Source organism: Streptomyces sp. SID8374, assembly GCF_009865135.1.
Taxonomy (GTDB): Bacteria; Actinomycetota; Actinomycetes; order Streptomycetales; family Streptomycetaceae; genus Streptomyces.
Map to the genome: position 1 here is coordinate 1 of NZ_WWGH01000004.1, position 54,551 is coordinate 54,551.

The following is a 54,551-nucleotide window of genomic DNA, read 5'->3' on the forward strand; positions in this document are numbered from 1 at the left end:
GGCCCCGCCGGTGCAGGTGCACGCCAACGGCGATCGGGTCGACCGGCTGCCCGCCGCGTGCACCGCGAGGCGAGGTGTAGACGATGGCGAGCGGGCCGGGTAGGTCCTCCGGCACAGGGCGGCCGCCGCCTCGGGAATCGAACCGGGTTCGGCGAGCATCCGGCCCACCAGAGCGCGCTGAGTGGCATCGCTGCCTCTGGAGCGGCGGAAACGACGGCGGGTGTGGTCATGGTCCTGCTCTCTGCGGACATGTGGTGGTCACGGCGGGCTGACGCCCGCCGTGACCACCGAGCGTAGCGGCGGCCGGTAACTACTGGGGCCCTTTGTGCCCGTCGGCGGTACGTCAGAGCTTGGCTTGCTGATCACAGCTTGACGTGCGTGGCATCCAGGCTGTCGTCGATCCGGGTACGTGACGCCGGTCGTCTGGCCGGCTCGGCGTCCGGGTCGATCAGGTTCACGAACTCGACCAGCTTGTTGTAGAGCCGGCTGCACCGGGCGGAGGCCGCGACGTCCTCCTCCTTCGCTCCCTCATGCAGCGAGCTCAGAAGCTGAGTCAGGTTGTGGCCGGAGAGAAGTACCTGCTGCATCCCGGTCCTGGCCGTGCCGCTGGGGAGCTTCTTGATCCGTCCCTTCCGGCAGGTTCGGGTCAACGGTGAAGTTCGTCTGTTCGGCCCATGTCGGCGCCCAGGAGGCGGTGAGGGGAGGTTTGACGCTTTGGGTCCACTCGGGCTTCCCACTGGCCGAAGGCGCGGGTGGCCATGAAGGTCCAGGTGTCCTCATGGCAGACCAGGGTCAGATAGGAGACGCTGGCGGCCGCCTTCACGTTCGCGTTGTGCACGGCCAGGTCGACGGCGTTCTCCGCGACCGCTTTCTGCCGGGCGGCCCGGTCCTCCTCACGCCACCGCTTCTCCTGCTCCCACTGCTCCAGCTCGATCCGCCGCCGGGCGGCCTGGTTGGCCCGGTACTCCTCGCGCCACGTCTTGAGCATGCTCCCGCTCCCTGGGTTGTTGCTGAAAGTGATCCAAGTGTGTCGCTCCGTATCGGGTGCCGGAAGTCCGCTTTCGGTTCCTCGTGGCTCAACATGCACATCTGGTGGGCAAGGCCGTCAGGGCTCACGGGCCGCAATGCCCCCGACAGGTCCCGCGAAGCGCGGAGGCCGCTTCGGCAGGACCGGCCCCTTTGGTCAAAAAATCGAACATGCGATCTAATCGCATGCATGGACGCCACTTCCTTCCCGCGCGACCTCATGGAGGACCAGACCGCCTGGTACGTCACGTACAGCCAGCTCGCCACCGCGTCGGCGAATCAGAGCCCGACTGCGGGACGGTCTCGCCTGCAGGAGTTGTCGCGCCGTATCGCTGCCCACCTGTACTGGGGGACCCCGGCGGGAACGCCCCGGGCTCGGATGGAACTCAAGGAAGCGGCCCGAGCGGCCGCGCAGCGACACGCGGCGCCCGCGATCCGGCGCACCGTTGCGTAGTCGCGGTGGAGGCCGGAGCGCGGCCCCCGTTGCGGGCCAGGCTCGACGCCCTCCATGCCGACGGCTGGTCAGCCCTGGTTGGGGCTGTTAGACCCAACGGGCCCAATCAGAGGTCCGTGCGTTTCAGCACAGGATGTGCCGCCGGGCCCTCGCCAGCAGCGGGTCCAGCGGACGGCGGCACACCTCGCATCGCAGACCCCCCGCTGGCACCGGCGGCAGAGGCGCAGGAGCCGGCGCCCTGGCCGCTCGTTCCTGAGACTCGCGGACCGCCCGCAGGTACCGGGCCTCACTGTCCTTCCACCGCTTCGCCTCCTCCCGTGTCTCCCGCTGGGAGTCGAGCAACCGCCTCCGCAGGTCCTCCGGCAGCACCGCACCGCCCGGCCCCAGCCCCAGCGTGCCGAGCGGCATCGTCACCCGCTCCAGCTCATCCAGGGCGCACGGCGGGTGGTGCAGCCCGAACACCGCCAGGTCCGGCGCCTGCCACCACTGGTGCACACGCGCGTGCGGCCGCCCCAGCGACGTCGCCGCCTCCCGCTTCGAGACGGAGTAGAACCACACCGGCAGGCCCTCGTCGAGCACGATGTGCGGGAAGTGCACCCGCGGCCGCCAGAACCAGACGTCGACGATGCCCTGGCGCGCGTAGTCCCGGTGACGGGCCCGCCACCCCTCGTCCGTCATGAGCTTGCGCTGCGCCTCCAGCGCGATCTTCGTGCCGTCCCGCAGCAGCACCTCGACGTCGGCTCGCCGGTCGCGGTCCTCCGTCCACTGCTCCAGCCTCACCCGGTCCACCCCGGGCCGGGACCAGGCCCAGGCCGCCAGGAGGTGCTTGGTCGTGATGTGCCAGACCGTCTCCGGTCCGTGGCCACCGGTCGGCGCCTGCCCGGGCGGGTGCGCGAAGTGCCGGCGGACCTTCCCGCCCAACCGCCCCCGCGTCACCAGCGGCACCCGGGTACCCGCCGGGGCCTCGAACCCGTGGAAGCAGTAGAAGCACACCAGCTGACCCGTCCCGCCGTACCCGAGCCGCTTCCAGTGCTCCGGCGCCCGCTCCGAGACATGTACCTCCCGACGCGTCTCCAGGTCGAACCCCACCACCAGTAAGTCGTCCTGCACGCTGCGCCCCTCCCCCTCGCTCTCCCCCGGTTGCTGCCGTTTACGGAGGCCGGGGAAACCCGCCGCCCCGCAAGACATGCCAGCCCGGCAGGTGTTCGCCGCCTTGCTGCACCAGCGGGTCCTTCACCAGGTCCTCCATCGGGTGGTGGACGACTGCCGTGGCCGCCGGTGTCCTCTTCGCAGGTCAGGCTCCCTTTCACGTCACCACGAACCGGGTGGCCGTGCGCCAAGTAGAGGGAGAGGGAAGGGCAGTGGAGGCGAAGGTGAAGCCGGGGACGGAGACGTACCGGGAGCGGGCGGAACGTCGGCGACGGGTGCGCGGCACGGGCGAGGCCTGGGGCGACGGGTGGCAGCGCACCGAGGCCAACGAGCAGCTGCTTCGACTGGCCACCCGATACAGCACGCTGACACTTCACCAGGCCGCAGCCGCGTGCTGGGGCGGACGGATCGAGGCCGCCCGGCTGCGGGTCCGGCTCATGGCGGAGGCCGGGCTGCTGCACCGCACCGCGGAAGCCCGGTGGGCGGGCACCGTGGTGTGGACCACCGAGCGCGGCGCGCAGATCGCCGGCACCGGCCTGTCGGCGCCGAACCGTCCGGGAGAGCGGCTGCTGCACCGCCTGGCCCTCGCCGACGTCGGGATCGGCATGGAGGCGACCGGGCGCACGGTCCTCACGGAACGGGAGGTGCGCACGGCCGAAGCTCCTGGCGGAGTTCGGCGTGCTCCATCTGCCTACGGGGGCCTGGCGAGGGAATCTGCTCGCCGTCCCGGCCGGGGCCCGGGCGGTGCGCTGGCCGGACCTGGTGGTGGTGCTGCCCGACGGCCGCCTGGTCGCCGTCGAGGTGGAGCTCACGCCGAAGCCGGCGGCCGCGCTGCGTACGATCCTGCGCGCGTACCGCCAGGCCGGACGCCGGGTCCTCTACCTGGGGACGGAGCCGGTCGTACGCCAGCTCCGGGGGCGGCCCGGCCCGGAAGGCTGGATCAGCGGCGTCGCCGAGGAGATGCTCCTGCTGCCGCGCGGCGGAGCCGCCCCGGCGCCCGGCAGTCCCCTGCAGGTGCGGCCGCTGCCCGTGAAGGATCCGCTGGTCGCCACGCGTCCCGCCACCGCCGCCCGGCGTGACGAGACCGGCGGGCACCGGCCAACCCACGTACCCACGTACGTGGGTACGTACATAAATAAGTACGTACGAGACCGGCTGCCGGGGTGGATATCCGCTGCTCACAGCCGTATCCACCCCGTATCCAGCACCATTGCCGTACGGCGGGAGCGGGTCAACCCTCGCGGTGCGCGGCCTCGCCCAGGGCCTGCAGAATCAGCCGCAGTTCGCTCTCGTCCACGGCCCGGATTACCTCACCGAGCTGCACCGGGCAGCGGGAGACCAAGGATGCGGCGGTCTCCAGTACGGCCATCTCGCTGGGGGTGTGGGGGTGGGGAGAGACGTTCGGCAGGGCAGGGGCGCGGATCTCCATGGGAGACGGCTGTCCGGACCGAAGTCCGGGCGGGCTCTGTCCGCGAATTGCGTACGGCTCCAATGACCGTTCCCCCGGACGATTCATGGCCTGACGCGCATGGCGGTCAGCTCCGGCTTCGGACTCAAAGCCGGTCCGCGAGACGCTCCAGCGGACAGTTCGCCAGGTCGCGGCCGCAGCGCTCGCAGCCCCGGCGTGGCCCGCTCTGCGCAAGCACCTGGTGACGGTGGAACGGGCGGGGCAGGATCCGGTCGATGTTCTGGCTACGGTGGCCGCGCGCCGGGAGTTGGGCTCAGCGGACTCGGTGGCCGAGGTGCTTACATGGCGCCTTGAGGGATGGCAGCGCCACCAGTTGTCGGCGCCGTACTTGCCCGTCGCCGACGACTACGGGAGGCGCCGACCGTACCGGTGCGGTCCGTAAGGCGGCGGCGCCTGGGCCGCGTCGACCGCCGGGCGACGAGCAGCGCATGGGACCGAGGCGGTCCCGATAGCGAGGGGAGCGGGACATGGCAACACCATCACCCGAGGAGCAGGCGGGAGAGGCCTTCACGGCGGCCGCCGCCGAGGCGGTGCAGACATCCGTGATGGCGTTCCGGCTGATGATGGCCATCGCTGATGCGGTGCGTCGCCAGCAGCAGAAGGCGGCGGGCAAGGAGGAGGAGCTGCCGCCGGCGGAGAAGGCGTCGTCCGAGGCCGCCGAGAAGGTGAAGAAGTTCCTGTCGCCGGACATCGGTACGGCGCTGCTGAACGGTGCGGACTGGCCGCAGCTCGCCCAGCAGCTGATGGCGCTGAGCACCGCCGGGGTGGACCTGGAGGCGTTGCTGCCGCGCGTCGCGGAGATCACGGTGACCGTACGGGACGCGGTTGCCGCGAACGCCGCCCAGGTAGCACGCGAGGGCACCGAGAAGTGGGAGAACCTGCTGCGCGAGACGCTGCCTACGGGCCCGGTGCGGGAGGCGATCTTGTCGTCTCCGGCCTGGCCCGGCATGGCGGCGACCATGGCGAAGCTGGATGAGAAGGGTGTCGACGTACGCGGAGTGCTCAGCGCCGCCCACGAGGAAGGGCTCGGCGTCGACCGGGCGGTGGCAAAGGTCCTTGGTACGCCGGAGGCGCCGACGACGAGCCGGGATGCGCTGCTCTCGTACGGTCCGCTGACGGCCGGGCTGGACGTCCCGAAGAACCTCAACCTGGAGAACCGGGGGAAGGCCCTGGTGCAGCTCGGCATCCGGGACGCGAACGTACGCAACGTGCGGCTGGTGCGTGAGGCGATGCCGGGGCGGGAGCGGGAGGCCGACCTCCTGGTGAGCGCCAGGCAGTGGCCGCTGGTGTCCCTGCGGATGGCGGAGATGGAGAAGAGAGGCGAGCCGGTGAAGGACCACCTCGCCCGCCTGATGAAGGACACCTCGTGGGAGACGGGCGCGGGAGCTGTGGGAACCCGTTTGGTGAAGGCCACCGCCGACGCCCTGACCCGTCCGTTGGGAGAGGGCCCGGAGGCGTCACGGGTGAAGATCAGCACATCGGCGGCCAGATCGTCGTCGCCGAGCGTGGGACCTACTAAGGCGCCCACGGCCAAGGGCGCCGCACCGGCGTCGTCGGGGGGCGCCGCGCACCGTGAGACCGGTCCGGCGCCGGCACGAGGCAAGACCCGGTAGCACCGGTTGTGGGCGCCCGTCACAGCGGTCAACTGCTGTGACGGGCTCGCGCGATACTGCGGGCATGACGACGAAGAAGACGCCGATCCTGAGTACCGTCCTGTTAGCGCTGCTGTCTCTGGCGCTCCTTGGCATATTCGTGTTGCTGCTCTGGAGGGGCCCGTGGTGGTTCGACGGAGCCCACCTGCGGACGAAGGATCTGGAGCCTGCCGACGGGGTGGTCATCACGGGCTTCCGGACCGTCCTCGTAGCCGTGGGCGTCGCGGTCACCGCCGCCGTCGGCTTGGTCTACACGCACCGCAGCCACAGGACCGCGCTGGAGCTGCTGGAGCACACCCGTACAAAGGACCGCGAGCAGGCGGACCTGACCCGCGAGGGCCAGATCACCGACCGGTACGTCGAAGCGATCAAGCTTCTGGCGGCGAGCGGACCGGACGGGCTGACAGAGCGCCTCGGTGGCATTTACGCCCTTGAGCGCATCATGAACGACTCGGCGAAGGACCATCCGACGGTGGTCCAGGTCCTCGCCTCCTTCGTACGGCAGCACGTGTCCATCCCGGATAGATGGGAGGCGCGGGATCCCGAAGGAGTGCTGCCGGACGTTACGGACGATGTCCAGGCGGCGGTCACCGCCCTGGGGCGTCGGCCTCCCCGTGAAGAGAAAGACCCGATCAACCTCAACTACACGTCTCTGCGCGCATGCGATCTGTCGAATGGACGGTTTGAACGGGCCCTCTTTCAGAGGGTCGATTTCACCGCTGCAAGCCTGATGGGGGCGGACCTGCGTAGGGCTGATCTTGCTGGCGCGAAGCTCGCCCATGCGTACTTCATGGACACTGATCTTCGAGGTGCACGGCTGGTGGGTTACGAGGACGCCGAGGTAAGGGTGACTGAATTGATGTGGACCATCGTGGACATGAGCACCAAAATGCCCGAAGGGCTCGCGACGGACCCGGCCGTGCAGCGAATGATGCACCCAAGTGGGGCGTCGGAGGAGGGCTAGGGGCGGGTGGCGCCAAGGTAGTCGCGTTCCGGCATGGCAGAGGCCAGGGGGACGAGCTCGACCGTCTTGCCGGTGCGGGGTGCGTGGAGGACTCGGCCTTCTCCTGCGTACAGGCCGACGTGATAGATGAAGCCGCTGCTGTTGGACCAGAAGAGCAGGTCGCCCGGTTTGAGGTCGCTGCGGGAGACGGGGCGGTCGGAGGTGGCGCCGTACTGGGCGGCGGCGGTACGGGGGAGCTTGACGGAGGGCCAGTAGGCGTACTGGGTGAGCGAGGAGCAGTCGAAGCCGGTGGTGGTGGAGGCGGCGCAGCGTCCGTTCTGGTAGCCGTTGAGACCGTCGCAGAATCCGGTGGAGGGTCCGGAGGGGCTGCCGCCGCCGTAGGCGTACGGGGTGCCGAGGCGGGTGGAGGCCTTGCGCAGGGCGTCGGGGCCGGTCCCGGTGCCGGTGAAGGCGACGGGGACCAGGGCCGGGCCCTGGAAGCGGGTCATGGTGGAGAGGATCAGACGTACGTAGTTGTACGTCTCGCCGTTCGCGAAGCTCTCCGGGGGGACGCCGCGGTACTGCTGGACGCGGCCCCATCCGGCGTTGTAGCCGGCGAGCGCGAGCGCGCGGGGACCGCCGGGGTAGCCGGAGGTGGCGGCCTGGCGGAGCAGGGAACACATCATGCGGCCCTGCGCCATGACGGCGTCGCCGATGTCCCACGGGGAGTTGCGGCCGTTGCCGTCGGCGTCGCGGCCCCAGGTCGCCCAGGTGCCGGGCATGAACTGTGCGGGTCCTTGCGCGCCGACGCTGCTGGTGGCCTCGGCGATCGAGGTCTTGAACTTGGACTCCTGGTAGAGCTGCGCGGCGAGCAGGGCCGGAGTCATCGCGGGTTCTTTGCAGTCGGCATCCGCCTTCAGAATCCACTCGCGGAACTCTGCGGGGACACCCTGCAATCCGCTGCCGCCGTTGGTCGCGTCCATGGTCGAGGATTCGTCGTCGATGACGAGGACCGCGATGCCGATGACGATCAGCAGGATGAGGCCTATGGCGCCTGCGACGGCTCCGATGATCACCTTCACGTGCTATCCCCCCGTGTTTTTCTGTTCTGCCCCGCGCCGGTTGTGTGACTTTCTGGCGTACTAGATCACGGTCTGGTCAGGGTGTGCGCCCCTATTGCGTACCGGCCCGGGCCGTAGCTCGGGACGGGGTTGACGTAGAGTCGGCTTTCGGTCTCGCGGGGAGCGGCTTCGCTCGGCGAAACGCCGAACCGGCGGCTCTGTGCAGTGGTTCGCGGGGACCGTTGGCGACTCGGGGGTGTGGCTGATGAGGACAGATGCTGACGCGGTGGAGAGCGCCGCCCGCACTGGTGGAGATCCGGCCAATGTCTTGAAATGCCTCCTGCTTCGCTGGTGCGCCCCGCCGATTTCCGTATTGCTGTAGGGCTGCATCTGCGGCCTGACCTCCCGTCACCTCGGAAACGCCTCGGGCGGTGTCGGAGGTTCACGCTAACCTCAGTCGTCCCACGATCCCAATATCGTGGCTAAGGGGAATATCTCAGGGGGAGTTGCGGCATGACCACCCAGCCGGTGGCATCAACGCCGGTCAGTGCGGAGCACGTTGTACTCCGGTATGCGCTGATGCCGGTAGACGGTAATGGCATTGCAGTAGCGACGGTCGCTCGGATGCTCGATGACGGTGCCGACGGTGCCCGTGCCCGGATTCTCGCGCCGGGCGAACAGGTCCCGTACGGGGTCGCCCCGGTGCTGGTCGCGGACACGACCCTGTACGCGGCGGTCCGGGTGCAGGAGACCCTGTTGCGGTGGGGTCCGCTGCCCCGGCCGTGGCTCGTCCTGGTGGCTGATGCCCCGCCGCGCGCCGTGCAGGACGCCCGCTACGTCCTCCGCGCGCTGGAAAGCCGCCTGGCCGGAGTGGCGAGGGTGCCGTATCTGCCGGTCCTGCGGGCGGTTAAGGGGGCTGAAGAGGCCCTGGAATACAAGGACGTCCAGGTCGCAGCGCAGAAGCTGCGGCGCACGATGGAGGGGAAGTGACCATGGCGCTGGAGCGACTTGGTGCGGAGATGTACCTGGCTGCTGACCTGATCCCGGGAGCCAAGCCCACGCCGATCCCCGGAATGGGCGGCACGGTCTCCGAGGTCTTCGGATACGGCCTGTGGCTGCTGATCCTGGCCGGAGTGGGCGGGGTCGGCTTCGGGGTCTACAAGCTGGCGGTGGCGGACAAGTCGCGCAACGGAGGCGGCTCCGAGCCCTTCAAATGGATGGGCGGAGGGGTCGCCGCGATCCTGCTGTCCACCTCTCTGATCGCCATCCTCAACAGCATCGCCGCCTGAGGGGGCAGCCATGGGACGCACCAGGAGCACGTGGAACAGCAAGGGGATCTGGTTCGCCGGCGCCGCCCTGGCGGCTGTACTCGCACTGTCGGGGTACGCCCTGTTCAGCGGGGACGGTGACGGCGGGGACACGGCGGGCAAGGCCGGGGCCAGCTCGTCGGCGAGCGCGGATCCGGGGCCCTCGGAGTCGTACGCGGCTCCGGAGGACTGGACCGAGCCGGAGCGGTGGGTGGCGCTTCCGCGGGGGAAGCGCACCGACGAGCGCGGCAGTGAGGTCGCCTTCCCGCACACCACCGAGGGTGCGGTCGCGATGGCGGCGGCCGCCAACACCACCACGGTGGAGGGCGAGAGGACCAACGTGGATGAGCAGCTGCGGCTGTACCACGGCTACATCGGGCAGGCGGAACAGTCCGCGGACGCGGCCGAGCGGGTCGAGCTGGCGGCGATCGACAGCGACAAGGCGATCGCCCGGAGCATGGGTGTGACGCCGGGGCAGCCGCTGCCGGCGGGGGCGTACGTACGGAGTACCGTGGTCGGCTTCAAGGTCGTCAAGGAGTCGGCGGACGAGGTCGGGGTGTTCCTGTTGTCCCGGGTGGTCCAGAAGGGCGGGGAGACGGCCGAGGAGAAGGCATCCTTCTCCCGCACCCTGATCGGTGCGCAGTGGCAGGGAACGGACTGGAAGCTGTCGGTGCCCGCCACCCGGCGTGCGCAGGAAGCTGCCCAGGGCCAGCCGGAGCCGACGATGGCGGCGCCGGGCGACGCCGGGTTCAACGGCGCCGGGTGGACGGCGATCCGGGAAGCGTCGTGAGGCTGAGGCGCCGTCTGGCTTCGCTGCTGCTCGTCTTGGTGGCCGTGCTGGGGCTGTCGGTGTCCGCCGCGCAGCCCGCGGCAGCCGACGGGATCGTGGACGGCGGGATCGAGGCGACCTGCCGGATCGGCGCCGGGCCGCTGCTGGGAGCGATAGACGCCGGCGCCGAGCTGATCGGCGGTACGTCGCTGTGCGACAAGATCGGTGACGCGGGCGCGACGAAGGTCAACGAGGCGTGGAAGGCCGTCAAGGACTCCGTCCTCGGAGACGTCATCAAGAGCGCCGAGGACGTCACGAAATGGGTCCTGAAGAAGACCCTCACCGTCTCTCTGCTGGGCCCTTCCGTCGACCTGAAGGGCACCGGGCTGTGGGGCGGTGATGCCACTTTGGCGGGGATGATGACCTGGCTCGGGCTGGTGGTCGCCGCGTTCGGGGTGATGTGGCAGCTGGGGAAAATGGCCGTGACCGGGCAGGCCAAGCACGCCGGCAGGGCGATGACCGGCTGGATCGAGAACATCTTCCTGTCCACCGTCGGCGTGAGTATGTTCGCCCTGCTCCTGGTCCTCGGTGACAAGCTGAGCACCGGGGTCGTCAACGCGACGTTCGACAACGACGCCAAGGCCTTCGACCGCATCATCGGTGTCCTGCTGCCCACCGGGGTCGCCAACCCCATCACGCTGGGGACCGTGGTTCTGGTGCTGCTGATCATCGGCGGCATTCAGCTCATCATGATTTTTCTGCGGCAGAGCGCGATCCCGATCATCTGCCTGCTGCTGCCCGTGGCCGGCGGCGGCCGCGCGGGCGGGGACACCACGCGCAAGTGGGCTCCGTCCCTGATCACCACCGGTCTCGTCATCATCGCCTACAAGCCGACGGTGGCGATCATCATCTGTATCGGGTTCGCGGAGTTCGGGGAGTCGCAGACGCTGGCGGAGTGGCTGCGCGGATGCGCCACCCTTCTCCTCGCCGTGCTGGCCCCCGGCCCGCTCACCAAGATCTTCGCTCCGTTCGGAGCGGCGGCCGGAGCCGGGATGAGCGCAGGCGGAGCGACCGGTGCCCTGGCGGGCGCCGCGGGTTACTTCGCCAGCAAGACCGGTGGTGACGACGCCGGCAGCAGCAGCGGTGGCGGTGGTGGGGGCGGTGAAGGGCCGACCGACGCGGTGTCGCACGCCCAGATGGTCAGCCAGACCATGGGCAGCCAGAGCGGTGGCGGCGACAGCGGCGACGACGGCGGCCAAGGGAGCGACGCGCAGGCCCAGGCATCCCGCAACGAGGCAGGGGCGAACGTCCCGGCCCAGGCTGGACCTGGTGGGCCCGGCGTACCCGGTGCCGAAGGCGCCGTGGGCGGCCTCACCGAAGGGACGGCCGGAACGACCGGTACGAGCGGTGCGGCGGCCGGAGCCGGGGGTGCGGCAGCTGTGGCTCTGCCGGTCGCGGCGACCATCCAGGTCCTGGACGGCGTCAACGACGCGGTGCAGGGCGCGAGCGGTGCAGTAGGAGGAGGAGAGCCGAGTTGAGTTCACATGAGGTTCCCCAGGCCTTGATGGTCGACGGGTTCCGGGCCCGGCGCTCCTTCGGTTTCGGCGGCCTCTCGAAGGCCGGGACGATGGTTGCCGCCGGGGTGCTCACCGCCGACGGCCTGCTGGCCACGCAGCAGCCGCTGTCTCTGCTGGTCACCTTGCCGGTGACCCTCGCGGTGTTTACCCTGGCGGCCGCCACCCGGCATGGCATGTCCGCGGCGTCGTATCTGTGGGCGAAGGTGGCCTGGAGTCGGGCCGCTCGGTTCGACGCCACGTCCTACCGGCGGCTGTTCCTGCCCCACCCCTACGCCCTGGACCTGCCCGGTGTCGGTGCCAGCTCGACCTTGATCAAGGCGACCGATCCGACGACCGGGCGGCCTGTGGGGATCGTCCACGATCGGGCGACGGGGCGCATGACGCTCACGACGCTGCTGGCTCCCGGCGGCAGTCTGATGGCGCCGACCGGAGCGGTGCAGAGCAGTCTGCGCAGCTGGTCCTCGGTCCTGGCCGCGATGAGCACGGACGAGCAGATCAAGGGCGCGAGCGTCACCATCCAGATCACCCCCGGAGCCGGAGAGGCGCTCGGTGATGATGTGAAGGCTCGTCAGGATCCGAATGCTCCGCAGCTGGCCAAGCGGTTGATCAACGACCTGGTCCGTACGACGCCGCACGCGACCGCGAGCGTGGCTCCCTGGATGAGCGTCACGGTCGACCCGAACGCGACCGCGACTCCGCCGGCGGATCTGGCGGAGCAGGTCGCGGAGGCGCTGCGGGTGATCGACGGGCTCGACCTGTCCGGCACCGGAACCGACATCCTGCGCCGGGCCACCGATGTCGACCTGCGGCGCATCGTCCGCAGCGCGTACGACCCCGAGGTATTCAACGCCCGCGACGCCGACTTCGCGGACCTGTCGTGGGCCGAGTGCGGGCCGCAAGCCGCCGACGACGGGTGGGAGGAGTACAGCCACGACGGCGGGATCTCGGTCAGCTGGGTGCTGCGGGAGATGCCCCGGCGGCCCATCCCCTACAGCGTGCTGCTGCCGCTGCTGGCGCCCGGCCGCTACCAGCGGCGCATCACCATCCTCTACCGCGTGCTCGATCCGATGGAGGGTGAGGCGGTGCTGGAGCGGGAGATCAGCCACGCCCACCAGCGGGCCCAGGCGACCGCCGAGGTCAAGGGTCGGGCGAAGTACAGCCAGCGGGCGGACGCCCAGCGCGCGGAGAAGGCGGCCGCGCAGGTCGCCGGCGGGGCGCAGGTCGTGGACTGGACGCTGATGGTGACCACGACCGCCCGCAGCACGGCCGAGCTGCCCACAGCACGGCAGGAACTGGCCCGCGCGGTCAAGGCCACGCGCGGGATCCGGATGCGTAAGGCGTACGGGGCAGGTGCTGCGGTCTTCGCCGCCCAGCTGCCGATCGGCTACAACCCGCTGGTGAAGGACTGAGCCATGGCACGCAAGACCAAGCAGGCCCCGGTGACCAGTCCCAAACGGATGGTCCAGGCCGCCGAGCAGCAGGCTGGCCGCGAGGAGCGGCGGGCCGAGCAGAAGGCGAAGAACCGGTTCGCGCCACGGCTGGGGTGGGGCGGCCGTTTCAGCGGCAGGGCTCCGGTCGAGGACACCGGCACCATCTACACCGGCCCCACCTCGCAGGCCGGCGGCATCTACCCCTTCCTCCTCGGCAGCGGGCTGCCGCCGCGCGGCGTGCCGGTGGGCCGGGACGTGCTGACCGGCGAGCTGGTGTGCGTGGATCCCGCCGGGTGGACGGGAAAGCTCACCACGAACCCCGGTGTGTGGGTGATGTCGCAGCCCGGCGCGGGCAAGAGCGCGCTGGTGAAGCGGATCTGCCTGGTCTACTCCGCGTACGGGCACCTGATGTGCGTCCCCGGCGACGTGAAGGGCGAGTACAGCGCGATCGTGCAGGAGCTGGGCGGGTCCGTCGTACGGATCGGCGACGGCATCGGCCGTCTCAACCCGCTGGACTCCGGCCCGCTCAAGGGCCGCCTGCACACACTGGCGGTCGAGAAGCGGGAAGCCCTGCTCGACGTCCTCAACGGGCGGCGCCTGGAAACGCTGCTGGCGCTGCTGTCCACGAAGCACGGGCTCGGCCGGGCGCCGGACGAGATCGAGCGCAGCGCGCTGGATACCGCCGTGCAGATCGCGTCCGCCGGACAGACGCCGGGCAGCGATCCGGTCGTCTCCGACGTGGTGAAGGTGCTGCGCCTGGCCCCGCAGGACTTGCGGACCAAGCTGGCGGCCGAGGGCGACCGTTACCAGGATCTCACCCGCAGCGTGATCGCCGGGCTCGACAACCTCGTCGGCGGACCTCTTAGGGGTTTGTTCGACGGGCCGACCACGACTCCGCTCGACATCAACGCGCCCGCTGTCTCCGTCGATATCTCCGCTCTGCGGGCCCGCGGGAACGACGTGGTCAGCGCAGGCATGATCGCTACCTGGGCCTACACCTACTCCGCGATCGACTCGGCCCGCAGTATCGGCCTGATGGACCGCTCCCTCGTACTGCCGATGGATGAGATGTGGCGGGCTCTGCGCTCGGGCCCCGGCCTGGTCGACGCGATGGACGCGATCTCCCGCCTGAACCGGACCACGAACGACGTGACGATCTACGTCACCCATTCCCTGCTCGACGTCGAGGCGCTGCCGACCGAGCAGGACCGGGCCAAGGCGCGCGGGCTGATGGACCGATGCGACACCTGGGTCATCGGGGCGTCCTCGGAGGAGGAGCTGCGCCGGGTCACCGGCAAGCGCAGCCTCACCGAGCAGGAGCGCATGATGATCGGTTCGTGGAGCTCGGCGACGTCCACCGGGCTCGACCTGGATCCCACGACGTTCGCGGAGGACGACAGCCCTGCGGCCGTGGACGACGAGGGGACCCGGCACCCGGGCCGCGGCAAATACCTGATCAAGATCGGTACGCGGCCGGGCATCGCGGCGTCCCTGGAACTCACCGCAACCGAGCAGCGGCTGTATCGGACGGACACCAACCAGCGCCGCCGCACCACCACCACGGGAGTCAGCGCATGATGACGGACAACGACCGCGCGTGGGCCGCCGGAGGGATCGTTCTCGGCGGAGCCGTGACCCTGTCGCTGTCGACGTGGTCCGGCGCCGCCGCCGGCGCGCTGGTGACCGGCGACGACATCGCGCCCTTCCCGCTGTCCGTGGTGGACGCGTACCGCATGGCGACCGGCTGGTCGCAGGCGTGGCCGCACTCGCAGACCGCGTCCACGATCGGTGCCACCGTGGCCGACCTGGCCGTCCTCGTGTTCATCGTGTGGGGTCTGCGGTGGTCGATCCGCTGGTTCCGCAACCCGACGAGCCTGGCCACGCTGCACCAGGTGCGCGAGCTGACGCCGAAACACGCTGCCCGTACCGCCACCCGCCTGCGGGCCTCGCTCAAGGACACGAAGCCCAAAGAGCTTCCGGCCCGCGACCGAGGCGTGCTCCTGGGCGACCACATGCCCTCCGGCGTCGAGCTGCGGGGGTCGGACGAGGACACGTACGTCGCCATCATGGCGCCCCGCGCGGGCAAGTCGACCGCGATCGCGATCCCCGTGGCCGCGGAGGCGCCCGGCGCCCTGCTCATGACCAGCAACAAGGCCGACGTCTACGCAGCCACGCTCGAACTGCGCTCCGAGGTGGGGCGGACCTGGGTGCTCGATACCCAGGGCGTTGCCCGGGTCGAGCGCCAGATGTGGTGGGACATGGTCGCCCAGGCCGAGACGCTGGAGGGCGCCGTACGCCTGAGCAGCCACTTCGTCGCGCAGATCACCAGCGAGCAGGCCGACCCCTTCTGGTCCCAGGCCGCCCAAGACCTTCTGGTCGGCTTCTTCCGGGCCGCGTACCACGACGGTGGCACCGTCCGCGACGTCATGAGGTGGCTCGCCGACACCAAGGAGAAAGCACCGCTGCGCATCCTCTACCAGCACGAGCCGGTGCTCGCCGAGCAGGTCGAAGCCTCGATCAACATCGCCGAGGAGACGCAGAGCGGGATCTACCAGAATGCGCGTACGGCGACGAGCGCCCTGCGCGACGAGCGGGTCCTGCAATGGGTCCTCCCGGACAAGCGCCTGCCGCGCTTCGACCCGGAACACTTCGCCCTGTCGAAGGACACCATCTACCTGCTGTCGAAGAAGGGCGGCGTCGAGTCGGCCGTCGTGGCCGCTCTCGCCGACGCGGTGTTCACCGCAGCCGCCGAAGCCGGCGAGCGCCACGGCGGCCGCCTGCCCGAGCCGATGCGCGCCGTGCTGGACGAGGCCGCCAACATCTGCAAAATCGCCGACCTGCCCGACCTCTACAGCCACCTCGGCAGCCGGGGCATCACCCCGATCGTCATCCTCCAGTCCTACCGGCAGGGCGTGAAGGCGTGGGGCGAGGTCGGCATGGACAGCATGTGGGGCGCCGCCACGAAGAAGATCATCGGCCCCGGCGGCGACGACGCGAAGTTCGCCCAGGACGTGAGCGCGCTGGTCGGCGCGCACCATGTCGAGCGCGGCTCGTACTCCAAGTCCAAGGACGGCCACAGCCGCAGCTGGTCCGAGCAGCGCGAGCAGGTACTCGACCCCGCCGAGATCCGCGCTATGCGCAAGGGGACCGCGCTGCTGCTGTCCACCGGCATGCCTGTGGCGCAGATCACGCTGCGCCCCTGGTACGGAGAGAAGGCCCTGGCGCGCATCGGCCCGCAGATGAGGGACGAGGAGTACCAGATCACCAAGCGGGCCGTGGCCGCGTACGAGGAGAGGCAGGCGGCGCGCAATGAGCGATGAGCCCGAGGAGACGCCGAACTTGGACGTCCCGGTCGGGATGTTCGAGGACATCGAGGACCTCAAGAGTCAGCTCGCCCGCCTGACCGCTCTGGTCGAGGCCCGTACCGGCGGCGACAGCGCGGACTCGGTTGAGGCCTCCGCCGACGAGGAGGCGGCCAGCGGGGGCGCCGAGGGCGAAGAGGCGGAGTGGCAGTATCCGCCGTTCATCCTGCTGCTGGACCCGCCGGAGTACGACGACGAGCTGCGAGGCCTGATCGAGTGGGTCGAGGGCGTACTCGTCCCCGGCTACCTCGGTGAGCCGTCGGCCGACGCGAAGTGGTGCCATGTGTGGTTCGAGCACAGCGTGGCCATCGCCCGCCTGCACGCGGTGTGGCTGGCCTGGCAAGAACTGACCGACCCGACCACCTGCGGATACACCGGACCGTCGGTGTGGCACCGTGATCACCTTGATCCCGCCCTGCGTGAACTGCGCGGTTCGTCCGGACCGTTCGCGGGCTGCACCAAGGGCGACCACAGGGTCGAACATCGCCTGCCCAGCCTGGTTCCCAGCGCCTGGAGTCACGGAGGCGAAGAGACCGCACGATGAAAGGGCCCGGCCATTGAGGCCGGGCCCTTCTGTCTGCCGGGAGCAGTGTCTAGACGGGCTGGTCGTACCCGCCTCGGACCCAGCCCCAGGTGTTCTTGTGCGCACCGGAGGTGACCTTGATGTAGTCCCAGCCCCACTGGTGGGCCACGGTGGGCGTGCTGCATCGCCAGATCGTCTTGGTGTTCTTGGCGAGCAGGCCCTTGGACGAGTACGAGGTACCCGGCCCGCTACGCAGGTTCACGTTCGCGGTGTTGATCTTCCCGGGCAGGTCGTAGTGGAGCGCCGAGACTACTGGCGGGCGCTGCCACGCCCCGGAAGAGGGGCGGCCTACCTGCTGCGTCCGCGCCCGGCTTCCGGACCCTCCGGACGCCGGGGCGGCTGCTGCTTTGCCCCGGCGTCCGGAGCAGGGCCGCGCTTCGGCGGCGACTGGCGGACGGTAGTGCTACGGGAGCGTGCGGCCGCGGACGACGGCCGCGCCGGCGCCGCAAGGCGCTGAGCGTCAGCGGGCAGCAGAACCGGCGCCGCGCTCCGCTCGATCCGGGCCATCCGCTCCGGCCACTCCGGCCCCTGCCGGAGGCTGACGTCACGCAGCCGCAGCTGGGTGTCCACGAAGGCTCTGCTCTCGGCCTCCCCCAGAGGGCGGCTCCGCTCGGCGTCGACCCCGTCGCGCAGCCCCGGAGGGGCGACCCACTGCCCGGCGTCGTCCAGGCTGTTGCTGTAGCGCGGCTTGCTCTCGCCACGGCGATAGACGCTGGCCAGGTCGACTAGGGCCCCGCGATCAACGCGGTCGGCCAGGTCGAGGACGCCCGCGTACGACTCGTCGGCATTGGCCTGGACGGTGAGGCGGCCCTGCCCCCGGTCGGCGAGCTGCTCGAAGTACCGGTTGACGATGCCCTGGTCGCTCAGCGCCTTCGGAACACCCATGAACAGACCCTCGATACGGGCCCCGGACTCCCGGTACGCACGCATCTTGTCCTCGACGGCCTGCGCGTTCTGCGAGGTCTCCTGGATGATCGCGTGCAGGCCGTGCGTACGGACGTAGTCCTCGGCCTGCGCCATCCACGCCCGGCCGTCCGCACGGGTGTAGGCAGCCATGAGGGTGTCGTCCTGCGCCATGAGAGCGTCATAGGCCGGGTGGTAGGGCTTGTAGAGGTCGCTGTCGACGTCCACGAAGCCGCCGTTCTGGTTGAGCACGCCAGCGACCATCTCGGTCACCTTGCTCTTGCCCGCGCCGGGCTGCCCCACGAGGAAGACGATCGTGGGCGTCTTCTGGGACTCGGCGCCAGCCAGGAGGTCGGGGACGATCCGCTCGCGGAAGATGCGCTGGTTCTCGGCCTCCGGCAGCCGGTAGCGCTCCACCTCCTGAGGGTCGATCATGCCCGTCCTTCCCGGACATCGCGCGCCAGCTGGGCGTAGTCCCGGCGGGCGGCGGCGATCTGCTCGCGGTCGCTGGACCGCAGGGCCTCGCGCTCACGGGCGAGCTGGGCCTGGGCCGTACGCGCCTCCTTGATGACGCCCCGGTCCGGCCGCGGCTTGGCCTCCTCGGCGGCGATACGGCCGCTGTAGGCGCCGACGACCCCGTTGACCGCCTCGATCGCAGCCTCGTAAGCGGCCGTCTCCTCGTTCGACCAGTCGTGCGGCTCCAGTGCGTGGGTGATCGAAATTCCGTTGCTCCCAGGTCGGTTCGGCATGAGGACCCCTTCTCGAAGGTGTGATCATTCTGTTGGATGGAGCTCGAACGGACATAGCGGTTTTCGGCGGGGCCAACCCCCGTCCGTACGCCGGCGCGGGCCGGAGAGTCGGCCGGACGCACGTCTCACCTCTTGGTGGGTGCGGCGTTCCTGCCGGGAAGGACGGCGAGGAACGGCCGGGTCGTACTGGGTCCAGCCGTTGGGGCCGGTGCTGCGGCCGCGGCGGCGGACCACGAGGTCGAACGGCTCCCCGGTGCCGCTGCTGTCGCCGACCTGTTCCGACAAAGAATCTTCACCAGTACCGAGTAACCTGCATCACATAGTCCTGGTGATCCTCGGAGCTTCCTTCCCGTCCCAAGATAGTGGGGGCCGCCGACAGCGGGCGGTGTGTGCGTCTGGCAAACCGCCGGGTCTGAGGCCACTGTCATCGGCCCCAGGCCTGCGGAGGATTGAGAGGGTTCAGTCGGCGGTCTCATGCGGTTCGAGTAGTGCGAAGTAGGTCTCGCGCTGCTGCTCGGTCAGCTCGCCGTCGAGCGAGAGCGCCGACCGCAGCGCGCTCAAGGTGTCCGCCGCCGGAGCTTTCCACGTCTTGTGCGCTTGCCGCTGGATCTCCCCGATGGTGACGTACGCCTCGGCGGGGAAGCACCGGATGTACCAGTCCAGCGTCTTGGCCACCGACGGCGTCAGGTTGAGGTGCCACCAGTGCGTGGGCCCGTCGCCGTCCTCGTCAGCGTCGTCGCCGAGCATCTCCAGGGACTCGGTGAAGTCGAACAGCACCGAGGCTCGCACGGTCCGTCCCAGGTGCTCGGTGGGCACGATCGCGTCGAGGCTGACGGCCACCGACCAGGCCAGCGCGTCGGCGACCTCCGCGACGGACTCCTTGTTGCGCTGGCGCAGTACCCACCGCTTGCGTACGTCGGGTCGGTCGAACAGCGTGTGGTGGAAGTCGACGGCGAACCGGTCGCGCACCTCGACCGCGCCGGGCGAGAGGCTGTCGGGGTCGCCGCCGGACATGGCGGTCTTGACGCCCTGGTAGGAGCGCTGGCGGGACTCCACCCAGTCGTCCGCCACGGCCCGGGCCCACTGGTCGCGGCCGCCGACAACGGCCTGCGGGAGCGGCACCTCGGAGTTGCGGCGTGAGATGTAGGAGCGCAGCGTCGAGGCGGTGATGCCGCCGAGCTCCGCCAGCTCCGGGGCGCCGATCAACTGCGCGCCGGTGAGCTCCGGGCTGGAGAGGTCGACCACACACCGCTCCAGCGGCCGGGCGCCGTCCTGCGCCTGGTGGCGCTCGGCCCACAGCGCCAGGTGGTCGGGCCAGTTGTCCGGCCGGGCGACGTCCGGGTCGAAGGCGGACACCTTGCCGACGTACGCCCTGGCCGGGTCGGCGCGGCCGTCGAGCAGGTCGGCGGCGGTGACGGTGGCGGCCATCCGGGCCTTGCGCCGCTCATACTCCTCCTCGACCGGATTCCAGACCTGCCCGGGCCGGAACCACGTCTCGCCGTTCCACCAGTAGCCGCCGGCCCGGAACAGCAACTGCTCGCCGCCCCAGTCCATGTGCAGGGAGGAGGTGTCACCGTCACCCAGCAGCAGCACGGTGCGGCCGTGTTCGGGATGGGAGCGCACCGACCAGCCGAGCGTGGTGTCGAGCGGGTCGGTGGTGAACGCGCGCCAGCCACCGTGGGCGCGGTTCTTGTCGAAGCGGCCCCACATGCCCGGGCCCCGGTTACGGCCGACGGCCTCGATGGCCTCGGGGCCGTCGTCGAGCGGCAGGTGGGAGTCGTCGACGAAGGGCAGACCCGGCACCGGGTGATCGGTGCGCAGGCCGTTGGCGAGCGGAAGAACGTGACTCAAGACTGATTCCTCGTTTCCCTTCAAGTGCTGCATGCTTTATGCATCACTGAACCTGTCTCCCTTATACATGCTCACTAACCCTCTTAGTGCAGCGAGAATCGGCCAACCTGCCCGCGAGGTGTCCGCGACTCGCGGACGGAGGGGGTCGCGTCGGATAAGCTCTCCTTATCCGACGCGACAAATGGGGTAGAACGTCAATGGATTTGTCAGGCTGAGCCTGACGAGTGAAGAAGTCAGGGAAAGCCTGACGCTCCTCTGCGTCAGGTGTACCTTGACGCCATGACTGATACCCCTGACGGGCCGCGCGTGCTCTCTCCGCGCGACGAAGCCCGCGTGCTGTTCGCCTACGAAGTCGAACACCTCCGCAGGAAGGCACTCGCTCTGCTGCCCGTCGATCCCGCCGCGCCGCGCGGCGAGCGGCTGCGTCGCACCCTGGCGCTGAAGCAGATGGTGGACGAACTTGTGGAGCACGCCGTCGTCGCCGAACGCGAGGAGGGCACCACCTGGTCCCAGGTGGCCGCTGCCGCCGGCATCAGCAAGCAGGCCGCCCATGAGCGCTGGACCGGAGGCGTCAACGCCTGGGCCGCCAGCGGCCGCAGCCTGTTCTCGCGGGACAGCCACCACTCCACCTTGGATGCAGCCCAGCAGCTGGACCGCGTGTACGCCGACCACGATCCCGAGCACCCGCAGCATGCGGTCAGCTCCGGCCTGGACGCCGTCCGCTTCCCCGGCACCGCCGCCGCCGAAGCAGCCCGTCGGGAACGCGCGACGGGCCTGCACGCCCGGCTCGCCGTGCTCAGCAAGCAGATCACCCCCGCGTACGACGAGTGGAGCCGCCTCAACGACGTCGGTGCCCGCCCGGAGGCCCGGGCGGAGGTACTGACCCGGCTGGCCGTACTCCATGAAGAGTCCGCCGCTCTGTACGAGGAGCTGACCGGAGCCGAGCCGGAACTGGCCGACGAGCACCGCGACAGCGCCGAACAGGCCCGCCGGAACAGTGGCTCCCGCCGTGAGCACGCCGAACTGCTGGCTGATGCGGCGCGTACGGGGGCGGCTTCGGCGGGCGCGGCACAGGGTGACGGCGACCGGACGTGACCCACGACTCAGGCGAGATCCTCCCCACGAGAGCACCAGAGAATGAAAGGGACACCCTCATGACCCACCGCACCAACCTCGACCGCGAAGACATTCTCGCCCCGGCGGCCATCCTGGAGTTCTCCAACGATCTGCGTGTCGAAGACGTCCAGCCGCTCCTCACGTTCCTCGACGCCCGCCTGGGCGAGATCGCCCGCGCGCAGCCGGAGGGCACCGATGGCCGGTGGGCCGCCGACCATCTCGCCGAGACCATCGCCGCCAACTGCCGCGACCTCAGCGATGACCTGGTCTCCTGGGAGATCGAGCTCACCGAGGGCGACATCAGGGCGCCCGGACACGCCCGTGACCTCAGCCAGCGTCTGTGGACGGACTGGAACCGGCTCGTGACGACTGCCCAGCGATTCGCCGACCACCCCGACTATCTCCCCCGCTGGCGCCGCCTGCGCTACACCTGCGTCGAGCACGCAGAGTTCGTCGAGCAGGCACTGGGAGACGAGAGCGACGGAGGCACCCTTCACTCCGCCATCGCTCCCGACAGGCCGCCGCGGTGACCGCCCCGCCCCAGACGCTGTCGGCGAGCGCCGTCGCGGGCGAGGAGGCGACGGCACGCCAGACACTCATCGAGCGGTGGGCCGAGCGCCACGGTGTCGACGCCGCGCGCCGTCTGGCCGAGGCCGAGGACCTGGCCGACGCGGTCGCTGCCGAGATCACGCCGGACAACACCGTCGACACCTACAACAAGAGCTGGCGGGTGTGGACCCGGTTCTGCGCCTCCGCCCGCCTGCCGGAGCTGGAGGGCTCCCGGGGCGCCCTGGTGGCGTTTGTGACGTGGATGCTGCGCGAGGGCCAGCAGACCGGCAAGGGTTACGCCCCCACCTCGGCCTCCACCCACCTGGCGGCCGCCGTCGTCGGGCTGCGCCAGCGCGGCGTGACGGTCTCCGGCGACGACCAGGCCGACGCCCGCGCCGCGCTGGAGGGCTTGGCGGTCAAACTCCTGCAGGCCGGGGAACGGCGCGGCCGCGGACAGGCCGTCGGCGCCGACGTCGACGGCCTGCGCGCCATCGCCCGCGCCTGCCCCGACACTCTCACCGGCGACCGGGACAAGGCCCTGACCCTGACCGGCTTCCACTACGCCTCGCGCAGCCAGGACCCGGCCGGGCTGCTGGCCGACGACGTCAGCCTGCACCCGCGCGGCCTGGTCGTCGCCGTGCTCACCGGTAAGACCAAGCACTCCGTACGCAACGCCAAGATCCGCTACGCCGACGACCCCGAGCTCTGCCCCGTACGGGCCTGGACCGCCTACCGCACCCGCTTGGTCGCCGAACAAGGCCAGCAGTGGGCCGACCCGTCGACGCCGGCGTTCGTCGGCATCGACCGGTGGGGCCACGTCACCGGCGGCATGGTGCCCGACTCCGTCACCCGTGCCATCAAGCGCATCTCGGAGCGGGCCGGCGTGCCGATCCACTGGACCGGGCACTCCCTGCGCATCGGCCTGGCCTCCGTCGGCCGCCGCAACGGCAAGGACGGCATCGCCATCGCCGACCAGGGCGGCTGGGCCCGCCACTCCCGCTCCATGCTCGGCTACATGCAGCGTGACGACGGCTGGGACGACAACGCCTCCGCCGGCCTCACCTGACCCCGTACGGCTCAGCCCCGGTCAGGCCCGTTAGAACCAACAGGTCTGACCGGGGCTGACGTGTGCTCCTCCGCAGGCGCAGCCGGAGGATTCAGAAGGCCATGGTCTCCCGCAGAGCCCGCTGGAGGAGCTCCACGCCGTACTCATCCTCCCCGTCGTCGGAGTACCGGACGGAGGAGCCCAACGCACGGGTGATGCTCTGGAGGCTGACGCTGGTCCCCATGAGGGAGGCGGCGAACTGCAGGACGGCGATCTCACTCTGCGAGGCCCGGTACACCCAGGAATCCGTGCTGCTCACCAGGTGGGAGACCGCGTTCCAGTCGATGCGGGGTGTGCCATCGCTGCTGAGATCGACGATGGGCCGGTCCTGTGCGCGGATGATCCAGGGGCGGTTGCAGGGCGTCTGGTCCACGGCGAAGCGGCGGATCCACAGGCCGTTCCGGTACTCGCGCAGCAGCTGTACGGCGGCCTGCTCCACCCTGTCCTCCGGCCACTGCACATCCACGTATTGCTCGGTCGCGGCGGGCGGCATGGTCTCTTCGGCTACTGACACCGTGAGGTTCTCCGTTCACTCGATGCGGGACCATCGCCCCGCTCGTCGTACTGTCTCCGGCCGCGTACCGGACGTTGGGCTGAACACGCCGGGCGGTCCGCCGCCATAGCGGCACAGACAAGTAGTCGGCGGCCGATGCCGGAGAGGATCGCGTCGAAGGTGCTGGTCACAGTGTTGTTCAAGGCCCGGGCGGGGGAAGAGCGTTGCGACCCGGGGTGCGACGCAGGAGAACACCCAGGGCGCGACACAGGAGGGAGCCCAGGGCGCGACCCGCGAACGGAGCGGCCACGGGCCCGGGGCGTCGCCATGACAGCGGTGTGACACTCGCCGCCAGGGAAGTTCGACGGGAACGGCATCGGGACGGTCAGTGGAGTCGTGGGAACGGGCCGCGCCCGGGGTCGAGCGGCACGCCGAGCTGGCGGTGGAGACCGCCTGTCACCTCGCGGACATCGCGCGGCCGGGTGGCTGGAGCACGGCGGCCGCCGAGGACGTCCTCGACGCGGTCGACACCCTCACTGAGGCGTTGGGCGGTGCCGACCCCGAGCTGGCGCAGATCCTCGTCGCCGTGGCGGCAGCGACCGGCAGCGCCCGCCGGCGCCTCGGTATTGCCCCCGCCGAACAGGAGCCGAAGCCGTCCGCCACGCCCTCGGTGCCTGCCGCGCGCAGGCCGCCGAAGCGCCGCGGCCTCGGACCGGGCTTCCAGGGCATCCGCACGAGCTCCTGAGCCGGTGGTTCAGGAGGCGGTGGGGGCGAGAAGGTCGGCGGCCACCAGCCCGGCCTCCAGGCGACGTGCGGCCGCCGCGCACAGGGCATCGGGCATGGTGAGCAGGTACCCGGCCGTATCGGCTGTCCGGATCAGCTCCAGCGCCACCGCCGTGTCTTCGGCGAGCGTGGCACGATTCTTGGCCGTGCCGAGCATCCGAAGGCCGAGGACACCGAGGTCGGTGAGCAGCGCGTCAGCGCGTTCGTGAGCCCCGGCCCGGGCCAGGTGCGTGACGAGGTCGGAGACCCCGGCTTCGGGGAGAAGTCCGTACGGCAGTGCGTCCGCGATGAGAGCGCCGTGCTCGGCGGTGAGCCAGGCGAGGACGGCCCGGGAGGTGAGCACCGGCCCGCGATCGTCGCGGTACACCCGGCGGCCGCTGCCGGGATCCCGGTCGGGCAAGTGGTGCAGGGCCGGGCCGAGGTCGGTGAGGTCGTCGGGATCGACCTGGCGGCCGCCGGCGAACAGCAGAGCCGGGCCGACGGGCAGCTGGTCGTCCAGCAGCTCGGTGTACTCGGCGCGCAGACGGTTCGTCACCGCCCACAGCGGCTCGATGGTGATGGACCCGTTCGGCCCGGTCCGCAAGGCGACCTGGGTGCCCTGGCCGATGCCGGTCGCACGTTGGGCCTGGGCGGGCAGGATCAGGCGTCCGCGCTGCCCGATGCGGACGGTGGTGACGACGGTCTCGGATGGCTCCATGCCGCCGCACCGTAGCCCCGGCAGGCGCTTTGGTGAGCAGAAATCCCGAATGCTCACCCTCACGGGGGAAGGGGTCGGTGTGCCTCGCAGTACACCGGCATCTGTGTCTGCCAGGCGAACTCTGTTGGACCTGTTAGAGCTAACGGGGCTAACAGGGCTGATGCCCTGCGGACGACCCGCTATTTTGAGAGTTGGCCGCCGCGCGTCGGCCTGACTCCGAGCCGGATCCCGCCCACGCCGGGAGCGGCAACGAGGACAAGGGGCTCTGCTTCACGTGCCGCATCGTTCCGCTGTCCGTTGTCTTCCACTGGCGGGGATGCGTGGGATCTCCCGCCGATCTGGAGACGACTATGACCATCGACAAGCAGCTCAAGCGCGCGGCCCGTGAGCTCGCCGCGCGCGAAGGGATCTCGTACACGGCGGCCCGCCGCCGCCTCGCCGCCGAACCGGAAGCCGTTGTCAGCGCTCCACTGACGCCCGCCCCGTCGGCCGCCGGGACCGATCAGGACCTCACTCCCCCGCGCCTCTACTCGATCGCCCGAGCCGTGTGCGCGACCGACTGCGACGGCACAGCGCACCCGGGCGTGCTGTGCCGGCCGTGGCGGCCGGAGGACTCCAAGGCTGCCCAGCTCGAAGTGCAGCGGGCGGCGAGGCTGCCGATCGGCCGGGCCGGGGAGCTGTGCAACCGGTTCGAGCCGCCGACGGCGACCTACCCCGAGGGGTCGTTCTTCGCGCGCGACGCCATCTGGCTGCTGGACCTGGTCTACGCGATGCTCACCGACCAGCACCCCGAGTTCCGCCCCGACCGGGCAGAACTGCGGGCTGCCGTCGAGGCGGACGACCAGGCCCCGGTCGACGCGGTGATGGAGCCGTTGGACCGCGCGGCGGCCCGGCTGATGACGAAGGTGCCCGAGCAGTGGTGGGGCGAGGTGAAGCCGCAACTGGACGCGTACGCGGACGTCGTCGACACCGACTACCGGGAGATCCTGACGTGGCAGGAGGCCGACGACCGGGACGCGGTCGGCCGTCTGGTCGACAAGTGGCGCAGGCGGTGGACGAAGAGCCGGAACATGAACGGCTACATGGAGGCGCCCGGCGTGCTGTGGCTGGCCCCGAAGAGCTGGCTGGACGACCTTCTGGTCCAGCAGCATGGCGGCCACGGGTACGGCGCCCGGATCCGCCTCACCGACGGGCGTCCCGCCATCGTGTACGCGGCGGAGTGGAGCGAGGCCGGTGCGCCCGTCGCCTACCGAGTCCGTGAACTGGAGCCGGGCCAGTACGGAAACGCCGGGAAGCTCATCCCGTCGTTCCGCGACGAACTCGTCGCCCACGACCAGGTCGCCGGAGAGCTTGAAGACATGGCGTAGTTCGGGGAACACCGGTCTCGTCTACGAGGCGATCCGGCGTTCGAGGTGGATCTCGGTGAAGACGGCGACCTTGGCGCGCAGGGCCCAGGGGTCGAAGGGTTTGCTGATGTAGTCGACGGCGCCGGCGGCGTAGCCGCGGGCGGTGTGTTCGGGGTCGATGCCCATGGCGGTGAGGAAGATGATCGGCACGTCCCGGGTGCGGGGGCGGCGCTTGATGTGGGCGGCGGTCTCGTAGCCGTCCATCCCGGGCATCTGCACGTCCATGATGATGACGGCGAAGTCGTCGTGGTCCAGGAGTGCCCTGAGGGCGTCGCGGCCGGAAGAGACGGTGACGAGCTCCTGGTCCAGTGTCTCCAGCACTGCCGTCATGGCGAGCAGGTTGTCGGGCTGGTCGTCCACGACGAGCACCTTGGGCATGCGCAGCGGAGGGGCCGCTGGCAGAGCGACCGGGTGTTCGACGGCGGCGAGCTGTCGCTCCAGCAGGTCGCAGCGCGCCTCGGCGGCATCCCGCTGGTCATGGGCCGCCTGGAGCTCGCTGCCCAGCCGCGTCACCTCCTGCCGCAGCACCTCGCGTTCCCCGAGGAGTTCCGACACGTCGGGGTTGTCCGCTGCCAGCTGGCCGGCCCGCTCGCGTTCGGTGGTGAGGGTCGCCTCCATCTGGTTGAGGCGCACTTCCAGGTTGGCGATCCGGTTCTGGCGTTCCAGCAGGGCGTCGCCCAGGACGTCGCCGCGGACGGTGGAGCGCCGCGAGACGTGGTCCGCGTCGGCCAGCTGCTGCTCGATGATCTCCACCGCGTGGTTCGGGGAGGAGCTGGAGTCGAACGCGGAGCCGTGCAGGCCGCGGATGAAGTCGATGGCCTCGGCCGTGACGGTCGTGCCGCGGTGCTCGGCGAGGTCCGTCATGATCCCCATGATCACCTCCCAGGGAGGCAGACGGGTTCCGTTGAGGTACCGGGAGAACGTGCCGGGGTCGCGGCTGTGCCGGGCCGCGTAGCGGCGGACGGACACGTCCAGGCCCTCGAACAGCTCGCGCAGGGCCTGCGCGAGTGCCCGCGACTCCTGCGTCAGGTCCTCTCCCAGGGGGCGCAGCTCACCCATGTCCGCGCACCTCCTCGCAGGGCCGTCCGGTGGCCTCGGACGCGATCAGGCGGTTGAAGAACGGGATCGCCAACCCTGCGGCTGCGAGGCCGGCGAGTACGCCGCGCGGCACGCTCCCCTCCGCTATCCAGCACAGCCAGCCCGCCACCGTGCCGCTGATCACCGCCATCAGGAACACCAACGCCGATCTCAGCGGCAGTAAAGGCCCGTTCACGGCTCACCCCTTTCATCTGTCCCTCCCTCGGTGAGGTGGGAGCGCTCCGCCCGGCACTGCGCCGGGCGGGTGAGAACAGCATGAGGCGTGACCTGACCGTTGCGGTACGTGATCGCGGCAGTGGCAACGGAACGATGGGCCGCGCATCGCGCAGTCCTGACGTTTGCGCAGGTCCAAGGCGTCACCGGGTACCGGGTTGCCAGTTGTGCTCGTGCAACGTTGGCGGGTCCGATGGCAACAGCGGTCTGATGGAGCTTCCCGCCCTGCAACGCGCGAAGGCCGAGGTCGCAGAGCGACCTCGGCCTCGGCGGGAACCGACGCGGCAACGCGGAACCCGAAAACCCTGCTGATCAATGGATGGAGCCAGTAGCCATCAGGGGCCGTACGGCGTGCGTACGCGCGGATCGTGGCACTGCGCCCAAGCACATCGCAAGAAGAATTGGGGCGCTTCTGCATCAATTTTTCCTACCACTAGTGACGGACAGCTACATCCGTCACCGTGCAACCAGCCCCTCACGTGCGTGAACTGCGTCCCAGGAACCACTCCTTGTCGGAACGGAAAGTCACCGGCGAAAGAAACTTGGTCGGACTGATCAGCATCAAAAAGGCCGTCAGGTACCGAGCGGACGTGGCTCGCGGGCTTGGAGGTGCCAACATCTTTGCAACGCACCACGCGCAGGGAGGCGGCAACCGACCTGTGGTGCAACCCAGATGGAGTCAGTAGCGCGGTGCCCGGGTCCCCGGGCACCGCTCGAAAGAACATGAGGGTCCCCATGTCCAAGCAGTCCCCCTCCGTCAGTTCCTGCGTGGAGCACGGAAGAACCGTCACGAGCCGTCGTCTCAACGGCGCCGAAGCCATCGTGATCATCGTCGTGGTCGGTCTGACGGCCGCACTCGTAGTTGCCGAGCAGGTGCCAGTCCTCGACGTCCTTCTCCTGCTCGCCGGGGCCGGGCTCATCGCCGGATGCACGATCGCGCTGAGCACCCGGTTCTCCCTCAGGGCAGTCAGGACGGTCCTCAAGGCCGTGCTCACCGCCGCCTGAGCGGGCGTCATGGGGCGGATCGAGAAAGAGATCGCCACGGATTCCCCCGCTCTTCGGGAACTGGTGCAGTGGCTCCGGGACCGCCGGACCGCAGCGTGCCTGACCTATCGGGAGCTGGCGGATCTCACCGGGCTGCACGCCACGACCCTGCAGCGGGTTGCCTCGGGTCGCACGGTGCCCATGCTGAAGAGGGTGATGGCCTATGCCCGCGGCTGCAACGCCCGAGGAGATGAAGCACACCGGCTGTGGCTGCGAGCCCGGCGCGAACGAGCACGTGCCGACGGATCCGCCCGGCCGGTGCCGTCCCCCGCGCTGGTCGGCGATCTCGCCGAACTCAGTGCCGCCCTGCGCGGCCTCTACGAGGAGGCTGGCGGACCGTCGCTGCGGGTCATGGAGGAACGGGCAGGTTCCTTCGGGAGCCTGCCGCGCAGCGCCGCCCACCGCATCGTGAGCAAGCAGTCCGTACCGCGCGACCTCAAGCAGCTGCAGGCGTTCCTCCGGGCCTGTGACCTGCCTGAGAGCAGGTGGAAGCCGTGGGAGAGCGCCTGGAGCCGGGCGTGGCGCGCCGAGAAGCAAGAGCACGGTGTGTGGTTCGACGGCAACTGGCCGGCGGAGCTTCCGGACGAAATCCAGCCCCGTACGCTGCGGCCCCTGGTCCCCGGACCGCGTTCGGTCAGAACAGGTGTCGTGGCCGCTGTGGATCTCAGCCAGTACGAGGATCCCGGCCGCCGGGTCGCCTTGCCCGTACGAACCCGGAGTCCCCGGTCCACCGAGGCGCGTTCGTTCCGGAAGGGGCGCGCTGGTCGTCCCTTCTACCGCCTGCCTGTGGAGCCTGTCCTGTTCGACCTGCCGCAAAGCGATGAGCAACCTCATCAGCAGGCCATCCAGTTCGAGCCCGACGAGCCGCAGCTACGGCTGCTGTTCTAGACGGCCATCAGACTCGCTAGCGTAAAAGTCGGCCGCTGAGCCCTCTGCCCCCACCTTCGCTGAGGTGGGGGCAGAGGGGGTCAGGCGGGCGGTCCGGGAAGTCCGCGCGATTCCGCAGTCGGGGACAGGTACTCCCGGAGTGCCTGTTCCCGCCAGTCCTGCGACCTGGCCGGGGAGTCGTGGTCACGGCGTCGGCGGGAGGCCATGTGCGCGGTGGTCAGCTCGATGACCCAGTCGTCGACCTGGTGGTGGTCCTCCAGGGCGTCCAGCGCCGTACGGGCCCGCATCCGCTTCTCGCTGCCCTCGTCGGCGGCCAGGCGCATCTCGTTGAGGGCGTCCATGATGCAGACCATTCCGATGTGCAGGAAGTCGCGGTACGCCTGCCCGCCGGTCTTGAGCCGGGCTACGACCTGCTCGGTGGTGAGCGCGCCGCGGCTGCGGGCGGTGAGCGCGGCCACCAGGTCCGCCTCCTCCTGGCGGCGCTGCTCGTCGTAGCGGGCAGAGCTCTCGGCGTACGGCTCGTCGGGGTGGTAGTCCATCAGGGCCTGGCCCTCCTGCATCCAGTCGTGCCTCCAGGTGTCCGGGTGGTGCGGGCCCCAGGTCTCGGCGAACGGGAACGGACCACCGACACCGACGCGCAGCAGGGCGGCGGCGATGCTCGCCGCGTTGCGCCCGCCGTTGAACCAGCCGAGCGTCATCCAGCCGCCGGTCTCGGACCAGACCCGCAGGTTGTAGGCCGGCGGGTGCTTCTCGCCCGGGAACCAGGTCGGCTCCCGGGGCGCCTCGGCGGACGCGGGGCGATTCGGCGGCCAGGTGCCGAACGGCAGGTGGGGCACCTGCGGCCGGTCCGGGGCGGCGTCGGCGCGGTGGCGCCGGGAGGGCAGGGTGCCCTGGTCGTGGACGGAGTGCTCCCAGACCTCGGCGCGCAGAGTGCCGCAGTCACCGCCGGCCGGGCGATCCGGTGTGCTCAGCCGGGAGGCGACCGCCGTGTCCGCCAGGAGGACCGCCTTGTCGAGACGGTCGCACCACGCCTGCGTCCCCCAGCCCGGGGAGCCGCCGAAGTGGTCCTCGCCCAGCACCCCGTCCGGCACGGTGTAGACCCGCACCTCGTACGGCAGGACCGGGCTGGGGCACACCGGGTCGAGGGCAGCGGGGAAGTCGCCCGGCCGCTCCACCGCCCAACCGTTGTGGACGTAGCGCCAGAACGGCTGGGCGTTCGAGCACCAGACCACCGGCCACAAGGCGGCGACTTCCACCTGGCCGTCGTCCAGCCGGTGCGGCACGGGTACCCGCGTGCCCTCGGTCACCACGCCGGTGCAGTCGCGCACCTCGCGGATGACGACACCGTCGGCGGCGGGCTCCACAACACCCCAGCGGACGCCACCGTATTCGCCGCTCTCGCGCTGGACCATGGAGTAGCGGGCGTCCTCATCCCAGACCACCGACACCGGTACGGCGCCGTGCTCGGCGACGACGGCGGACAGTGCGGAGACCACCAGGTCGTCCCAGTCCGGGGCGGCCGGGGCGGGGCCAGTGGATTCGGTGGTGCGGAGGGCTTCGGTGTACTTCACGCCCTGCCGCGCCTCGGCGCGGGCCTTACGGGCTGCGGTGCTCTGCTTCTTCGGCGACATGCGTACTCCAGACCCAGCGGTCTCCCACGCTCCCGCCGGCCGTGTACGTCGGGGCCGATCCAGGACAGAGCAGTTGCTGAACTTCGCGGGCCCCGAGAGACCTTGGCCGACGATGTCCCGGGCGGCGTGGGCGCCGGAACGGCGGCGAACGGCAGTACGCGTCTAGCCGTATGGGTTCCAGAGTAGGGGGAGTGACGGACAGCCCGCTGGGAGATTGCGCGTTCCACCCGCGGGTTGTTCTCCCTCTCCGCGTGAGGAGCGATAGAGGCCACCAGAAGGCACGGGAGACCAAAAGGCGATGGATTCGTGGCAGGTGTGACTGGTGTGACGAGGGGCGGAGCATCAGGCGGAGGTGACGGGGACAGGAGAGGGGAGTTCGGGCGGCTGAGCGTCTGGGGTCGCCTGGGCGAGTCGGAGGCGGTCGGCGAGACCGGAGAGTTCGGTGGGCTCGGAGCGGTCGTGTTCGTGGTGAAGCTCCTGGGCGGTGAACTCGTCGAGGATCTGGTCCCAGGGCTTGGCGTTCGGTCCGTAGTGCTCGGGGAAGACTCGGGCGAGCCACCAGGCGGCCGCGCGCCAGTCCGGCCTTAGGTAGCGCACCTGCCGTTCCTCGACGTCCTGGCCCGTGACGGGGTCGGTGTAGGTGCGCACGCGTTCCTCCAGGACGAGACTTCCGGCCCCGGCCTGCAGAACCCGGGCGAGCGCCTGTGTGGCCATCCGGGCCCGGGCGATCTCCACCCGACGGAACAGGTCCACGTACGCGTCGTCGCGCGGATCGCCGGGCTCTCCCTCCTCACGGGCCTCGGCGGCGTCGCGGCCTCGGGCCATCCATCGGGCGAGAGTGGCCCGGGAGACTCCGGCGGCTTCGGCGGCGAGGGAGGTGGCGGCCCCGACGGCGGAGGCCCTGACGACGGCGTCGACGCGCTCCGGGGTCAGCAGGGAGGGGCGGCCCGGGCGCCGCTGGTGCGTTCTCATGACGGCGGACCGTACGGGCCATCGCCGCTACCGTCGCGGCCGTATCGCGCGTTATGCGCCAGACCCACGCGGGCGCGGGCGCGAGAGGTCTCACCAGCAGGTTCGTCCCTGTTGGGTCCAACAGGTCTAGATCCATTGGGCCTAACAGGGGTAATCCCGTCGGCGAGGCGCTGTGGCCTGCGGTTTTCCTGAGCGGGTGAACCGGGGTGCGGTGTGCTTCCCCGCGTCGAGGAACCGGTACGGTCGGGCGGTGACGAGCGCACGGGGAGAGTCCCGCGGATGAGGAGAGAGCCATGGGCCAGGTGACGCTGGAGCCCTTGAAGATTCCGGACCGGCTGCGGATGGAGATGACCGCCGAGCGGGAGTGGACCGAGGCGGCCAACCGGCTGCGGGCGCGCGTCCTGCTGCCTGCGGCCTTCGCTGCTCCGGTTCCGATCCTGCCCGGTGAGCACCGGGTGTTCATGGTCTTCAACCGCAAGGGCGGAGCGGGCAAGACGACGACCACCTTGGAGCTGGCCTGCGCCTGGGCGGCGATGGGCTACTCGGTGCGTGTCCTGGACTGCGACCCGCAGGACGCTGGTCTCTCGGGCTGGCTGGAGCCGGTCTATCCCGAAGGGCTGGCCGTGGCGAACCGCAAGACGCTCAAGGACGTGCTGTACGGCAAGGCCGGACTGGACGACGCGACCTACTACACGCGCTACAAGAACGTCTACATCGTGCCCAGCTACGAGGACTGCGCGGTCGCCGAGTACGACCCGGCCGTCTCCTCAGAGCGCATCCTGCGCCGCGCCATCAAGCAGTCCGAGGCGCCGGTGGACATCACCATCGTCGACTGCCCGCCGAAGATCGGGAAGCTGTCCACGTACACGTTGGCCATCGGCGGCAAGGTCATCGTGCCCAGCCAGGTCAGTGCCCTGGACGCCAAGTCCGGCGAGTCCCTGCGCCAGGCCATCACGGACGCGCAGGACGACTACGACGTCCAGACCGTGGCTGCGGTCCTGACGGCCTGGGACACCACGAACATCGCCAAGAGCGTCGGCAACCAGATGGCCGTGGACTACCCGGGCGCCCTGGTGTGCCCGGTGCGCAAGACCGTCGATGCCAGGACTGCACCGGACCAGATGAAGTCGATCCGTGAGTTCGCCCCGCGGTCGACCACCACGCGCGACTTCGACCAGCTCGGCAGGCTGCTGGTCGCCCCACGAGAGGAAGTGGCCGCATGAGCGGAATGCCCTTCGGCCAGGACACCATCCTGGGCAAGCAGTTCAACGGGGCGGCCCCGCAGGCCGCCGCACCGGGCAGCAAGGAGAAGGTGCCGGCGTACGTCACCCCGGAGGTGATGAACCGGCTGCGCAACGCCGTGGTCCACATGCAGGGCCTCGCCGCACTCGATGACGATGTCGAGGCGCCCCTCTCGCTCTCGGCCTACGTGGAGGAAGCGATCGTGGAGAAGTTGCGCCGCGACGAGCGCGCCTACAACAACGGCAACCCCTTCAAGCAGCGCCGTCTGAAGAACCTCAAGAGCGGACCGCCCTCCACCAAGTAGCCGCGCTCCGCAGCCTGGACGGGCCCCGCCGGCACCGGCGGGGCCCGTCTGCGTTCTCGGCCTCCGCATGTCGAGCAGAACTTTCACGAACGGTCAACGGCTGATCTAACGGGGCAGTAGATTCCGCTCACCTGTATCGGGATCATCGTGGGGGAAGTATGCAGTGGGCCATGAGCGACGACTACGCATCGTTGCTAACGACGCTGATCGTGACCGTCTTAGCCGTCGGCACCGTTCAGACCTACTCGCTGTTGAAGCGTTGGAACGACACCCATGTAGAGCAGTTGCGCGTAGCCATGGAGGCTCGCATCCGGGTGGCTGACGCTCTTGGCCGTGGCATGCAGCCGTCCGAGGGCGATCTGCAGGGTGCTGACCAGTCTGCTCGCCGGGCCGTCGTGCTGGCTCGGAGCTGGGTGGCCCCTTGGCTGGCAGGGGGGGTGTGGGCTTACGTCGTGGTCATGCTGGGAAAGCAACAGCTCCGGATTCTGAAGTGGGCCGCCACGGCAGGCGACCCTGCTGCCCCAGAACTTGCAAAGACGTCGTTCTACTACGTTTCCATTGCCGTTGCGCTCCTCCTGGCGGAGGGCATAGTCCGGGTTTTCGTCAGCTCCTTCATAAGGCAGTACCAGCAGCTCAAGCCGTGGCGGAACTACCCGCGTTCGTCGCGTGAGCTGGCGTACGACGCGATCCGTGCGTACCGGCTTACCGGGCAGCCTCCCGCAGCTCCCACATCCGCAGGGCAGAGCGGCCCCTGACTGTCGTGGGTGCCTATAGGCGTAGCGGTCGACGAAGTCAAGGTCAGCAGCAGTTGGAGGTATTGGTTCTAACGGGTCTATCTATCCGTTCGGCCGCTGGGGCTGTTCAGACCTGGTTACCGTGCCCAGCATGAAGAAGCCCGACGTTCTGGAGCAGCTCCCCGAGCTTCAGGAGGCCGTGGACGCCGTGTGCGAGCAAGCGCCCTCCGAGGCCCGCCGCCGGCAGATCCGCGCCCACGCCCGTGAGCTGGTCCGTGCCCTGAAGCACCCCGACCACCCGCTGGCCATCGCCGACGACCTGGCCGACATCCTCGCCCGCGAATCGCTCCAGCAGTACGAGCGCCTGGCCCTGGTCGGCGAGCTGCGCGACCGCGGCGAGAAGCGGCCCACCAGCGAGGCGACCGCGATGGTGCGCTCCGGCGTGATGGTGCTCCTGCAGCGCGAACTCGGGCTGGAGGTCTTCCACCTGCGCCAGCTGGAGCAGCTGCCCGGCAAGGAGCCAGTCGACATCCGCCGGCGCGAGCGGCTGCGTGCCAGCCTGCAGACCCTCTCCGACGTCATCGGCACGGGTACCGGCTGGAGCGTCGAGCGCGGCCTGCTCACCGGGAAGTACCCGCTGCGGGTGCGGATGCTCGCCATGTCCTCGGTCGTCTTGGACACCGGCCCCCGCGTCGGGGAGCTGTGCGCGCAGCGACTGGAGGACCTCTCCCCCACGTTGGAGGAGATCCGGGTGCGGCGCCGGCCGCAGAACGTCCGCCCGGGCACCCCCGACGTCGTCGAGGTCTACCCGCTGCGCCGTGCGACCCGGGCCGCCCTGAAGCACTGGCTCCTGGTGCGCCGTCTGCTGATGACCGAGATGACCGGCGGCGCCGACTGGCTGTGGGTCTCGGTGCGCGGCAACCACGGCGGCGTCGTCGCCGAGGACGTAGAGCCGGAGTACCGGCCCGCCGGCACCGCCCTGCAGCCACGCGGCGTGGCCCGCAGCTACACCCGCACCGTCACCGCGGTGAACATCGACCTGGCGGGCACCGAGGGCTGGGAGCCGCTGCCCGTACGGATGGAGCAGCTGCGCCGCGGCGTCGCCGAGCCCGAGCTCTATCTGGTCCCGCCGTCCCCGGATGCCGAGCGCGCCGCCCGGCTCATGTCCGCGCTGGAGAAGGCCGGGCGGCGGCTGGCCGCGCTCCCGGACAACGAGGCGGTCGCCACCGCAGGGCGCGCGGACCGCAGGCAGGCGCGCGAGCTGCTGAGGGAGGCGTGGCGGGAGGGCATCGAGCACCGCGCCCAGCTCGCAGCCCTCGGCTCCTCCGGGCTGTTGGCGCTCGACATCCCGCGCACCGGCTGGGAGCCCGAGCTCCTGCGGGCGCTGGACCGCGCCGCGCACTTCACGCCGCTTTAGTCCTGTTGGACCCAACACCCCCGACCATCGCCGCAGGTCGGGGGTGTTCCTGCGTCCGGACCACTTCTAGCCAATATAGAGTTGGCCAACTCTATATTGACATAGCCAACTTGGAGTTGGCATTCTTGAGGGGTCGGGCCAGCCGGCCCGCACCACAGAGACACTCAGGGAGTTCCGTAGTGAAGATCACGAAGTGCGTCTTCTGCGCCATCGCCGCCGGTGAGGCCCCGGCCGAGATCGTCCGCGAGTGGGGCGACGCCGTGGCGATCCGCCCCCGCAGCGGCGGCTGCACCGACGGCCACGTCTTCGTCCTGCCGCGGGTCCACGTCGAGGACGCCGGCACCGACCCCGAGGTGACCGTCGCGGTGATGCGCCGGGCGGCCGAGCTCATGGCCGAGCTGCCCGCCGCCAACCTCATCACGAGCAAGGGCGTCGAGGCGACGCAGAGCGTCTCCCATCTGCACGTCCACATCGTCCCCCGGCGGGACGGCGACAACCTGCCCCTGCCCTGGACCCCGCAGCACGAGGCCCGCGCCGCGCGCACCGGTGCCACGGCATGAGCGCCGTCAACCTGGTCATGGCCCGCGAGCCCCTGCCCGCCGGTCCGGCCGTGTTCCTGGCCGGGCCCACGCCGGACAAGGCCACCCCGGTCCCCTCCTGGCGGCCCGCCGCCATCGAGGCCCTGGCCGCTCAGTGGACCGGCGGCCAGCCCCTGGCGGTGCTGACCCCCGAGTCCCGTAACGGCATCCGGGCCGACCGCTACGAGCACCAGGTCGACTGGGAGACCGAGGCCCGCGCCCACGCCGCAGCGATCCTCTTCTGGATCCCCCGTGACGTGCGGACGATGCCGGGCATGACGACCAACGTCGAGTTCGGCTTGGACGTCGCCTCGGGCAGGGCGGTCCTCGGCTGCCCGCCCGACTGCCCCAACCCCGAGCGCAACCGCTACCTGATCTACGTGGCCCGCCGTCACGGCGTCCCGGTGTGCACCACGCTGACCGCCACGGCGGCCGCCGCGCTCACGCTCGTCCACCGCGCCACCGCCCCCGTACTGCCGAACCATCAGGAGACGAAGTGACCGAGGCGACGTCGAGCGAGCTCGCCCGGATCACCCACGTCGAGACCGCCGCCGAGCGCACCGGCACCGACGGGATCGGCGAACTCGCGGACCTGGCCCCGGCCGCTGCCGCCGCGCTGAACCTGCTCGCCGATGCCATCAAGCGCGGCCGCGTCGACCAGGACGCGATCGTCGAGGCCCTCAAGGCCGCGAAGATTCACGAGGCGTTCGCCGGTGTCCTCGACGCCGCCGCCGACTCGGTGATGACGTCCGCCGAAGACCCGTACGACTTCGACGACCGCCTGCACGCCGACAACCTCGGCGGAGCGGCCTCCGACATCCGCCGCGCCTTCCACTGGCTCTGAGCCACCCCCACGGGCGGCGGCCGACATCCCAGGCCGCCGCCCATCAGACCTGTTAGACCTAACGACTCCAACCCTGGGAGACCGCATGACCCGCACCGAGACCATCCCCGCCGGACGGCGCCCCTGGGCGGTGGCCTGGCCGGAGTACGCGCCCGTGGACATCACGCCGCCGGAGCTGCGGCCGTCGGCGCTGGCCCGTCGGGTGCCCGACTGGGCCGAAGCCGCCCTCACGCCGATCGACGTGCCGGACTGGCCGCAGCGGCAGGCCGCCGCTCTCGTGCCGTTCCAGCTCGACCGGCGGGGCTGGCCCCTGCACCCGCAGGGCCGCACCGGCCGCGCCGGCCGCAACTTGGGACTGTGGGGCGAGAACGCCGCCGCCGACCCGATCGTGGTCGCAGGCACTGGCCAGGACCGGCGGCTCCTGCTGATCACCCGGGACGACATCGAGGTGGAGGCCATCCCGGGCGGCATGGTGGACCCCGGTGAAACGGCCCCGACCGCCCTCGTCCGAGAGCTCCGCGAGGAAACGGGCGTCGACCTGACCGATCACGTACCGACCATCCTCGGCCGGGACCTGGTGGACGACTGGCGCAACAGCGACCACGCCTGGGTGTCCTCGACCTCCGCCCTCTACCTCCTGCCCGCTCCGGTGGCCGCCGTCGCGGCGGACGACGCCCTGGATGCCAACTGGTACAGGTTCGGCTCCATCGACGAGCTCGAAGCGGCGATCACGGCCGCCGGACGCACCCTCTACGCCGCCCACCGGCCCCTGCTCCAGCGCGCCTTCGACCACCTCGACCAGGGCTAAAAGGGCACGCCAGCACAGGTCAGACCCGTTGGACTCAACAGGATCAACCCGGCCCCGTCCGTGAATCACGGACGGGGCCTCAGCGTGGCCTTGCAAGATCGGGCCGGCCGACCATGACGGTGCCGGACCAGCGTCGGATGCAGAACCGGGGTGGGGCACCTACTTGCTGAGCAGAACGTCCGACGGAATCTCGTCGACATGAGCGAAATCCGGTCGACTCGCACAGGTTCCTGTGGAATGCGCCGTTCCTCCTCAAGGATGGCCGTGCGTCCGGGGAGTTCGGACGCGCTACGAGGGGGAAAGCATGCGAGCTTCACGATCCACCACGTCCATAGCCGCTGTCGCCTGCGCGGTGACAGCAGCCTTCAGCTTCGGCACGTCGTCCGCAGCGGCACAGGACGGCTCCCTGGGCGAGTCCAAGACCCGGTACGTCGACATGGGCGGGGACGCGCGGCCCGCCGTCGAGGGCACGCTCGTCACCGAATGGGGCAAGACCAAGGCCGGAGAGTCCTACTCCTTCACCTACCGCGCCGGCGAGGCTAAGCCGAAGGACGACAAGGCCGCGGCCGCGAGGTGCTCCATCTACATCTCCGACGTGACCTTCCGCGGCGCTGGCGCCAACGCCTGGTTCAACTGGGAGACCTCGCAGGTCTGCAGCGGCTCGTTCGGGACCCAGCGCATCGAGACCCAGATGTGGCGCAGTTCCTGGAGCGGTCCGCGAGGCTACGACATCTGGCGCAAGTCCAAGTCCACGGCGAATTCGTTCATCGACTACGGCTGGTCGGTCGACTGCAACGACGGCGGCGGCACCTACACCTACTACCCTGTCATGAAGGGGTTCGCCACCGGCGTCGGCTCCAGCCCGACCACCCGAGCGGACAACGAACTCCGGAAGAACTGCGGCACCACGGCTCCGTAGGAGAAGACATGGCTCCGGCTCCCGAGGAACGCTACCCCCGCGAGGGCCGATCACTGGACCCGCGGAACAGCGAAGAGCGAGGTGAAGCTGTCACTTACTCCACCTCCACCTCGACCGTACGGCGGATCTGGTGGAGGGCCAGGGGAGTGCTGCGTTTGCCTGTACGGGCCAGACGCCAGCAGTAGACCGTGTAGCTGACATCTCACGTGAAGGGGCCCACGACCAGGTCGTGGGCCCCTTCACCATGGGTGCTGCACTCGGCAGCTCTCCGGAACACCTACCACCGTCCCTTGTCTCAGCGGGTCCTCGACCACGGAGTACGCCAGCACTGGTCAGACCCGTTGGACCCAACAGGCCCAGCCCGGCCCCGTCCGTGGTCGGGTTGCCGTTCGGCTCACCGGCGATCACGACCGTCGGTGACCCGGGCGCCGGCGGCACGTTGGACGGGGCGAGTGAGGAGCGGGGGTTCGCCTCCATGCCGCCGATCTTCCCTGTCCGGACGGGCACGGACGGGCGGATTCCCGGAATCGGGCGCCGCTTACGTTCTCGCCGGGGGCGGACCGTTCCCGGCTACGGTGGGCGCCCATGAACGCCTACATGCAGGCCGTGCACCGCGCCCTCGCCGCCACCGGCCAGACGCACCTCACCACCCGTGAGCTCGCCGCGCTCATCGACCGCGCCGAGGAGGCCACCGATCACGCGCACCACCTCCAGCGTCTCCACCCCGAACACGCCACCACCCGCGACCGCCTGCACGCCGCCGGCATGACCTGCGCCCGGATCGGCCTCCACGACCAGGGCGACCCGGAGTTCCTCGACGCGCTGCTGCAGGAACTCGCCCGCAAGTAACCCTGCCGGGCCCGACCGTGGCGTTCGTCCGCGGATCGCGGACTCAGTCGCGCGGAGAGGGCTCCGGTACGGGCAGTACGGGGATCTTCAGCTTCTTGAACCACAGCCGCAGTGCCTCGGTGACGCCGTCCTGCAGCTGCATCCCGGTCTGTTCCAGTGCCGCGTCCAGGCGCACGTCGTCCTCCAGGAGCAGCCGTACGGACATCTGGACCCGCTGGGGTCCGCGCTGGCGGCCGACGCGGCGGGGGCGCCGGGCGGCTCTCGTCCTCTCGGCTGCCGCCAGGGCGGCTGCGGCCTCCTCGGCCGCCCGGCGAGCGTGGACGCGGGCGGTCGTCGTACGCGCGGATCGGCGTAGCTGGGTGGTCTTCGCGGTGGTCACGTACGGGGCAACGCCGACGGTGCTGCGGCGTCACGGCCTGGGCATGTCAACGTTCTGCTGACGCAGCTCAGTGGCGGTTGGGCCTGTTGGGGTCAACAGGGGTGTTCTCCGGGCGGGGTGATGTGGTGGCGGGCCTCGGCCAGTTCGGCGAGCAGCCCCAGGGCCTGGTCGCGTACGGCGGCGGCACCGAGAGGGTGGCTGGCGACGGCATCGTCGGGAACCTTGTCGGCCAGGACGTGCCGCAGGCTGTGCAGCCGCCCGGCGAGGGCGGGGCCGTCCAGCTCCTTCGTCCAGGACGTCAGCGTCTCGTCGGAGGCGGTGTGGGAGAGGGCGGGCCAGGTGCCGTTGAAGGTGGCCAGGTCGAAGACCGCCCCGCGCAGCCGCGCCTCGTTCTCGTGGCACCAGACGGCACCGGCCCGGTCACGGGCCCGTTCGGCACGCTGGCGTTCGGGGTAGCGGTCGCCGTGGTAGCTGGCGGCGTCGCGCTCCAGGCGTACGAACCGGCTCTCGGCGCTGGAGCGGGCGGTCAGCCCGAGGGCGTCGGCGACCTGCTGCCAGGACGCCCCGCGGTTGCGGGCGGCCCGGGTGAGGTCGCGCTCCAGGGTGTCCAGGGCCGCGCGGGCCTCGTCGAGCTGGGTGAGCGCGGCCAGGACGTCGTCGGCCGGCACCTGCGCCTGCTCGCCGTCGGGGAGGGCGCCGTACCCGTCGGCGGCCGCGCGTACGGCGTGCATCACGCGGACCGGGTCGATCCAGTCGCGGCCGCCGCCGTACCGCGCCAGCAGCAGCGCCTCGGCTTCCTGCAGTCGCTGTTCGCGGGTCTCGTAGTCGGGCTTCGCCATGCCGGGCAGCCTGCCACCGTCCACCCCGTGTCCGCGAATCGCGTACGGGAGCCGGCGACTCCAGCCGTCGGAGTTCGCATATGCGGATGATCTAGCACAAACGACGGCCTGACCTGGCCGGATGCCCGCACTCCCGGGCGGGGCGATCATGCAGAACAGGCCCGAGAAGAGGCGTGAGGGGGGCCAGGAGCGCCGATCTCCACTCCGGCGCCGGGGAGTGCGGATCAGGCTCCGGGAGCCGCACAGGACCGGCCAGGGACGCCCCACCCCGCTCCTGTAAGTCGCCGCGCGGAGCGCGTCTGTCGTCCCTCGGCGAAGCCGAGAGGGATGAAGGGCTGTGCCCGTAGGGCTCCTTTCAGTGCCCTGACCTGCACGGACTTCCCCGGGACGCCCCACAGCGAGGCCCCGTCACCCGAATGGGTGACGGGGCCTCGCCCCCTCCTCTGGGCTATTAACAGGCCCTTGCGCTCGTTACCGGCCGGTGTTGTCGCGCCCATGACCGCAGGTTCCCGGCTCTCCGCCGGATCCCAGCCCGGGTCACGGCCTTGGCCAGCAGTCCGAGGGGGTCAAGATCGTTTACGCCGGGACGGGCCCGAAAGGTGTCCTGACCTGGGGTGTTGGGTGCGGCTCGCACCGCACCCAACACCCGGGGCGGGGGCGCAGGGGCCAGTTAATAGGCGGCGGTGTCCCGAAACGGGACACCGGCCCGCACGGGCCTGCGACGCCGACTTCTGCAGAACCGTGCGATAAGCCCGGCCGGGAACGACGCAGCCCCCGGCGCAGAGCGCGCCGAGGGCTGCCGGTGTGTGACTACCCCCGCACCGTGTCATACGGAGCGGACAGCGTCGCGGGCTCAGCTGCCTGGCCGCGCCGACGCCATGTCGTTGGGCCGGTCGACCAGGCGGTGGTACTCGGGTTCGAAGCGCACCGGGACCGTGCCGCTGCGCTGCCACCCGTGGGCCGCGATGATGTCGGCCTCACCACGGCGCTCGGGCACGGTGCCGTCGGTGTCGGGACGGTGCAGCACGATCGCCGCAGTCGCGTCGACCAGGGCCGCGTCCCCTGGGAGCAGGTCCGCGAGCGACGGCACCGTACGCTCCTGCCCCCATTCGGTCCGCTCCAGGTGGGCGGTAACCAGGACGGCAGCCTGCCGGTCCTCGGCGATCTGCCGCAGGACGGCCAAGGTCGCACCTTTCGCGAGTTCGCCGTCCGCCGCCATGGCGTAGTCGTCCACGATGATCAGGTCCACGTCCTCGACCTGGTCGAGCTCCTGGACGATCTGCTCGGGTCGGCGGAGGTCTCTCGGCGTCCACGTCCACAGCCGGGTCTCGCTGAGTGAATCGCTGGCCCGGCGCAGCCTGGTGATGCGGCCCTCGTTGAGGGTCTCCCACCGGTCGACGTTCGTGGAGGACTCAGCGGCGAGGAAGTTGCCCAGCAGCGTGCCGTGGTCCACCTGCAGGTTGGTGAAGGCGACAGCCCTCCCGTCGGCGAGGTTGTGCCGGGCCACGGTGAGCGCGAAGGCGCTGGTGCCGGCGGAGGGCCGCCCGGCCACAGCCGTGACCTTTCCGGCGGGAAGCGGACCGGCTAAGGCGTCGAAGTCGGAGAGTCCGGTGAACAGAGGTGGGCGGATCATGGGTAGTTCCCTCCCGAATAATTCGTACTGACATTCGATTTCAGGTGCGGGCCATGTCGACGAACCGGCTGTAGTGGCCCTGGAAGGCGGTGGTGATGATCGTCGTCGGCCCGTTGCGGTGCTTGCCGACGATCAGGTCGGCCTCGCCTGCACGGTCGGACTCCTTGTCGTACTGGTCCTCGCGGTGCAGCAGGATCACCACGTCCGCGTCCTGCTCCAGCGAACCGGACTCCCTCAGGTCGGAGACCATCGGCCGCTTGTCGGTGCGCTGCTCGGGCCCGCGGTTGAGCTGCGAGAGCGCGATGACCGGCACCTCCAGTTCCTTGGCCATCAGCTTGAGCTGGCGGGAGATGTCGGAGACCTCCTGCTGGCGGCTCTCGGGGCGGCGGCCGCCGCCGTACTGGAGCAGCTGGAGGTAGTCGATGACGACCAGGTCGAGCTTGCCGCGCTGCTTGAGCCGGCGGGCCTTGGTGCGGATGGACATGGCGGTCAGCTCGGGAGAGTCGTCCAGGAGCAGGGCCCCGGCGTCGACCCGGGCCTTGGCCTTGCCCATCCGGTTCCAGGCGGCCTCGTCGAGCTGACCGGAGCGGATGTGGTGCAGCGCGATGGAGCCCTCGGCGGACAACAGCCGCATGTGGAGCTCTTTGCGGCCCATTTCCAGGGAGAAGAACGCGCTGGTGAGCTGGTGCTTGAGGCTGGCGGCCCGGGCGATGTCCAGACCGAGCGTCGACTTGCCCATCGCCGGGCGTCCGGCGATCAGGATGAGCTGGCCGGGCTGCAGGCCGAGGGTGAGGCTGTCGAGGTCGGCGAAGCCGGTCGGCACGCCGGTGAGCTCGCCGGGCTTGCGCTTCCCGGCGGCCTCGATGTCGTCGAAGGTCTCGTCCATGCCTTCCGAGGCGTCCAGCAGCGACTCGTCGCCTCGGTGGCGGACCACGCCGTACAGGCGCTCCTGCGCCCGCTCGACCAGTTCGTCGGTGTCGCCGTCGCGGGCGTAGCCGCTGGCTGCGATGGCCGTACCGGCGATGACGAGGTTCCGGGCGACGGCGGCCGCGTAGACGATCTCGGCGTAGTACGAGGCGTTCGCCGCCGTGGGCACCTGCTGGACCAGCGTGTGCAGGTAGGCCGCACCGCCGATCTTCGTCAGCTCGCCGGTCTTGGTCAGGTGGGCCGCCACCGTGATCGGGTCGGCGGGCTCGCCCTTGCCATGGACGTCGAGGATGGCGCGGAACACGGTCTCGTGCGCCGGCCGGTAGAAGTCCGGGCCCTGCAGGACCTCAGCGACGTCCCCGATCGCGTCCTTCGACAGCAGCATGCCGCCCAGGACGGACTGCTCCGCCTCCAGATCCTGGGGCGGGACGCGCTCGAAGTCGCGCGGGTCGACGTCCTCGCCGGAACCGGCGCGGGCAGGACGGGTGGCTACGCTCATGATGGATCTCCGTTCACGGGATTCGGGCAGCGGCCGGACCGGGCAAGGTCTCCGGCCGCTGCTGTCGTTCGGGGAAGGCCGGGCGGTTCAGGACGCGGCGGCAAGCACCGGGGCCTGACGGCACTCGCACGGGCCGATCGGCAGGAAGGTCTCCGGGTCCTCGGCAAGGCCGGACCCGTTGCACTTCGAGCACTTCGGCGCGGCCGCCGCCGGGTGACCGACCGCACTGGTCGGGACCGGCGGAAGCTTCTTCAGGTGGTTCCGGTAGACCGCCACCACGTTGAAGACCCGGTCCGGGTCGCAGCTGCGGGCCAAGTGGCTACGTAGCTTCGGGATCGTCCAGCCCTCTGCCAGGGCGTCGGAGGCGAGCGGCAGCAGCATGTCCTCGACCTCCGCCCGGTTCATCCGGTCGCGGCCCGGCAGCCCGAGCAGCATCTCCAGGAGCTCTTCCCCCTGGCCGTCGCGCGGCGCGGGCACCCCGGCAGCAGCAGCCGGAGCGGGGTTGTCTTCCGGCGCAGCCGTCTCTCTCGTCGTCTCCGTCTCGGTGTCCGGTGTGACGGACGTTGCCGCTGCGTCTGCTGCGGAGGGAGAGAGAGAAGATCCAGAGGAAGACACCAGAGGAAGATCGCGTTCCTGCTGGTCATCCCCCGTGAGCGGGTCGGAAATCCGACCCTGTGGGTCGGAAATCCGACCCGACGGGTCGGAAATCCGACCCGCTTCCCCATCCGGGTCGGATTTCCGACCCGCTTTGGAGACGTCCTTGTCAGCCCCGTCAGCGTCCTTCTCGACGAGCTCGGCGAGCGCCGTACCGAGGGCCCTGAGCTTGTCCTCGGCGTTCCGCCAGCCCGCGTAGTCGACCGGCGCGTCATCGTTGATGCGCAGGCGCAGCGGCTTCATGAGGGCGCTCTCGCGCGAGGACGTCTTGATGGGCTGACCCTCGGGAGTGGTCACCAGACCGACCTTGGTGAGGCCGTCGAGAATGCCCCGGACCCGGGTGAGGCTGCTCGGGCCCTTGCCCTTGCCCGGGCCCGGGATCAGCTCGCACAGCTTCCGGAGCGTGAGCACCCGGACGTGGTTCTTGAACTTGTCGACCACCAGGCCGCGCAGCACGAGGTAGCCGCGGACCTCGCCGTCCTTGAGGTCCTCGCACAGGGCGATCCAGTCCTTGACCCGGGTGTCGTACCAGCCGTCGTTGTCGGGCCCGTACAGCTCGACCACCTGGTCCGGGGTCACCACCGGGACCTTCGGGCGCTTGGGAGTGCTCATCGGGTCACCGCCGGCGCGGCCGGGGCGGGAAGGACGCGCGAGGGCGCCGGGGTGCTAGTCACCCGGCCGTTGTATCCGCCAAAGCGGACACCCCCATCGGGGCAGGTCAAACGGGCTTCAACGCAATCTGTAGTCATCACGGCGCCTTCGTACGCGGCCGCGACGGTTAGCGTCGCGGGCTCCGCGGAGGCGAGCCGGAAAAGGTGGTGCTGCTGGTGGTGCATGGGGTGCGAACTCTCCCAATCGGGGTAGAGAGTCGCACGTCGGTGATCATCATCGGATAGCTCACACGGCACCCTGTGGTGCTGCGCTTCCGATAGGAAGACGGCTATCCTGGCGATTGGTGACCGGGCCCCGAGGGGTCGGGAGCCCGGCGTTACCGCCGACGTACGACTCAGGCGCTGTTGGCTATGGCAGGCCAGTGACTGAGTCAAAAGTTGAGATCGAGAGCCGCTCCTGTTCCCGCAGGGGCGGCTCTCGGCATTACGGGGCGCGAGCGTGCATGACGCACATGATGGGTCCGATCCGCAGGTTGGGGAAACCGGCGATGAGCTGGTAGAACGCGTGATCGCATCCGATCGTGCCGGACGCCGTCGTGGTGTTGTACCGGACACCGGGCACGGATACTCCGAGATCCCGTTCTCCGGGAGAGAACTTGTGGAGGCATCCCGCCACACGGGAAGCACGGCCCGCCATCGGCGTGTCACCGTGTCCCGCTAGCCCGCAGACAGCGGGTACGCGTAGCCTGCAACGCATCGCAGGCACCTCCTGTTCAGGTGCTTGGTCACGAGCGCCGACCACCACAACCGGCGACGCGACCGGCAGGCCCCGTACGGGGCCTGTCCGCGTTTCGCGGGCCATCATCCACCTTCCGGGCGGTCTACGTAGGCTCAGTGCGAGTTTCCGGAGTGTCGCCGCAGCCCAGCGCGCTGAGTACGGTCACCGGGTGGCCGTCGTAGGCGCCCCGGTTCCGGGGCGCCTACGAAACTCAGGCCAAAGGAACTTCGAAGCGCAGCTTCCAGCCCGGGCCCAGGGTGTGGCGGGTGACCTCGACGATGCGGCCGTCCTGGGTGACGCCGGTGTGCGTGATCGTCAGAAGCTGATCTCCGGGCTGAACGCCGAGGGCTTCCGCCTGCTCCGCCGTGGCCGGGCGCTGCTCGACGTCCTCGACGACCGAGTCCTGAGCCAGGCCGGCCTCGGACATGCGGGAGATGATGCCGCCAACCCCGGTGTCGAGCTGGGCGACAGCGGGAGCGGCCTCGGCCACGAATCCCGGGATGTAGGAGTCGGCGAGCTGGACCAGGCGCTCGCCCACGAACATCCGGCGAGCCCGAAGCACCACCTCATCGCTGGCGGCGACGCCGAGCAGCTCGGCGATTTCGGCCGGAGCAGGGCTTCGGCCGACCTCGACCTCGGAGCGGGGGATGGCGCCGCTGCGCTTGATCTCAGCTTCGAACGCGCCATGCGAACCGCTCTCCTCCCGCTGGGCCGTGCGGTACCGGCTGCGGGCATCGCGGGTGATTGTGCCGTTGGCGTCAACGGTATTGCTGGCCATGCAGTGTGCTCCTGACTTCCGTCGTGTGTTGATTGGGTTATTCCGGCTGGTCGACGGACCAGCTGTAGGAGAAGTGCCAGAGGTTGGCTGGCACCACGTGCAGGCAGACCTCGACGACCCGGCCGTCCGCCGTCCTGCCGATATGAGTGATCTCGACGACGGACCGGTCGGCCGGGATGCCGAGGGCAGATGCCTCTTCCTTCCCCGGCTGTCGGATCTCAAGGTGTTCGGTCATGGACGTCTGCTGGTAGCCCAGCTCCGCTAGGCGCGAGATGGACCCGCCCGGACCGGTGTCCTCCTGTTCGAGGGCCGAACCGAAGGCCACATCGCCGGGGAAGTAGCTCGTGGCGATCTGGACCACGGTGTCGTCGGCGTACATCGTCCGCTCGCGGACTGCAGTGGACTTGCCTCGCCGTGACACCCCCAAAATCTCGGCGACCTTCTGCGGAGGCTGACCCCGGTAGACCCGCGACACGCTCTTCGGGGCCATCCCGAGGTTTCGGATCTCCGTATCGAACGCACCCCGCGAGCCGGCCGCTTCGCGGGCCACTTTGGAGTAACGGGACGTCGCGTCGCGGTGGATCTTCTCCAGAATGCTGGAGACGTAGGTGCCCTGGCCCTTCCGGCTGACGATCAGACCCTTGTCCTCTAGCGCCCGGTAGGCGTTGCGAACGGTGTCGTACGCCCAGCCCTTGGTGTCCACCAGTTCACGGATCTGCGGCAGCAAGCTCCCGGGCGGGCGGTCCCCGTTTCGGATCTCCTGCTCCAGCTCGTTGGCGAGCTGGAGCCACTTAGGCGTTCTGCCCTCGGTCACGCGGCCGTCCTCCTGTCGCGTTCATCGTGCGGGCTCAATGTAAGCAGATCTAGTTCTGATCCGCACGACGCGAATCTAAACACGATTACCAGCGACTACGCCATGCAGAACTAGGTCTGTTGACAACCTGGGCGGGTGGTGCTGTCATTCTTCTCGTCGCACCACTTCAGACCTAGTTCTGAAGTGGGCGGCGAATAGGACAGCCATGCCAAAAACGGCGTCACCGGACCTTCTCGGAGCTGTACCGAGCCCGGTGGACCAGGAAGAACTCCACAGAGAGCTATGAGGAACAGAGCAACCCTTTGCGCAGGTCAGTTGGCCACGTGGGCCGCCGGCGCGAGGTGAACGTCCAGACAGATTCGGCCCGGCGCATCACCTGTACGGGATGTGCCGTGGCCGTGGCCGTCTGGCCACCAGCGGCACCTTCCCCGCCCGAATGGGCGCAGCCCCGGGATCAGCGCCTTGCACGCGCCCCCCGGGGCCACTTCGGAATCCAGCTCACGACAGGAGTGGACCCGCAATGATCAGTATTCCCGACCCGGCCACCGGCACCCTCGCCGCCGCCATCAAGCTCCGTACCGACGCGTCGCAGATCCTCGGAGTCGACGTCGACCTGATCCTCGGTCCCGTCGTCGGGACCGAGGGCGACTTCGCCCGCCAGGCCCGCGAGGACGCCCTCGCCGACATGGTGGACACCGGCTTCGTCTGGCCCGAGCAGGTCGCCCGCCGCGCGGCGGGCGCCGAGATCCTGCTGGAGGAACTCGACGAGCTGGAGTTCGCCGCCGGCCTCGTCGACCTCGACCTCGGGGCGGTGGCCTGATGGCGGACACCGCCCCCACCACCCGCCAGCTCCTGGCCCAGGTCCTGGAGAAGGTGACCACCAACCCGGACGAGTGGTCGGTGAAGGACACCGAGACCATCTCCCGCCTGAGCCGGGCCGCCGAGTACGAGGAGGCGGCCGAGAAGGTCGCCTCCGTACGGACCGGAGGGTGGCCGCTGTGAGCCGCACCGCGCTCGTCGTACGCGGCCTGGTCCGCGCCGGCCTCGACGCCACCAGCCGGATGCCGTCGCCGATGCTCCTGCTGCTGGTGCCGCTGCTCGCGCTGCTGGCCTACGGCTCCGGGACCGTCCTCCTCGACGCGCTGACCGCGCTGGTCACCGCCGTCGCCCAGATCCTCAAGGCCGTGTGCTGGCTGGCCGCGCTCGCCGTGACCGCCCGCCTGCTGCACCGCCTGATCGACCAGCACCTCCACACAGCCCCGCCCACCGCCTCCACCAGCGCCAGGGAGCCCGCCGCATGATCCGGATGATCCGCACCAAGAACCTCCGCGCTCTCCAGGAGGGCGCGGAACTCGCCTCCGTCCTGGAGGCGGACCTTGAAACCGCCGAGACCACGATCGAGGCGGGCAAGGAGAACCAGGCCCGGGACGCCGAGCAGCTGCAGAAGCTGTCCGGCGAGGCCCGCGACCTGCGGGTCGAGCTGGTGGCCGCCGAGTCCCGCAACAAGGACTTCGCCCGCCTCGTCGAGCTGCTGGGCCGTGCGACGCAGTACGCCTTCGACGCCGCCGACGCCCCGGTCCACGTGGTCCAGCACGAGGGCAGGGCGCGCAGCGCTCACCGCGACGGGGCGTCCGCCCGGGCGGCCACGCCCTACCCGGACGACAACTGGGTGACGTCGCTGGACCCGGACTCCGACCCGCTGGGTTGGAGGATCACGGCGACCACGCCGCCGCCGCTGGCACCTCCGGAGTGCGCGGGCGAGATCGAGGCCCTGCTGGAGCGCCTGGAGCGCCCGGCGCTGGAGCAGCTCGCCGAGGCCGACAGCCTCCAGGAGCTGACCCGTCAGCTGGAGGCCGCCCGGTCCCAGCGCGACACGGCGATGCAGGACACCGACACCGCCGCGGCCGCGCTGACCGCCGAGGCCCTGGCCCACGCGTTCCACCGCACGGCGGTGACCGCCGTGGTCACCGAGATGGCCTTCGCCCTGCTCAGCAGCGACACCGACGCCTCCGTCCGCGAGGTGTCCGGGCTGCTGCTGCGCCATGCCGACCTGTTCGGCATCGACCCCCACGGGCCGAAGACCGGCGCCGACGCCATCACGAAGGGAGCGGTCGCATGAGCGGCGTGCTGAGGATCCGCCGGGGCGTCCGGGACGACTGGACCGGTGCCGACTTCGACTCCTACACGGTGCTCACCGAGCTCGGCGCCACCCGCCCGGCCGCCCTGGTCACCCGCGCCCGCCGGGGCCGGCCGCTGCGCCGCGCCTTCCGCGCCGCCCTGCGCACCGTCACCGTCACCGTTCACTCCACCCCCCGCATCCCGGCCACCGCCGGAAGGAGGTTCACCCGATGACCGCAGCACCCGAGGAGAAGCCGCAGCTCTCGTGGGCCGAGCAGTCCGCGAACGCCGAGAAGATCCGCGCCGAGGCCGACATCGCCCGGGAGCGGGACGCCGAGGAACGCCGGCGCCGCGATCTCCTCGACGCCCCGGAGATCGCCAAGGCCCAGGCCCGGGCCGAGGCTGTGGAGCGCAAGGCCCGCGAGGACCGCGAAGCCGAGGACCGGGCCCGTGAGGAGCGCCGGAAGGCCGAGACCGCCGAGGCCCGGCGCCTGGCCGAGGTCCAGCGCCGCGAGCAGCGCGCCGCCAAGGCCGTCAACGTCGGCGTCGCCGCCGCCCTGCTCGTCGCCCTCCCTCTGCAGATCCGGGCGTTCTGGAGCCCCGACCGCCCCTGGGAGGTCGTCGTCCCGTTCGTCCTGGAGGGCCTGGCCTGGGTGTTCATCCGCCAGGCCGAGGCCGCCATCGCCGCCCGCCGGATGGTGTGGCACTACCTCGTCGGCGTCTTCGCCTGCTCGCTGTTCGCCGCGACGGTCAACGTCCTCGACGGGTTCCTGCACACCGAGATCGGCCCGATCTTCGGCGTGGTCGGCGGCGTCTGCTCGCTCGCCGGACCCGGCATCAAGGTCATCCACGAGTTCGGTGCCCGCGACAAGCAGGCAAAGGCGACCCGGGCCGAACGCAAGCTCGCCGAGGCGCAGGCCAAGCAGGCTGAGGCCGAGGCCAAGGCCCGCGAGGTCGACCTCGACCACAAGCGGAAGACCGAGGCCGCCCGCCGCGAGGAGCAGCGTGTGGCCGCCGAGGCCAAGCGGGCCGCCGAGGCCGAGCGCCTCACGGCCCAGGACGAGCAGCGCCAGGCGACGTACCCGGAGGTGTGGGAGCGGTACGAGGCGATCCTCGCCGCGCATCCGCTCGGGTCCATCTCGCGCGACCGGGCGTGGACCGACGCGCAGCGCGCCGCCGCGCACTCGGCGGTGTGGGACCGGTACACGATGCTCGTCACGGCGGCCCCGGCCACGGTCCGCGCGGTGGACCTGTGGCCCGCCGCCTGGCGGTCGGTCTACGCCCTGCCGGTCGGTCAGACCCCCGAGACGCTCCGGGCCGAGCTCGCTGCCCGGGCGGCCGTCGACGAGGTGCTCACCGAGGCCGACTACACCTCCGAGCGGGCGGCCGTCGACGATCTGCTCGCCGATCTGTTCGGCGGCGACGACGACGATCCGAGCGGCGCCCGCAAGGGCGGCCGTGGAGGACCGTCGGGAAGCCCCACAGCCCTTGGGCGTAAAGGGCTCCAGGGGCCCGGGCGGACGTCCGGCAAGACGCCCGCCAAGCCCCTGGACGAAGACGACCTGCAGAAGGTCCGCGACCTTGCCGACGAGCTCGGTGACGCGGCCCTGCTCTCCGCCAAGAACGTCCGCCAGGCGATCGGCGGCGGAGCCAACGAGTACGTCTGCCGCGTCCGCGACGCGGTCAAGGCGGAGCGGGGAGCCGAGTGATGAACATTCCCCAGGTCCTGACCGGCACCGTGTACGAGGCGGTCGTCGAGCGCAGCGACGGGCTCTGCGAGTGCGATCTGCGCGAGCCGGGGAACTGCGGCCTCGGCCCGGTCAAGTTCCACTTCAGCGGGCAGCGGTGCCGTGAGCACGGGACGTACCGCGCCCCGCTGGTGGCGACGCCGCGCGACCCGGAGGTCTCCGACCGGGACGCGGTCACTCTGCCCGCCGCCGAGGTGATCGTCCTGTGCCGTGGCTGCTACACCCGCCGCCGCAACCGGACCGCCAAGGAACGCGACGCCCGCAACCAGGCCGCCCTCCTCGCCGACGAGAACGCCCTCTTCCCGTCAGACCTGTTGCCCCCAACAGGCCCAACTGCATCCGAACAGCAGCGGGAAGTGGCGTGAACCGCCGACCCGTGAATCCCGGAAGGACACCGCGCATGCCCCGCCTCACCCGCGCCGCCCGCTCGGCCGCCGCCTGCGCCCTCTACGTGGCGCACACGCTGCTCATCCTGTGGGCCGCGTCCGCCGCCGCCGCGTTCTCCTGGCGCAGCGGCTACACCCTCCCGTACGACACCGGCGACAACGCCCTGCTGACGTGCGCGGCCGTCTTCGCCCTGCTGGCCGGCGGGGCGGTCGCCACGCTCCCGGAGCCCTGGATCGCCAAGGCCCGGCACGCGCTGAAGGGCAGCCCGATGGGGCGCTGCCCGGCGTGCGACGGACCGGTCCCGGCCGCCGCGATGGTCGACGCCCGCCCCGGCTCGGTCGGGCCCGTCCCCATCTTCGACTCCTCCCTCGTCCCGCAGAACGGCGAGAAGACGCACCCGAAGGAGACCCGCTGATGAGCGACTCGGCCGCCAAGCCCCACCGCCGGATGCCCTGGCGTCTGGCCCTCCTGGTCCCCGCCGCCGCCTACCTCGCCATCTGGCGCGGCATCCCCGGCGTCACGCCGATGCTCACCTTCACCTGGATCACCGGCCTGCTCACCGGCGGCGCCCTGGTCGCCGCCGGGATGTGGGGCCCGGCCCTGCTGACCGCCGCCGCCCACGCCCAGAAGGAGGGCGCGGCCCGCCGCAAGGCCAAGGCCCAGAAGGCCGCGATCAAGGCCAAGGCCGCCGCCGAGAGCCACCGGTAGCTCACCGATCAGCGGGGCCCGCAGCTTGCCCGGCCCGGGCCCCGCTTCCCCCACCCCCCTTGATCACATCCAGAGAGCGAGGAGCTCCAGCATGACCGACATCTCCCCCGAGCCCGCAGCGGGCGGGCCGGGCGACGAACCGATCCCCGACGACCTCAGCAACCTGTTCGCCGACGACCCCGAGCGGGGCGACCAGCTGGAGAAGCTGGCGCGCGCCGCCGTACGGGGCACCAGGGGCGGGATGGCGGACGCCACCACCGGCACCCCCCGCGACCTGCCCGTCCTGCCCGAGCCCGCCAGCCTGGTCTTCGAGGACGACGAGGACCAGGAGCACACCGGCACCCTGGTGCCCGCGCCCCGGACGGGTACGGACGCCTGGAGCTGGAAGGACGCCTTCCCGCCCGGCACGTTCGACTCCGCGGCCTGGGCCCACCGCAAGAAGGTGGCCCTGCACAAGCTGGCCTGGCACGCCGGACACAGCCACCTCTACGCCTGGCGGCTGACCCGGCTCTCCGGCATCGGGATGGTGGCCGGCGCCCGGGACGGCTGGCACTACTACTCCGCCCAGGAGTACGCCGACATGGTTGACACCGCCCGCCGCAAGGGCCTGAACCCCGACATCGTCGCGGCGCTGCGCGAGGAGCGGCTGGAGACCGCCCGGGCCCGGCGGCGCGAACCGCTACTCGTCGGCGCGACCACCGCCGTGCTCACCGCCATCGCGGCCGCCGTCGCCGTCGCCGACGTCTACGGGCTGCTCGCCGCCTCCCCGGCCGCTCTGCTCACCCTGGGCATCCTGTCCGCCCTGGGCCTGCGCGAGCACCGGCGCCGCAACCCCGAAGCGGCCCTGTCCGCCGCGTTCGCCCTGTCCGCCGCCTCCACGGCCGAGGACGCCCCGCTCACCGACGACCTGCTCAACCGGATCCTGCGTACGGCGAAGGTGTTCACCAAGGACGAGCACCAGATCACGCTGCTGGAGCCGATCCGCCCGGCCGAGATCAACGGGGTCCTCGCAGTTTTCAAGCTCCCCGACGACCTCCAGGTCTCCTCGCTCGTCGCGAAGAAGGAGGCCATCGCCGGCGCCCTCGACGTCGAGCCGCACTGGATCGACATCAAGGAGGACGGCTCCCCCCGGCGATGCTCCTTCTGGTACTCCTCGAGCGACCCGTTCGGGAAGCCGCGCACCTCCCCGCTGGTGGACGAGCCCGAGCGCCAGGACGTGTGGAACCGCGGCATCCTGATCGGGTTCAACCGGCGCGGCCTGCCGGTGTACCTCAAGCTCCGGCACGTCATGGCCCTGCTGGGCGGGATGTCCCGTACGGGCAAGGGCATGCTGCTGCGCAATCTCATCGTCGGCCTGGGCCTGGACCCGCGCGTCAACCTGCGCCTGGTCGCCGGAGCCAAGCCCGGTGAGCACCGCGGGTACGGGCCGATCTGCTCCACCTTCTTCGGCCGTCGCCCCGAGCGGCTCATCACCCTGCTGGAGGCGTTCCTGCGCGAGGCGTACCGGCGCGAGGGCGTCCTGGAGGACCAGGGGCGGGCCAAGTTCGGTGAGAAGGACCTGGACGAGTTCCCGCTGGAAATCCTCATCATCGACGAGTACAAGCAGTACGCGAACGCGTCGGTCCGGATTCCCGACCCGACCGACGACGAGGGAAGGCGCACCTTCAAGGCGTGCGACCGGATCGCCGAACTGATCGAGGAGAT

Annotated in this window: 60 protein-coding genes (1 of these 60 running past the window's edge); 38 read left to right on the forward strand and 22 right to left on the reverse strand. The window is 70.4% G+C overall.

The genetic code is table 11. The features are described 5' to 3' along the window. Window positions 1-362: 362 nt before the first annotated feature. Entirely contained in the window at window positions 363-587 is a 225-nt protein-coding gene (locus tag GTY67_RS33955; RefSeq protein WP_161281687.1) for a hypothetical protein, read from the reverse strand. A gap of 59 nt (window positions 588-646) precedes the next feature. Beyond that, on the reverse strand, window positions 647-988 hold the full coding sequence (locus GTY67_RS33960) for a hypothetical protein (protein ID WP_161281688.1): 342 nt from the start codon (window positions 986-988) through the stop codon (window positions 647-649). Between the two features lie 228 nt (window positions 989-1,216). On the opposite strand from GTY67_RS33960, the gene GTY67_RS33965 reads away from it, so the two are divergent. Then, window positions 1,217-1,480, forward strand: a complete 264-nt coding sequence (locus GTY67_RS33965) for a hypothetical protein (RefSeq protein ID WP_161281689.1) — start codon at window positions 1,217-1,219, stop codon at window positions 1,478-1,480. A 123-nt stretch (window positions 1,481-1,603) separates the two neighbouring features. Here GTY67_RS33965 and GTY67_RS33970 read toward each other — a convergent pair whose 3' ends face one another. Continuing rightward, window positions 1,604-2,590: a competence protein CoiA family protein gene (locus GTY67_RS33970; RefSeq protein WP_161281690.1), complete on the reverse strand. Its 987-nt coding sequence runs from the start codon at window positions 2,588-2,590 to the stop codon at window positions 1,604-1,606. 1,270 nt (window positions 2,591-3,860) lie between these two features. Beyond that, window positions 3,861-4,058, reverse strand: a complete 198-nt coding sequence (locus tag GTY67_RS33975; protein ID WP_161281691.1) for a hypothetical protein — start codon at window positions 4,056-4,058, stop codon at window positions 3,861-3,863. A 506-nt stretch (window positions 4,059-4,564) separates the two neighbouring features. On the opposite strand from GTY67_RS33975, the gene GTY67_RS33980 reads away from it, so the two are divergent. Beyond that, entirely contained in the window at window positions 4,565-5,710 is a 1,146-nt protein-coding gene (locus GTY67_RS33980) for a hypothetical protein (protein WP_161281692.1), read from the forward strand. A 64-nt stretch (window positions 5,711-5,774) separates the two neighbouring features. After that, window positions 5,775-6,713, forward strand: a complete 939-nt coding sequence (locus GTY67_RS33985; protein ID WP_161281693.1) for a pentapeptide repeat-containing protein — start codon at window positions 5,775-5,777, stop codon at window positions 6,711-6,713. Here GTY67_RS33985 and GTY67_RS33990 read toward each other — a convergent pair. Beyond that, a complete protein-coding gene (locus GTY67_RS33990) occupies window positions 6,710-7,774 on the reverse strand; it encodes a bifunctional lytic transglycosylase/C40 family peptidase (protein ID WP_161281694.1) in 1,065 nt (354 codons plus the stop codon). The genes GTY67_RS33985 and GTY67_RS33990 overlap by 4 nt on opposite strands. A gap of 603 nt (window positions 7,775-8,377) precedes the next feature. On the opposite strand from GTY67_RS33990, the gene GTY67_RS33995 reads away from it, so the two are divergent. The 8 genes from GTY67_RS33995 to GTY67_RS34030 are packed head-to-tail and all read left to right on the forward strand — an operon-like array spanning window position 8,378 to window position 16,742. Beyond that, window positions 8,378-8,743 carry a hypothetical protein gene (locus tag GTY67_RS33995; RefSeq protein WP_161281695.1) on the forward strand — a complete coding sequence of 122 codons (366 nt, stop codon included), beginning with the start codon at window positions 8,378-8,380 and terminating at the stop codon, window positions 8,741-8,743. A 2-nt stretch (window positions 8,744-8,745) separates the two neighbouring features. Further along, entirely contained in the window at window positions 8,746-9,042 is a 297-nt protein-coding gene (locus GTY67_RS34000) for a hypothetical protein (protein WP_237503078.1), read from the forward strand. Between the two features lie 10 nt (window positions 9,043-9,052). After that, window positions 9,053-9,850 carry a hypothetical protein gene (locus GTY67_RS34005; RefSeq protein ID WP_161281696.1) on the forward strand — a complete coding sequence of 266 codons (798 nt, stop codon included), beginning with the start codon at window positions 9,053-9,055 and terminating at the stop codon, window positions 9,848-9,850. Beyond that, a complete protein-coding gene (locus GTY67_RS34010; protein WP_161281697.1) occupies window positions 9,847-11,367 on the forward strand; it encodes a hypothetical protein in 1,521 nt (506 codons plus the stop codon). Before GTY67_RS34005 ends, GTY67_RS34010 begins: the two co-directional genes overlap by 4 nt. Beyond that, window positions 11,364-12,815, forward strand: coding sequence for an SCO6880 family protein (locus tag GTY67_RS34015; RefSeq protein ID WP_237503073.1), 1,452 nt, complete (start codon window positions 11,364-11,366; stop codon window positions 12,813-12,815). The genes GTY67_RS34010 and GTY67_RS34015 overlap by 4 nt, the downstream gene beginning before the upstream one ends. A gap of 3 nt (window positions 12,816-12,818) precedes the next feature. Beyond that, window positions 12,819-14,414 (forward strand): ATP-binding protein, encoded by a 1,596-nt coding sequence (locus GTY67_RS34020; protein ID WP_161281698.1) that lies wholly within the window; start codon window positions 12,819-12,821, stop codon window positions 14,412-14,414. Continuing rightward, window positions 14,411-16,156, forward strand: a complete 1,746-nt coding sequence (locus GTY67_RS34025) for a type IV secretory system conjugative DNA transfer family protein (protein ID WP_161281699.1) — start codon at window positions 14,411-14,413, stop codon at window positions 16,154-16,156. Before GTY67_RS34020 ends, GTY67_RS34025 begins: the two co-directional genes overlap by 4 nt. Continuing rightward, window positions 16,146-16,742, forward strand: coding sequence for a DUF4913 domain-containing protein (locus GTY67_RS34030; RefSeq protein WP_161281700.1), 597 nt, complete (start codon window positions 16,146-16,148; stop codon window positions 16,740-16,742). Before GTY67_RS34025 ends, GTY67_RS34030 begins: the two co-directional genes overlap by 11 nt. Window positions 16,743-16,791: 49 nt before the next feature. Here GTY67_RS34030 and GTY67_RS34035 read toward each other — a convergent pair whose 3' ends face one another. The 4 genes from GTY67_RS34035 to GTY67_RS34050 all read right to left on the reverse strand — a co-directional run bounded on the left by GTY67_RS34035 (window position 16,792) and on the right by GTY67_RS34050 (window position 20,284). Continuing rightward, window positions 16,792-16,983, reverse strand: coding sequence for a hypothetical protein (locus GTY67_RS34035; protein WP_161281701.1), 192 nt, complete (start codon window positions 16,981-16,983; stop codon window positions 16,792-16,794). 86 nt (window positions 16,984-17,069) lie between these two features. Further along, window positions 17,070-18,119, reverse strand: a complete 1,050-nt coding sequence (locus GTY67_RS34040; protein ID WP_161281702.1) for a zeta toxin family protein — start codon at window positions 18,117-18,119, stop codon at window positions 17,070-17,072. Further along, window positions 18,116-18,433, reverse strand: coding sequence for a hypothetical protein (locus GTY67_RS34045; RefSeq protein ID WP_161281703.1), 318 nt, complete (start codon window positions 18,431-18,433; stop codon window positions 18,116-18,118). Before GTY67_RS34045 ends, GTY67_RS34040 begins: the two co-directional genes overlap by 4 nt. Before the next feature lie 459 nt (window positions 18,434-18,892). After that, window positions 18,893-20,284 carry a hypothetical protein gene (locus GTY67_RS34050; RefSeq protein ID WP_161281704.1) on the reverse strand — a complete coding sequence of 464 codons (1,392 nt, stop codon included), beginning with the start codon at window positions 20,282-20,284 and terminating at the stop codon, window positions 18,893-18,895. Between the two features lie 279 nt (window positions 20,285-20,563). Here GTY67_RS34050 and GTY67_RS34745 point away from each other — a divergent pair, with 279 nt between their 5' ends. From GTY67_RS34745 to GTY67_RS34065, 3 genes are read left to right on the forward strand one after another with little or no spacing between them, the layout of a single operon-like run. After that, window positions 20,564-21,379 carry a hypothetical protein gene (locus GTY67_RS34745; RefSeq protein ID WP_202462759.1) on the forward strand — a complete coding sequence of 272 codons (816 nt, stop codon included), beginning with the start codon at window positions 20,564-20,566 and terminating at the stop codon, window positions 21,377-21,379. A gap of 59 nt (window positions 21,380-21,438) precedes the next feature. Next, window positions 21,439-21,930: a hypothetical protein gene (locus GTY67_RS34060; protein WP_161281705.1), complete on the forward strand. Its 492-nt coding sequence runs from the start codon at window positions 21,439-21,441 to the stop codon at window positions 21,928-21,930. Beyond that, a complete protein-coding gene (locus tag GTY67_RS34065; RefSeq protein ID WP_343238817.1) occupies window positions 21,927-23,015 on the forward strand; it encodes an integrase in 1,089 nt (362 codons plus the stop codon). The genes GTY67_RS34060 and GTY67_RS34065 overlap by 4 nt, the downstream gene beginning before the upstream one ends. Window positions 23,016-23,106: 91 nt before the next feature. Here the strand turns inward: GTY67_RS34065 and GTY67_RS34070 are convergent, their stop codons facing one another. After that, a complete protein-coding gene (locus GTY67_RS34070) occupies window positions 23,107-23,568 on the reverse strand; it encodes a hypothetical protein (RefSeq protein ID WP_161281706.1) in 462 nt (153 codons plus the stop codon). A 367-nt stretch (window positions 23,569-23,935) separates the two neighbouring features. Between GTY67_RS34070 and GTY67_RS34075 the strand changes: the two genes are divergently transcribed. Further along, entirely contained in the window at window positions 23,936-24,292 is a 357-nt protein-coding gene (locus tag GTY67_RS34075; protein ID WP_161281707.1) for a hypothetical protein, read from the forward strand. Window positions 24,293-24,301: 9 nt separating this feature from the next. Here GTY67_RS34075 and GTY67_RS34080 read toward each other — a convergent pair whose 3' ends face one another. Continuing rightward, complete coding sequence (locus tag GTY67_RS34080) at window positions 24,302-25,027, reverse strand: AbrB/MazE/SpoVT family DNA-binding domain-containing protein (RefSeq protein WP_161281708.1); 726 nt, start codon at window positions 25,025-25,027, stop codon at window positions 24,302-24,304. Window positions 25,028-25,377: 350 nt separating this feature from the next. Here GTY67_RS34080 and GTY67_RS34085 point away from each other — a divergent pair, with 350 nt between their 5' ends. After that, entirely contained in the window at window positions 25,378-26,394 is a 1,017-nt protein-coding gene (locus GTY67_RS34085) for a hypothetical protein (RefSeq protein ID WP_161281709.1), read from the forward strand. Between the two features lie 21 nt (window positions 26,395-26,415). Here the strand turns inward: GTY67_RS34085 and GTY67_RS34090 are convergent, their stop codons facing one another. Further along, window positions 26,416-27,492: a response regulator gene (locus GTY67_RS34090; protein WP_161281710.1), complete on the reverse strand. Its 1,077-nt coding sequence runs from the start codon at window positions 27,490-27,492 to the stop codon at window positions 26,416-26,418. After that, window positions 27,485-27,706: a hypothetical protein gene (locus GTY67_RS34095; RefSeq protein WP_161281711.1), complete on the reverse strand. Its 222-nt coding sequence runs from the start codon at window positions 27,704-27,706 to the stop codon at window positions 27,485-27,487. Before GTY67_RS34095 ends, GTY67_RS34090 begins: the two co-directional genes overlap by 8 nt. Window positions 27,707-28,479: 773 nt before the next feature. Between GTY67_RS34095 and GTY67_RS34100 the strand changes: the two genes are divergently transcribed. Both GTY67_RS34100 and GTY67_RS34105 read left to right on the forward strand, forming a co-directional pair. Further along, window positions 28,480-28,749 carry a hypothetical protein gene (locus tag GTY67_RS34100; RefSeq protein ID WP_161281712.1) on the forward strand — a complete coding sequence of 90 codons (270 nt, stop codon included), beginning with the start codon at window positions 28,480-28,482 and terminating at the stop codon, window positions 28,747-28,749. Between the two features lie 9 nt (window positions 28,750-28,758). Beyond that, a complete protein-coding gene (locus tag GTY67_RS34105) occupies window positions 28,759-29,676 on the forward strand; it encodes a helix-turn-helix transcriptional regulator (RefSeq protein ID WP_161281713.1) in 918 nt (305 codons plus the stop codon). 80 nt (window positions 29,677-29,756) lie between these two features. On the opposite strand, the gene GTY67_RS34110 is transcribed toward GTY67_RS34105, so the two are convergent. Both GTY67_RS34110 and GTY67_RS34115 read right to left on the reverse strand, forming a co-directional pair. Next, entirely contained in the window at window positions 29,757-31,307 is a 1,551-nt protein-coding gene (locus GTY67_RS34110) for a hypothetical protein (RefSeq protein ID WP_161281714.1), read from the reverse strand. Window positions 31,308-31,649: 342 nt separating this feature from the next. Then, window positions 31,650-32,279: a hypothetical protein gene (locus tag GTY67_RS34115; protein WP_161281715.1), complete on the reverse strand. Its 630-nt coding sequence runs from the start codon at window positions 32,277-32,279 to the stop codon at window positions 31,650-31,652. 293 nt (window positions 32,280-32,572) lie between these two features. On the opposite strand from GTY67_RS34115, the gene GTY67_RS34120 reads away from it, so the two are divergent. The 10 genes from GTY67_RS34120 (at window position 32,573) to GTY67_RS34165 (ending at window position 39,974) form a co-directional block, all read left to right on the forward strand. After that, window positions 32,573-33,502 carry a ParA family protein gene (locus GTY67_RS34120; protein ID WP_161281716.1) on the forward strand — a complete coding sequence of 310 codons (930 nt, stop codon included), beginning with the start codon at window positions 32,573-32,575 and terminating at the stop codon, window positions 33,500-33,502. Continuing rightward, on the forward strand, window positions 33,499-33,825 hold the full coding sequence (locus tag GTY67_RS34125; protein ID WP_161281717.1) for a hypothetical protein: 327 nt from the start codon (window positions 33,499-33,501) through the stop codon (window positions 33,823-33,825). Before GTY67_RS34120 ends, GTY67_RS34125 begins: the two co-directional genes overlap by 4 nt. A 170-nt stretch (window positions 33,826-33,995) precedes the next feature. Further along, window positions 33,996-34,580, forward strand: a complete 585-nt coding sequence (locus tag GTY67_RS34130; protein WP_161281718.1) for a hypothetical protein — start codon at window positions 33,996-33,998, stop codon at window positions 34,578-34,580. 130 nt (window positions 34,581-34,710) lie between these two features. Further along, the gene (locus GTY67_RS34135) at window positions 34,711-35,976 is read left to right on the forward strand and encodes a hypothetical protein (protein WP_161281719.1); all 1,266 of its coding nucleotides are present in this window, start codon (window positions 34,711-34,713) and stop codon (window positions 35,974-35,976) included. Window positions 35,977-36,155: 179 nt separating this feature from the next. Next, window positions 36,156-36,536: an HIT family protein gene (locus GTY67_RS34140; protein WP_343238818.1), complete on the forward strand. Its 381-nt coding sequence runs from the start codon at window positions 36,156-36,158 to the stop codon at window positions 36,534-36,536. Further along, a complete protein-coding gene (locus GTY67_RS34145) occupies window positions 36,533-37,054 on the forward strand; it encodes a nucleoside 2-deoxyribosyltransferase domain-containing protein (protein ID WP_161281720.1) in 522 nt (173 codons plus the stop codon). Before GTY67_RS34140 ends, GTY67_RS34145 begins: the two co-directional genes overlap by 4 nt. Next, window positions 37,051-37,398, forward strand: coding sequence for a hypothetical protein (locus GTY67_RS34150; RefSeq protein WP_161281721.1), 348 nt, complete (start codon window positions 37,051-37,053; stop codon window positions 37,396-37,398). Before GTY67_RS34145 ends, GTY67_RS34150 begins: the two co-directional genes overlap by 4 nt. Before the next feature lie 85 nt (window positions 37,399-37,483). Beyond that, a complete protein-coding gene (locus GTY67_RS34155) occupies window positions 37,484-38,206 on the forward strand; it encodes an NUDIX domain-containing protein (RefSeq protein ID WP_161281722.1) in 723 nt (240 codons plus the stop codon). 304 nt (window positions 38,207-38,510) lie between these two features. Further along, a complete protein-coding gene (locus tag GTY67_RS34160; protein WP_161281723.1) occupies window positions 38,511-39,125 on the forward strand; it encodes a hypothetical protein in 615 nt (204 codons plus the stop codon). Between the two features lie 585 nt (window positions 39,126-39,710). Then, window positions 39,711-39,974, forward strand: a complete 264-nt coding sequence (locus tag GTY67_RS34165; protein WP_161281724.1) for a hypothetical protein — start codon at window positions 39,711-39,713, stop codon at window positions 39,972-39,974. A gap of 43 nt (window positions 39,975-40,017) precedes the next feature. On the opposite strand, the gene GTY67_RS34170 is transcribed toward GTY67_RS34165, so the two are convergent. From GTY67_RS34170 to GTY67_RS35615, 7 genes are all read right to left on the reverse strand, one after another. Continuing rightward, complete coding sequence (locus GTY67_RS34170) at window positions 40,018-40,353, reverse strand: hypothetical protein (RefSeq protein ID WP_161281725.1); 336 nt, start codon at window positions 40,351-40,353, stop codon at window positions 40,018-40,020. A 92-nt stretch (window positions 40,354-40,445) separates the two neighbouring features. Further along, entirely contained in the window at window positions 40,446-41,192 is a 747-nt protein-coding gene (locus GTY67_RS34175) for a hypothetical protein (protein WP_161281726.1), read from the reverse strand. A gap of 853 nt (window positions 41,193-42,045) precedes the next feature. Further along, the gene (locus GTY67_RS34180; RefSeq protein WP_161281727.1) at window positions 42,046-42,825 is read right to left on the reverse strand and encodes a DnaB-like helicase C-terminal domain-containing protein; all 780 of its coding nucleotides are present in this window, start codon (window positions 42,823-42,825) and stop codon (window positions 42,046-42,048) included. 40 nt (window positions 42,826-42,865) lie between these two features. Then, window positions 42,866-44,251: a replicative DNA helicase gene (gene dnaB, locus GTY67_RS34185; RefSeq protein WP_161281728.1), complete on the reverse strand. Its 1,386-nt coding sequence runs from the start codon at window positions 44,249-44,251 to the stop codon at window positions 42,866-42,868. A gap of 87 nt (window positions 44,252-44,338) precedes the next feature. Next, window positions 44,339-45,484 carry a hypothetical protein gene (locus GTY67_RS34190; protein ID WP_237503074.1) on the reverse strand — a complete coding sequence of 382 codons (1,146 nt, stop codon included), beginning with the start codon at window positions 45,482-45,484 and terminating at the stop codon, window positions 44,339-44,341. 1,021 nt (window positions 45,485-46,505) lie between these two features. Beyond that, complete coding sequence (locus GTY67_RS34195) at window positions 46,506-47,072, reverse strand: UTRA domain-containing protein (protein ID WP_161281730.1); 567 nt, start codon at window positions 47,070-47,072, stop codon at window positions 46,506-46,508. Window positions 47,073-47,109: 37 nt separating this feature from the next. Continuing rightward, entirely contained in the window at window positions 47,110-47,886 is a 777-nt protein-coding gene (locus GTY67_RS35615; protein ID WP_161281731.1) for a GntR family transcriptional regulator, read from the reverse strand. A gap of 520 nt (window positions 47,887-48,406) precedes the next feature. Here GTY67_RS35615 and GTY67_RS34205 point away from each other — a divergent pair. From GTY67_RS34205 to GTY67_RS34250, 10 genes are all read left to right on the forward strand, one after another. After that, window positions 48,407-48,706: a hypothetical protein gene (locus GTY67_RS34205; RefSeq protein ID WP_161281732.1), complete on the forward strand. Its 300-nt coding sequence runs from the start codon at window positions 48,407-48,409 to the stop codon at window positions 48,704-48,706. Then, window positions 48,706-48,888, forward strand: a complete 183-nt coding sequence (locus GTY67_RS34210) for a hypothetical protein (RefSeq protein WP_161281733.1) — start codon at window positions 48,706-48,708, stop codon at window positions 48,886-48,888. The genes GTY67_RS34205 and GTY67_RS34210 overlap by 1 nt, the downstream gene beginning before the upstream one ends. Next, the gene (locus tag GTY67_RS34215; protein ID WP_161281734.1) at window positions 48,885-49,187 is read left to right on the forward strand and encodes a hypothetical protein; all 303 of its coding nucleotides are present in this window, start codon (window positions 48,885-48,887) and stop codon (window positions 49,185-49,187) included. The genes GTY67_RS34210 and GTY67_RS34215 overlap by 4 nt, the downstream gene beginning before the upstream one ends. After that, on the forward strand, window positions 49,184-50,005 hold the full coding sequence (locus GTY67_RS34220) for a hypothetical protein (RefSeq protein WP_161281735.1): 822 nt from the start codon (window positions 49,184-49,186) through the stop codon (window positions 50,003-50,005). Before GTY67_RS34215 ends, GTY67_RS34220 begins: the two co-directional genes overlap by 4 nt. Beyond that, the gene (locus GTY67_RS34225; RefSeq protein ID WP_161281736.1) at window positions 50,002-50,238 is read left to right on the forward strand and encodes a hypothetical protein; all 237 of its coding nucleotides are present in this window, start codon (window positions 50,002-50,004) and stop codon (window positions 50,236-50,238) included. Before GTY67_RS34220 ends, GTY67_RS34225 begins: the two co-directional genes overlap by 4 nt. Then, entirely contained in the window at window positions 50,235-51,713 is a 1,479-nt protein-coding gene (locus GTY67_RS34230) for a hypothetical protein (RefSeq protein WP_161281737.1), read from the forward strand. The genes GTY67_RS34225 and GTY67_RS34230 overlap by 4 nt, the downstream gene beginning before the upstream one ends. Continuing rightward, on the forward strand, window positions 51,713-52,117 hold the full coding sequence (locus GTY67_RS34235) for a hypothetical protein (RefSeq protein ID WP_161281738.1): 405 nt from the start codon (window positions 51,713-51,715) through the stop codon (window positions 52,115-52,117). The genes GTY67_RS34230 and GTY67_RS34235 overlap by 1 nt, the downstream gene beginning before the upstream one ends. A 35-nt stretch (window positions 52,118-52,152) precedes the next feature. Beyond that, entirely contained in the window at window positions 52,153-52,554 is a 402-nt protein-coding gene (locus GTY67_RS34240) for a hypothetical protein (protein ID WP_161281739.1), read from the forward strand. Continuing rightward, entirely contained in the window at window positions 52,554-52,847 is a 294-nt protein-coding gene (locus GTY67_RS34245) for a hypothetical protein (protein ID WP_161281740.1), read from the forward strand. The genes GTY67_RS34240 and GTY67_RS34245 overlap by 1 nt, the downstream gene beginning before the upstream one ends. Before the next feature lie 91 nt (window positions 52,848-52,938). Continuing rightward, on the forward strand, window positions 52,939-54,551 hold the 5' portion of the coding sequence (locus tag GTY67_RS34250; RefSeq protein WP_161281741.1) for a hypothetical protein. The gene runs 814 nt beyond the window's last position; the window shows 1,613 of its 2,427 coding nt (coding positions 1-1,613); its start codon is at window positions 52,939-52,941; its stop codon lies off the right edge, out of view.

What these genes read in the sequence shown, in the direction of transcription:
- GTY67_RS33955 (WP_161281687.1), bottom strand. Translation starts at nt 587, where the DNA reads ATGCAGCAGGTACTTCTCTCCGGCCACAACCTGACTCAGCTTCTGAGC.
- GTY67_RS33975 (WP_161281691.1), bottom strand. Translation starts at nt 4,058, where the DNA reads ATGGAGATCCGCGCCCCTGCCCTGCCGAACGTCTCTCCCCACCCCCAC.
- GTY67_RS34025 (WP_161281699.1), top strand. Translation starts at nt 14,411, where the DNA reads ATGATGACGGACAACGACCGCGCGTGGGCCGCCGGAGGGATCGTTCTC.
- GTY67_RS34230 (WP_161281737.1), top strand. Translation starts at nt 50,235, where the DNA reads ATGACCGCAGCACCCGAGGAGAAGCCGCAGCTCTCGTGGGCCGAGCAG.
- GTY67_RS34210 (WP_161281733.1), top strand. Translation starts at nt 48,706, where the DNA reads ATGGCGGACACCGCCCCCACCACCCGCCAGCTCCTGGCCCAGGTCCTG.
- GTY67_RS34135 (WP_161281719.1), top strand. Translation starts at nt 34,711, where the DNA reads ATGAAGAAGCCCGACGTTCTGGAGCAGCTCCCCGAGCTTCAGGAGGCC.
- GTY67_RS34000 (WP_237503078.1), top strand. Translation starts at nt 8,746, where the DNA reads ATGGCGCTGGAGCGACTTGGTGCGGAGATGTACCTGGCTGCTGACCTG.
- GTY67_RS34160 (WP_161281723.1), top strand. Translation starts at nt 38,511, where the DNA reads ATGCGAGCTTCACGATCCACCACGTCCATAGCCGCTGTCGCCTGCGCG.
- GTY67_RS33980 (WP_161281692.1), top strand. Translation starts at nt 4,565, where the DNA reads ATGGCAACACCATCACCCGAGGAGCAGGCGGGAGAGGCCTTCACGGCG.
- GTY67_RS34155 (WP_161281722.1), top strand. Translation starts at nt 37,484, where the DNA reads ATGACCCGCACCGAGACCATCCCCGCCGGACGGCGCCCCTGGGCGGTG.
- GTY67_RS34745 (WP_202462759.1), top strand. Translation starts at nt 20,564, where the DNA reads ATGACTGATACCCCTGACGGGCCGCGCGTGCTCTCTCCGCGCGACGAA.
- GTY67_RS34045 (WP_161281703.1), bottom strand. Translation starts at nt 18,433, where the DNA reads ATGCCGAACCGACCTGGGAGCAACGGAATTTCGATCACCCACGCACTG.
- GTY67_RS34030 (WP_161281700.1), top strand. Translation starts at nt 16,146, where the DNA reads ATGAGCGATGAGCCCGAGGAGACGCCGAACTTGGACGTCCCGGTCGGG.
- GTY67_RS34245 (WP_161281740.1), top strand. Translation starts at nt 52,554, where the DNA reads ATGAGCGACTCGGCCGCCAAGCCCCACCGCCGGATGCCCTGGCGTCTG.
- GTY67_RS34005 (WP_161281696.1), top strand. Translation starts at nt 9,053, where the DNA reads ATGGGACGCACCAGGAGCACGTGGAACAGCAAGGGGATCTGGTTCGCC.
- GTY67_RS34180 (WP_161281727.1), bottom strand. Translation starts at nt 42,825, where the DNA reads ATGATCCGCCCACCTCTGTTCACCGGACTCTCCGACTTCGACGCCTTA.
- GTY67_RS34105 (WP_161281713.1), top strand. Translation starts at nt 28,759, where the DNA reads ATGGGGCGGATCGAGAAAGAGATCGCCACGGATTCCCCCGCTCTTCGG.
- GTY67_RS34020 (WP_161281698.1), top strand. Translation starts at nt 12,819, where the DNA reads ATGGCACGCAAGACCAAGCAGGCCCCGGTGACCAGTCCCAAACGGATG.
- GTY67_RS34145 (WP_161281720.1), top strand. Translation starts at nt 36,533, where the DNA reads ATGAGCGCCGTCAACCTGGTCATGGCCCGCGAGCCCCTGCCCGCCGGT.
- dnaB (WP_161281728.1), bottom strand. Translation starts at nt 44,251, where the DNA reads ATGAGCGTAGCCACCCGTCCTGCCCGCGCCGGTTCCGGCGAGGACGTC.
- GTY67_RS34115 (WP_161281715.1), bottom strand. Translation starts at nt 32,279, where the DNA reads ATGAGAACGCACCAGCGGCGCCCGGGCCGCCCCTCCCTGCTGACCCCG.
- GTY67_RS34080 (WP_161281708.1), bottom strand. Translation starts at nt 25,027, where the DNA reads ATGGAGCCATCCGAGACCGTCGTCACCACCGTCCGCATCGGGCAGCGC.
- GTY67_RS33985 (WP_161281693.1), top strand. Translation starts at nt 5,775, where the DNA reads ATGACGACGAAGAAGACGCCGATCCTGAGTACCGTCCTGTTAGCGCTG.
- GTY67_RS34110 (WP_161281714.1), bottom strand. Translation starts at nt 31,307, where the DNA reads ATGTCGCCGAAGAAGCAGAGCACCGCAGCCCGTAAGGCCCGCGCCGAG.
- GTY67_RS34090 (WP_161281710.1), bottom strand. Translation starts at nt 27,492, where the DNA reads ATGGGTGAGCTGCGCCCCCTGGGAGAGGACCTGACGCAGGAGTCGCGG.
- GTY67_RS34060 (WP_161281705.1), top strand. Translation starts at nt 21,439, where the DNA reads ATGACCCACCGCACCAACCTCGACCGCGAAGACATTCTCGCCCCGGCG.
- GTY67_RS34205 (WP_161281732.1), top strand. Translation starts at nt 48,407, where the DNA reads ATGATCAGTATTCCCGACCCGGCCACCGGCACCCTCGCCGCCGCCATC.
- GTY67_RS34130 (WP_161281718.1), top strand. Translation starts at nt 33,996, where the DNA reads ATGAGCGACGACTACGCATCGTTGCTAACGACGCTGATCGTGACCGTC.
- GTY67_RS33995 (WP_161281695.1), top strand. Translation starts at nt 8,378, where the DNA reads ATGCTCGATGACGGTGCCGACGGTGCCCGTGCCCGGATTCTCGCGCCG.
- GTY67_RS34120 (WP_161281716.1), top strand. Translation starts at nt 32,573, where the DNA reads ATGGGCCAGGTGACGCTGGAGCCCTTGAAGATTCCGGACCGGCTGCGG.
- GTY67_RS33960 (WP_161281688.1), bottom strand. Translation starts at nt 988, where the DNA reads ATGCTCAAGACGTGGCGCGAGGAGTACCGGGCCAACCAGGCCGCCCGG.
- GTY67_RS34220 (WP_161281735.1), top strand. Translation starts at nt 49,184, where the DNA reads ATGATCCGGATGATCCGCACCAAGAACCTCCGCGCTCTCCAGGAGGGC.
- GTY67_RS34240 (WP_161281739.1), top strand. Translation starts at nt 52,153, where the DNA reads ATGCCCCGCCTCACCCGCGCCGCCCGCTCGGCCGCCGCCTGCGCCCTC.
- GTY67_RS34125 (WP_161281717.1), top strand. Translation starts at nt 33,499, where the DNA reads ATGAGCGGAATGCCCTTCGGCCAGGACACCATCCTGGGCAAGCAGTTC.
- GTY67_RS33965 (WP_161281689.1), top strand. Translation starts at nt 1,217, where the DNA reads ATGGACGCCACTTCCTTCCCGCGCGACCTCATGGAGGACCAGACCGCC.
- GTY67_RS34175 (WP_161281726.1), bottom strand. Translation starts at nt 41,192, where the DNA reads ATGGCGAAGCCCGACTACGAGACCCGCGAACAGCGACTGCAGGAAGCC.
- GTY67_RS34165 (WP_161281724.1), top strand. Translation starts at nt 39,711, where the DNA reads ATGAACGCCTACATGCAGGCCGTGCACCGCGCCCTCGCCGCCACCGGC.
- GTY67_RS34195 (WP_161281730.1), bottom strand. Translation starts at nt 47,072, where the DNA reads ATGGCCAGCAATACCGTTGACGCCAACGGCACAATCACCCGCGATGCC.
- GTY67_RS34085 (WP_161281709.1), top strand. Translation starts at nt 25,378, where the DNA reads ATGACCATCGACAAGCAGCTCAAGCGCGCGGCCCGTGAGCTCGCCGCG.
- GTY67_RS34235 (WP_161281738.1), top strand. Translation starts at nt 51,713, where the DNA reads ATGAACATTCCCCAGGTCCTGACCGGCACCGTGTACGAGGCGGTCGTC.
- GTY67_RS34100 (WP_161281712.1), top strand. Translation starts at nt 28,480, where the DNA reads ATGTCCAAGCAGTCCCCCTCCGTCAGTTCCTGCGTGGAGCACGGAAGA.
- GTY67_RS34040 (WP_161281702.1), bottom strand. Translation starts at nt 18,119, where the DNA reads ATGATCGACCCTCAGGAGGTGGAGCGCTACCGGCTGCCGGAGGCCGAG.
- GTY67_RS34225 (WP_161281736.1), top strand. Translation starts at nt 50,002, where the DNA reads ATGAGCGGCGTGCTGAGGATCCGCCGGGGCGTCCGGGACGACTGGACC.